Origin of the sequence: Mesorhizobium sp. M1217, from assembly GCF_040318275.1 — a bacterium.
Taxonomy (GTDB): domain Bacteria; phylum Pseudomonadota; class Alphaproteobacteria; order Rhizobiales; family Rhizobiaceae; genus Mesorhizobium.
This window is the reverse complement of the sequence record NZ_JAMYMA010000004.1, coordinates 1-56,382: the sequence shown is the minus strand read 5'-3', so window position 1 is coordinate 56,382 and position 56,382 is coordinate 1. Positions and strand designations below refer to the sequence as shown.

54 protein-coding genes and 10 pseudogenes (1 of these 64 only partly in view) are annotated in these 56,382 nt (G+C 60.5%); 23 read left to right on the top strand and 41 right to left on the bottom strand.

Going from position 1 to position 56,382, the window contains the following annotated elements; all coding sequences use genetic code 11:
* From NKH37_RS07710 to NKH37_RS07690, 5 genes are all read right to left on the bottom strand, one after another.
* On the bottom strand, positions 1 to 346 hold the 5' end (the start) of the coding sequence (locus NKH37_RS07710; protein ID WP_352496558.1) for an ABC transporter ATP-binding protein. It extends 401 nt beyond the left edge of the window; only the first 346 of its 747 coding nucleotides appear in the window; its start codon is at positions 344 to 346; the stop codon falls past the left edge of the window.
* Entirely contained in the window at positions 343 to 1,329 is a 987-nt protein-coding gene (locus tag NKH37_RS07705) for a branched-chain amino acid ABC transporter permease (RefSeq protein WP_353040909.1), read from the bottom strand. Before NKH37_RS07705 ends, NKH37_RS07710 begins: the two co-directional genes overlap by 4 nt.
* 8 nt (positions 1,330 to 1,337) lie before the next feature.
* On the bottom strand, positions 1,338 to 2,210 hold the full coding sequence (locus NKH37_RS07700; RefSeq protein ID WP_352496556.1) for a branched-chain amino acid ABC transporter permease: 873 nt from the start codon (positions 2,208 to 2,210) through the stop codon (positions 1,338 to 1,340).
* A 161-nt stretch (positions 2,211 to 2,371) separates the two neighbouring features.
* Positions 2,372 to 3,640 (bottom strand): amino acid ABC transporter substrate-binding protein, encoded by a 1,269-nt coding sequence (locus NKH37_RS07695; RefSeq protein ID WP_353040907.1) that lies wholly within the window; start codon positions 3,638 to 3,640, stop codon positions 2,372 to 2,374.
* Between the two features lie 628 nt (positions 3,641 to 4,268).
* Complete coding sequence (locus tag NKH37_RS07690) at positions 4,269 to 5,078, bottom strand: class I SAM-dependent methyltransferase (protein WP_084643179.1); 810 nt, start codon at positions 5,076 to 5,078, stop codon at positions 4,269 to 4,271.
* Positions 5,079 to 5,348: 270 nt separating this feature from the next.
* Between NKH37_RS07690 and NKH37_RS07685 the strand changes: the two are divergent.
* A pseudogene (locus NKH37_RS07685) lies at positions 5,349 to 5,517 on the top strand (integrase); the annotation flags it as partial.
* Positions 5,518 to 5,640: 123 nt separating this feature from the next.
* Here NKH37_RS07685 and NKH37_RS07680 read toward each other — a convergent pair.
* From NKH37_RS07680 to NKH37_RS07670, 3 genes are all read right to left on the bottom strand, one after another.
* The gene (locus tag NKH37_RS07680) at positions 5,641 to 6,159 is read right to left on the bottom strand and encodes an RES family NAD+ phosphorylase (protein ID WP_352590967.1); all 519 of its coding nucleotides are present in this window, start codon (positions 6,157 to 6,159) and stop codon (positions 5,641 to 5,643) included.
* On the bottom strand, positions 6,156 to 6,545 hold the full coding sequence (locus NKH37_RS07675; RefSeq protein WP_353040904.1) for an antitoxin Xre/MbcA/ParS toxin-binding domain-containing protein: 390 nt from the start codon (positions 6,543 to 6,545) through the stop codon (positions 6,156 to 6,158). The genes NKH37_RS07680 and NKH37_RS07675 overlap by 4 nt, the downstream gene beginning before the upstream one ends.
* 467 nt (positions 6,546 to 7,012) lie before the next feature.
* A complete protein-coding gene (locus NKH37_RS07670) occupies positions 7,013 to 7,855 on the bottom strand; it encodes an aminoglycoside phosphotransferase family protein (protein ID WP_353040902.1) in 843 nt (280 codons plus the stop codon).
* Between the two features lie 167 nt (positions 7,856 to 8,022).
* On the opposite strand from NKH37_RS07670, the gene NKH37_RS07665 reads away from it, so the two are divergent.
* Positions 8,023 to 8,286, top strand: coding sequence for a hypothetical protein (locus NKH37_RS07665; RefSeq protein WP_353040900.1), 264 nt, complete (start codon positions 8,023 to 8,025; stop codon positions 8,284 to 8,286).
* A gap of 3 nt (positions 8,287 to 8,289) precedes the next feature.
* On the opposite strand, the gene NKH37_RS07660 is transcribed toward NKH37_RS07665, so the two are convergent.
* Complete coding sequence (locus NKH37_RS07660) at positions 8,290 to 8,856, bottom strand: type II toxin-antitoxin system VapC family toxin (RefSeq protein WP_352496462.1); 567 nt, start codon at positions 8,854 to 8,856, stop codon at positions 8,290 to 8,292.
* A gap of 1 nt (position 8,857) precedes the next feature.
* The gene (locus NKH37_RS07655) at positions 8,858 to 9,277 is read right to left on the bottom strand and encodes a hypothetical protein (protein WP_353040898.1); all 420 of its coding nucleotides are present in this window, start codon (positions 9,275 to 9,277) and stop codon (positions 8,858 to 8,860) included.
* A gap of 728 nt (positions 9,278 to 10,005) precedes the next feature.
* Here NKH37_RS07655 and NKH37_RS07650 point away from each other — a divergent pair.
* Entirely contained in the window at positions 10,006 to 11,052 is a 1,047-nt protein-coding gene (locus tag NKH37_RS07650) for an NAD(P)-dependent alcohol dehydrogenase (RefSeq protein WP_353040896.1), read from the top strand.
* A 201-nt stretch (positions 11,053 to 11,253) separates the two neighbouring features.
* Here the strand turns inward: NKH37_RS07650 and NKH37_RS07645 are convergent, their stop codons facing one another.
* The 6 genes from NKH37_RS07645 to NKH37_RS07620 form a co-directional block, all read right to left on the bottom strand.
* Entirely contained in the window at positions 11,254 to 12,120 is an 867-nt protein-coding gene (locus NKH37_RS07645; protein ID WP_353040952.1) for a class I SAM-dependent methyltransferase, read from the bottom strand.
* A 2-nt stretch (positions 12,121 to 12,122) separates the two neighbouring features.
* A complete protein-coding gene (locus tag NKH37_RS07640) occupies positions 12,123 to 12,407 on the bottom strand; it encodes an alpha/beta fold hydrolase (RefSeq protein WP_353040956.1) in 285 nt (94 codons plus the stop codon).
* Between the two features lie 141 nt (positions 12,408 to 12,548).
* Complete coding sequence (locus tag NKH37_RS07635; protein ID WP_353040894.1) at positions 12,549 to 13,016, bottom strand: alpha/beta fold hydrolase; 468 nt, start codon at positions 13,014 to 13,016, stop codon at positions 12,549 to 12,551.
* Positions 13,017 to 13,066: 50 nt separating this feature from the next.
* Complete coding sequence (locus NKH37_RS07630; RefSeq protein WP_352848479.1) at positions 13,067 to 13,747, bottom strand: hypothetical protein; 681 nt, start codon at positions 13,745 to 13,747, stop codon at positions 13,067 to 13,069.
* A 207-nt stretch (positions 13,748 to 13,954) separates the two neighbouring features.
* Entirely contained in the window at positions 13,955 to 15,622 is a 1,668-nt protein-coding gene (locus tag NKH37_RS07625; protein WP_353040892.1) for a LuxR C-terminal-related transcriptional regulator, read from the bottom strand.
* Between the two features lie 802 nt (positions 15,623 to 16,424).
* Positions 16,425 to 17,495 carry an NAD/NADP octopine/nopaline dehydrogenase family protein gene (locus NKH37_RS07620; protein ID WP_352817326.1) on the bottom strand — a complete coding sequence of 357 codons (1,071 nt, stop codon included), beginning with the start codon at positions 17,493 to 17,495 and terminating at the stop codon, positions 16,425 to 16,427.
* Between the two features lie 230 nt (positions 17,496 to 17,725).
* Between NKH37_RS07620 and NKH37_RS07615 the strand changes: the two genes are divergently transcribed.
* The 16 genes from NKH37_RS07615 to NKH37_RS07540 all read left to right on the top strand — a co-directional run bounded on the left by NKH37_RS07615 (position 17,726) and on the right by NKH37_RS07540 (position 34,760).
* Positions 17,726 to 18,709 (top strand): LysR family transcriptional regulator, encoded by a 984-nt coding sequence (locus NKH37_RS07615; protein ID WP_352484297.1) that lies wholly within the window; start codon positions 17,726 to 17,728, stop codon positions 18,707 to 18,709.
* A complete protein-coding gene (locus tag NKH37_RS07610; protein WP_352895597.1) occupies positions 18,706 to 20,175 on the top strand; it encodes an NAD(P)-binding domain-containing protein in 1,470 nt (489 codons plus the stop codon). The genes NKH37_RS07615 and NKH37_RS07610 overlap by 4 nt, the downstream gene beginning before the upstream one ends.
* Positions 20,172 to 20,654 carry a CMD domain-containing protein gene (locus NKH37_RS07605; RefSeq protein WP_352848472.1) on the top strand — a complete coding sequence of 161 codons (483 nt, stop codon included), beginning with the start codon at positions 20,172 to 20,174 and terminating at the stop codon, positions 20,652 to 20,654. The genes NKH37_RS07610 and NKH37_RS07605 overlap by 4 nt, the downstream gene beginning before the upstream one ends.
* Complete coding sequence (locus NKH37_RS07600; RefSeq protein ID WP_352817334.1) at positions 20,651 to 21,214, top strand: peroxidase-related enzyme; 564 nt, start codon at positions 20,651 to 20,653, stop codon at positions 21,212 to 21,214. Before NKH37_RS07605 ends, NKH37_RS07600 begins: the two co-directional genes overlap by 4 nt.
* Positions 21,215 to 21,269: 55 nt before the next feature.
* Positions 21,270 to 22,010, top strand: a complete 741-nt coding sequence (locus tag NKH37_RS07595) for an amino acid ABC transporter ATP-binding protein (protein WP_031212966.1) — start codon at positions 21,270 to 21,272, stop codon at positions 22,008 to 22,010.
* A 24-nt stretch (positions 22,011 to 22,034) separates the two neighbouring features.
* Complete coding sequence (locus NKH37_RS07590) at positions 22,035 to 22,862, top strand: transporter substrate-binding domain-containing protein (RefSeq protein ID WP_352484295.1); 828 nt, start codon at positions 22,035 to 22,037, stop codon at positions 22,860 to 22,862.
* A gap of 69 nt (positions 22,863 to 22,931) precedes the next feature.
* Positions 22,932 to 23,648 carry an amino acid ABC transporter permease gene (locus NKH37_RS07585; RefSeq protein WP_031194989.1) on the top strand — a complete coding sequence of 239 codons (717 nt, stop codon included), beginning with the start codon at positions 22,932 to 22,934 and terminating at the stop codon, positions 23,646 to 23,648.
* A gap of 19 nt (positions 23,649 to 23,667) precedes the next feature.
* The gene (locus NKH37_RS07580; RefSeq protein WP_352484293.1) at positions 23,668 to 24,360 is read left to right on the top strand and encodes an amino acid ABC transporter permease; all 693 of its coding nucleotides are present in this window, start codon (positions 23,668 to 23,670) and stop codon (positions 24,358 to 24,360) included.
* A gap of 782 nt (positions 24,361 to 25,142) precedes the next feature.
* Positions 25,143 to 26,054: a carbohydrate ABC transporter permease gene (locus NKH37_RS07575; RefSeq protein ID WP_353040890.1), complete on the top strand. Its 912-nt coding sequence runs from the start codon at positions 25,143 to 25,145 to the stop codon at positions 26,052 to 26,054.
* A complete protein-coding gene (locus NKH37_RS07570) occupies positions 26,054 to 26,953 on the top strand; it encodes a carbohydrate ABC transporter permease (protein WP_352548604.1) in 900 nt (299 codons plus the stop codon). The genes NKH37_RS07575 and NKH37_RS07570 overlap by 1 nt, the downstream gene beginning before the upstream one ends.
* 47 nt (positions 26,954 to 27,000) lie before the next feature.
* The gene (locus NKH37_RS07565) at positions 27,001 to 28,530 is read left to right on the top strand and encodes an ABC transporter substrate-binding protein (RefSeq protein ID WP_352548605.1); all 1,530 of its coding nucleotides are present in this window, start codon (positions 27,001 to 27,003) and stop codon (positions 28,528 to 28,530) included.
* A 65-nt stretch (positions 28,531 to 28,595) separates the two neighbouring features.
* Entirely contained in the window at positions 28,596 to 30,125 is a 1,530-nt protein-coding gene (locus NKH37_RS07560; protein ID WP_352548607.1) for a xylulokinase, read from the top strand.
* Positions 30,118 to 31,443: an iron-containing alcohol dehydrogenase gene (locus tag NKH37_RS07555; RefSeq protein ID WP_352484289.1), complete on the top strand. Its 1,326-nt coding sequence runs from the start codon at positions 30,118 to 30,120 to the stop codon at positions 31,441 to 31,443. Before NKH37_RS07560 ends, NKH37_RS07555 begins: the two co-directional genes overlap by 8 nt.
* Before the next feature lie 80 nt (positions 31,444 to 31,523).
* Positions 31,524 to 32,606: an ABC transporter ATP-binding protein gene (locus tag NKH37_RS07550; RefSeq protein ID WP_023722153.1), complete on the top strand. Its 1,083-nt coding sequence runs from the start codon at positions 31,524 to 31,526 to the stop codon at positions 32,604 to 32,606.
* A complete protein-coding gene (locus NKH37_RS07545; protein ID WP_352496452.1) occupies positions 32,607 to 33,662 on the top strand; it encodes an NAD(P)H-dependent glycerol-3-phosphate dehydrogenase in 1,056 nt (351 codons plus the stop codon).
* A gap of 183 nt (positions 33,663 to 33,845) precedes the next feature.
* The gene (locus NKH37_RS07540; protein WP_352484287.1) at positions 33,846 to 34,760 is read left to right on the top strand and encodes a sugar-binding transcriptional regulator; all 915 of its coding nucleotides are present in this window, start codon (positions 33,846 to 33,848) and stop codon (positions 34,758 to 34,760) included.
* A 52-nt stretch (positions 34,761 to 34,812) separates the two neighbouring features.
* Here the strand turns inward: NKH37_RS07540 and NKH37_RS07535 are convergent, their stop codons facing one another.
* The 5 genes from NKH37_RS07535 to NKH37_RS07515 all read right to left on the bottom strand — a co-directional run bounded on the left by NKH37_RS07535 (position 34,813) and on the right by NKH37_RS07515 (position 39,695).
* A complete protein-coding gene (locus NKH37_RS07535) occupies positions 34,813 to 35,544 on the bottom strand; it encodes an ATP-binding cassette domain-containing protein (protein ID WP_352484286.1) in 732 nt (243 codons plus the stop codon).
* Positions 35,545 to 35,546: 2 nt separating this feature from the next.
* Positions 35,547 to 36,527 (bottom strand): ABC transporter permease, encoded by a 981-nt coding sequence (locus NKH37_RS07530; RefSeq protein WP_031194994.1) that lies wholly within the window; start codon positions 36,525 to 36,527, stop codon positions 35,547 to 35,549.
* Between the two features lie 204 nt (positions 36,528 to 36,731).
* Positions 36,732 to 37,715: a sugar ABC transporter substrate-binding protein gene (locus tag NKH37_RS07525; protein WP_352484285.1), complete on the bottom strand. Its 984-nt coding sequence runs from the start codon at positions 37,713 to 37,715 to the stop codon at positions 36,732 to 36,734.
* A 39-nt stretch (positions 37,716 to 37,754) separates the two neighbouring features.
* Positions 37,755 to 38,960: a mandelate racemase/muconate lactonizing enzyme family protein gene (locus NKH37_RS07520; protein WP_352590911.1), complete on the bottom strand. Its 1,206-nt coding sequence runs from the start codon at positions 38,958 to 38,960 to the stop codon at positions 37,755 to 37,757.
* 15 nt (positions 38,961 to 38,975) lie between these two features.
* Positions 38,976 to 39,695 carry a FadR/GntR family transcriptional regulator gene (locus tag NKH37_RS07515; RefSeq protein WP_023722160.1) on the bottom strand — a complete coding sequence of 240 codons (720 nt, stop codon included), beginning with the start codon at positions 39,693 to 39,695 and terminating at the stop codon, positions 38,976 to 38,978.
* 345 nt (positions 39,696 to 40,040) lie between these two features.
* On the opposite strand from NKH37_RS07515, the pseudogene NKH37_RS34040 reads away from it, so the two are divergent.
* Positions 40,041 to 41,044, top strand: a pseudogene (locus NKH37_RS34040) (Tim44 domain-containing protein).
* Positions 41,045 to 41,320: 276 nt separating this feature from the next.
* Here the strand turns inward: NKH37_RS34040 and NKH37_RS07500 are convergent.
* Together NKH37_RS07500 and NKH37_RS07495 are read right to left on the bottom strand one after the other, a co-directional pair.
* Positions 41,321 to 42,436: a Fic family protein gene (locus NKH37_RS07500; protein WP_352813501.1), complete on the bottom strand. Its 1,116-nt coding sequence runs from the start codon at positions 42,434 to 42,436 to the stop codon at positions 41,321 to 41,323.
* Between the two features lie 244 nt (positions 42,437 to 42,680).
* Positions 42,681 to 43,052, bottom strand: a pseudogene (locus NKH37_RS07495) (MarR family winged helix-turn-helix transcriptional regulator); the annotation flags it as partial.
* 13 nt (positions 43,053 to 43,065) lie between these two features.
* Between NKH37_RS07495 and NKH37_RS07490 the strand changes: the two are divergent.
* Positions 43,066 to 43,345: pseudogene (locus tag NKH37_RS07490) on the top strand (RES domain-containing protein); the annotation flags it as partial.
* Here the strand turns inward: NKH37_RS07490 and istA are convergent.
* From istA to NKH37_RS07460, 4 genes and pseudogenes are all read right to left on the bottom strand, one after another.
* Positions 43,346 to 43,900: pseudogene (gene istA, locus NKH37_RS07485) on the bottom strand (IS21 family transposase); the annotation flags it as partial.
* A gap of 969 nt (positions 43,901 to 44,869) precedes the next feature.
* Positions 44,870 to 45,115, bottom strand: coding sequence for a DUF982 domain-containing protein (locus NKH37_RS07470; protein WP_352496211.1), 246 nt, complete (start codon positions 45,113 to 45,115; stop codon positions 44,870 to 44,872).
* Positions 45,116 to 45,568: 453 nt separating this feature from the next.
* Positions 45,569 to 45,820: a DUF982 domain-containing protein gene (locus tag NKH37_RS07465; protein WP_023722169.1), complete on the bottom strand. Its 252-nt coding sequence runs from the start codon at positions 45,818 to 45,820 to the stop codon at positions 45,569 to 45,571.
* 350 nt (positions 45,821 to 46,170) lie between these two features.
* A pseudogene (locus tag NKH37_RS07460) lies at positions 46,171 to 46,377 on the bottom strand (hypothetical protein); the annotation flags it as partial.
* A gap of 66 nt (positions 46,378 to 46,443) precedes the next feature.
* On the opposite strand from NKH37_RS07460, the pseudogene NKH37_RS07455 reads away from it, so the two are divergent.
* Positions 46,444 to 47,231: pseudogene (locus NKH37_RS07455) on the top strand (class I SAM-dependent methyltransferase).
* 55 nt (positions 47,232 to 47,286) lie between these two features.
* On the opposite strand, the gene NKH37_RS07450 reads toward NKH37_RS07455, so the two are convergent.
* The 14 genes and pseudogenes from NKH37_RS07450 to NKH37_RS07385 form a co-directional block, all read right to left on the bottom strand.
* The gene (locus NKH37_RS07450) at positions 47,287 to 47,631 is read right to left on the bottom strand and encodes a hypothetical protein (protein ID WP_023722173.1); all 345 of its coding nucleotides are present in this window, start codon (positions 47,629 to 47,631) and stop codon (positions 47,287 to 47,289) included.
* A 126-nt stretch (positions 47,632 to 47,757) separates the two neighbouring features.
* A complete protein-coding gene (locus NKH37_RS07445; protein ID WP_023722174.1) occupies positions 47,758 to 47,934 on the bottom strand; it encodes a hypothetical protein in 177 nt (58 codons plus the stop codon).
* A 193-nt stretch (positions 47,935 to 48,127) separates the two neighbouring features.
* On the bottom strand, positions 48,128 to 48,262 hold the full coding sequence (locus NKH37_RS07440) for a YHYH domain-containing protein (RefSeq protein WP_156948257.1): 135 nt from the start codon (positions 48,260 to 48,262) through the stop codon (positions 48,128 to 48,130).
* Between the two features lie 125 nt (positions 48,263 to 48,387).
* Positions 48,388 to 48,615, bottom strand: a complete 228-nt coding sequence (locus NKH37_RS07435) for a hypothetical protein (protein WP_023722175.1) — start codon at positions 48,613 to 48,615, stop codon at positions 48,388 to 48,390.
* Between the two features lie 444 nt (positions 48,616 to 49,059).
* Positions 49,060 to 49,324, bottom strand: a pseudogene (locus NKH37_RS07430) (hypothetical protein); the annotation flags it as partial.
* Positions 49,325 to 49,328: 4 nt separating this feature from the next.
* A complete protein-coding gene (gene cutA, locus NKH37_RS07425; RefSeq protein ID WP_023722176.1) occupies positions 49,329 to 49,610 on the bottom strand; it encodes a divalent-cation tolerance protein CutA in 282 nt (93 codons plus the stop codon).
* Positions 49,611 to 49,685: 75 nt separating this feature from the next.
* Positions 49,686 to 50,635, bottom strand: a pseudogene (locus tag NKH37_RS07420) (IS481 family transposase).
* A gap of 983 nt (positions 50,636 to 51,618) precedes the next feature.
* Entirely contained in the window at positions 51,619 to 51,828 is a 210-nt protein-coding gene (locus NKH37_RS07415; protein ID WP_084643038.1) for a hypothetical protein, read from the bottom strand.
* 271 nt (positions 51,829 to 52,099) lie between these two features.
* A complete protein-coding gene (gene nadE / locus NKH37_RS07410) occupies positions 52,100 to 52,948 on the bottom strand; it encodes an NAD(+) synthase (protein WP_352548619.1) in 849 nt (282 codons plus the stop codon).
* A 20-nt stretch (positions 52,949 to 52,968) separates the two neighbouring features.
* Complete coding sequence (locus NKH37_RS07405) at positions 52,969 to 53,592, bottom strand: cysteine hydrolase family protein (protein WP_023722180.1); 624 nt, start codon at positions 53,590 to 53,592, stop codon at positions 52,969 to 52,971.
* Complete coding sequence (locus NKH37_RS07400) at positions 53,589 to 53,903, bottom strand: hypothetical protein (RefSeq protein ID WP_352496216.1); 315 nt, start codon at positions 53,901 to 53,903, stop codon at positions 53,589 to 53,591. The genes NKH37_RS07405 and NKH37_RS07400 overlap by 4 nt, the downstream gene beginning before the upstream one ends.
* Positions 53,900 to 54,130 (bottom strand): hypothetical protein, encoded by a 231-nt coding sequence (locus NKH37_RS07395; RefSeq protein WP_023722182.1) that lies wholly within the window; start codon positions 54,128 to 54,130, stop codon positions 53,900 to 53,902. The genes NKH37_RS07400 and NKH37_RS07395 overlap by 4 nt, the downstream gene beginning before the upstream one ends.
* A 16-nt stretch (positions 54,131 to 54,146) precedes the next feature.
* A pseudogene (gene xth / locus NKH37_RS07390) lies at positions 54,147 to 54,909 on the bottom strand (exodeoxyribonuclease III).
* A 123-nt stretch (positions 54,910 to 55,032) separates the two neighbouring features.
* Positions 55,033 to 55,215 (bottom strand): DUF3606 domain-containing protein, encoded by a 183-nt coding sequence (locus NKH37_RS07385; protein ID WP_031195005.1) that lies wholly within the window; start codon positions 55,213 to 55,215, stop codon positions 55,033 to 55,035.
* A 363-nt stretch (positions 55,216 to 55,578) separates the two neighbouring features.
* Between NKH37_RS07385 and NKH37_RS07380 the strand changes: the two genes are divergently transcribed.
* Positions 55,579 to 56,094, top strand: a complete 516-nt coding sequence (locus NKH37_RS07380; RefSeq protein WP_353040883.1) for a hypothetical protein — start codon at positions 55,579 to 55,581, stop codon at positions 56,092 to 56,094.
* Positions 56,095 to 56,382: the final 288 nt, after the last annotated feature.

Genomic DNA, 56,382 nt, shown 5'->3' with positions numbered 1-56,382 from the left:
CCGCAGCCGCCAGCAGGTTTTCGGTGACGCTCATATTGTCAAACATGGCCGGAATCTGGAAGGTGCGAGCAAGCCCCAGCCGCGCGATCGTGTGAGCCTTTCGGCCGCCGATTTCGTGACCGTCGAAGCGGATCTGGCCACGATCCGGCGTCACCGTGCCCGATATCAGGTTGAACAGAGTCGACTTGCCAGACCCGTTAGGCCCGATCAGGCCGGCGATCTCGCGCCGACCGACGTCCAGGGAGACACCGTTGACGGCCTTGATGCCGCCGAAATGGCAGTGGAGTTCGCGCACGACGAGAATAGGTTCGCCGGTGCCAGAAGTTTTGCCCTCGGCGGCGCTCAACTGGGCCGTCCCGGGCCGCCGCCGACAAGATTGCCGACCGCCTTGTCCAGCACGGCGCCAGACTTGGCCACGCGCCTCGAAAACATGCCGACGATGCCGTTCGGCAGAAACAGCACCACCAGCACGATGGCCGCGCCCAATATGGCGATATAGAACGCGGTGTCACCCCAGTACATCCAGATGATGCGGTTTACGACAAAGAGCGCCACACCGCCCAATGCCGGCCCCCACAGGCTGCCCAGCCCGCCCAGCAGCACCATCACCACCATCTGATCGGTGATGTCGCCGCCGAAGACGCTTTTCGGATTGATGAACGTGACCCAGTAGGCGAAGATCGCGCCGAATACCGAGGCGGTGACGGCACTGAGCACGAAGGTCTGCAGCTTGACCAGCGAAGTATTGATACCGATAGCCTCGGCCGCCGGCTGATGATCGCGCAGTGCCTTGACCTTCAGCCCGAAACGCGAGCGCTCGAACAGCGCCCACGTAATGAGATAGGTGAGCGCAGCCGCACCGAACATGGCGAAGTAGAAGAAGCGCTCGTCAAGAAAGGGCGGCAGCCCAATACCGCCGATGCCGCCGGTGAAGTCCATCACCGAGGCGAACTGTATGAGCACCTCGGCGAAGGCCCAGGTGGCTATGGCGAAATAGGCGCCGCGCAGGCGCAGCGTCGGCGCGCCGATGATGATGGCAAACAGCGCCGTCACCACGATACCGGCCGGGAGGGTGGCGAAGAAGGGCCAGGCGAGCCTGTCGCCCATCAGCAGCGCCGTAACATAGGCGCCGAGCCCGAAGAAGGCCGAATGGCCGAAATTGATGTAGCCGGCATAGCCGCCGAGCATGTTCCAGGAGCAGGCCAGCCCCGCCCACATCAGCGCGCCAGTGGCAATGCGCAGCCAGTAGTTGTTGACCAGCATCGGCAGCAGCGCCAGCACAACGATTACGGCGATCAGCAGGAGGAGGACGGCCCAGCGTGGCTTCATGTCCCGCCTCACAAGCCGTGCCGCAGGATCCCGCGCGGAGACACGAGAAGGACGAGGAAGAGGGTGCCGAAGATCGCCAGCAGCGAATAGCTCGACCCGACATAGGTCGCGACGAAGGCTTCGATGACGCCGAGCAGCAGCGCGGCGACGAGGGCACCGCCGACGGAGCCCAAGCCGGCAAGCACAGCCACGAAAAATGCGAACAGAGTATAGCGCAGGCCGACTTCCGGGTTCACTGAAAAGATTGCACCCATTAGTACGCCGGCCATGGCAGTGATGCCTGCGTAGAGCCCGTAAACAGTGGCGCTGAGGCGGCGGATGTTGACGCCCATCAGTGCGGCGTTCTGCCGGTTTTCAGCCGTCGCTCTGATCGCCAACCCATAGCGGGTGCGGTAGAGGAACAGGAACAGTCCGCCGGCGATGGCGATCGCGAAGACCGCCGCGGCCACGCGGATCAGTGGCACCGTCACGGGGCCGACGGCGAGGCTCTCTCCGCTCAACACGGTCGGCACGCTGTGGGTATTGAAGCCCCACGCGGTCAGCATGCCGCCGCGCAGCAGTGTGAACAGGCCGAAGGTCAACGCCAGCGCCATCAATTCCGGCCGCGCCGTGCGGCTGTTGCGGACATTGTAGAGGATCGGCCCAATCAGATAGCCGATGGCGCCGAATAGCATGAAGGCCACGGGGATCGCCAGGAATCCGTCGACACCAAGTCCGGCACCCATATAGTAGCCGAGATAGCCGCCCAGCACGACCCAGCCGCCCACCGCGAAATCGATGACATGCAGCACGCCGAAAGCGAGCTGGAAACCGATCGTAAAAGTGGCGATGACGCCGCCGATCAGAAGGCCGTTCAGCAAGGTCTGTAGGAATAGATCCAACGCGGGAACCGTCCGTCAGCCAACGAAAGAGCGGAGTGCCGCGGCAAAGCGGCCGTACACACGATAGCATGGTCCGTCATTTTCCGAGCACGCGCAACCACCGTCATTGCGCCGGGCAAGGGTGATGGCGACGAGGCCGCCCCCACCCTGTCCAGAACCGGCTATTTCCAAGCTGGCAGCGGGTACGTGAGGTCCGCTGCCGCGGCCTCTTTCGGCCCCACCGCTACGGTCTTGCCACCGTGAATCTGGATCAGCACCGGCACCGGCTGGACGTTGTCGTGGTAGTGGTTGCCTTCCTTCTCGAACTTGATCGGTCCGTAGAAGGTCTGGATGTCGGTCGCGGCTATCGCGTCCTTAAGAGCAACCCTGTCTTCAGGCGTGAGCCCCGGCTTCTTGCCAAGCCGCTTGACGGCATCGCCGAAAACGAGACCGCTGGCCGCGCAGGCCGCTTCGGTATAGTCGGGCTCGTGCCCGGACTTCTTTTGCGCCATCTCGGCAAACTCCTTTGCGGTGCCGAAGAGGTCGTCCTTATATGAAACTGACGGCAGCCACACGGAGACGCCGCAGGTGCCGTCGGCGTCCGCGGCGAGCGCCTGGGCGAAGGCCGGGTCGGTGACGCCATAGTGCATTATCAGCGCCTTGGGCCGGAAGTTCAGCGACTTGGAGGTCTTGACGACATTGATCAGCGGCTCCTCATGGCCGCCGACGGCGACGATATCGGGATTGAGCGCTGCGATCTTAGAGATGACGGGGGTAAGGTCGCCAGAGGCCGGCACCAATTCGTAGGCGACGACTTCCAATCCGGCCTCCTTGGCCCCGTCGCGAAAACCTTCGCCGGTTTCCTTCGAGAAGGGTTCGTTGACGCCGATCACAGCAATCGTCTTGGCCATGGGGTTAGACAGTTTCGCCAGCACGGCCAGCGATTTACCCGCAGTGGTGTCCACGGCCGGGATGATGCCGAAGTTGAATTCCGGCTTGGCCTTCCAGACGTTTGGGGATTCCGCGGAGCCGGAAATCATCGGCACCTGGTACTTCTGGCAAATCGGCTGCACGGCGATAGTCGAGCCGCTGGTGTAAGGGCCGAATAGCACGTCGACCTCATTCTGGACGATCAGGCGCTCGGCGGCATCGGCGCCGGTCGCGGGGTTGCTTTGGTCGTCACCGTAGAACATGTCGACCTTGAAACGCTCGCCGGCGACTTCAACCCCGCCCTTGGCGTTGACGGCCTCCGCCCATAGGTCGTAACCGCGTTTGGTCAGGTTGCCGCCGAGGATGTTCTCGCCCGACAGCGAGGTGATAACGCCGGCCTTGAATGTCGTCACCTGCGCGCATGCCGCTCGCACAAACGGGCCCAACGGGCCGGCTGCGAAGGCGCCGGCGCTGACGCCGAGGAACCGACGGCGCGAAAAACGTTTGCTGTTCGTGAACATCACTCAACTCCCTTCATCCGTTATCAGATTGGAAACCGACGATATCTCCTGTTTATACCACTGTATGCCTTTTGTGCGGACAGAGAAGATATGCCTGGGTCAACAGGCAATGCGTAAGGCGGCTTCGGGTCATCAACGCGTAGAGGCGCCGCAGGCTGTGGATGCTCAATGCCTCGTCGTGCACCAGCTTCGTCGACGTATGCCTTTTGGGCGCCATTGGCGCCGCGAGCAGTTGTAGACGCGGCTCCTATTCTGCACCTAGACAAGTTTGCGAGGCATCAAGGAACGAAGGTCTAGTCATTAAGGCGTTGATTTTCCTGTTGATTTATGTTCCTCGCGACGCTCCGTCGCATGGTAGACAAACCACTTTTTGAGAGGCAAGGCGCGAGATAGCCCTCGGATCATGGTCGCGGAGGGGTGGGATTCGCCGATCATGGCCTCGTCGCCAAGATGACGCCTTCGGCAGCCTTTTGATTTCTTTAAAACGGTCGCCGCAGTTTCGAAGATGGAGCCCCACGGAACCAAATCTGTCCGCTCGCGTCCGGGTTGGCTGGGCAAAGCCGGCCGGGCGCCCGAAGGCAGGCCCAAGCGGACAAGCGTGGCAACAATGCTTTCATTCCAAATTGGGTTACTCGGGCCGTTCTGCCACAAAGAGAGTATCGGAGAGAAGCCCAAGCCGGTCGCGATCCGCGGCGGGTATACGATCTGAATTTATTCGGGTGACCGTAAAGCCGGCGTCCTCGATACGCTCCTTGATATCCGGTCCGTAGGCTCGCACGTGATCCGATCCACCAAAGCGCTCGTCGCGCTCGCTCAGTGACATAGATGGCGTCGCTTCGATCGTTTGGCGATAAATAAGCGGCACCTGGATCCAGACCTGCCCTCGGGGCTTAAGAGATGACCAAAGTTGCCGAAACACATGCCGATCATCAGGTACGTGTTCCATGACATGACTTAAGACGACGATATCGAGATCGCTGGTGCGACGCATGTCCATCAGGTCAATTTTCACGGTATCGGGCCCGTACCGTCCCGGCTCGAAATCGGCTTTGATTAGATTGCCCGCTTGAGAGAGTCTCTTTGAAAGACCCTTCTCGCTCGGCGCAATCTGGAGAATTTCAAGCTGCCCCGCCGGCAACTTGATAAGCCTACGGTCTAGAGCACAAATCAAAAACCGCTCACGATCCACGGCATGACAAAGCGGGCAGATAAGAGTGTACGCTCCGAAACGGTAAAAAGCCGCTACATCGCGATCGCAGGCATTGCAGTGATGAGCCTTGCTCGTCGGGAGGTGCGTCAGGGCAAAGGCTCTGAGCCAATCTCGGTACGAATGAAGTTTGCGTGTGACCCGCCGTACTGTGATACGATCACCATAGCTGCGAAAAAGAGAAAGAAGTCGGCTCTCTCGAACATTGTTCTTCCTTGATGGTTTCAGCATGTCGCCTCTAAGGTTTTTTCACCCAGGGGACGATAATTAGCGCCAGCTGATATGAAGTCGAGTCTGCGGAGCAGCCCGTGCTCCCGATCGGTCGCTGACGATGCAGGGCGTGGGAGCCAGGCCCTCGCGCTAACGCTGGGACAGCGGCCAGCAGGAACACGCGCTGGCGGGGCTGCTAGTTCTAGTTGTCCTATTCGAACCCCGCCTTTGAAGAGAAAAATTCGATCATCGTCATTGCTGCGCCTTGCCCGCTGCTCCTCGACAATGGCCCGCATCGTCAAATTCGCCGGGCACTCGCTGCGCGTTGACCTCGTCGGCCGAGGTCAACGATCGCTATGTGCAAAAACAGCTCGGCCATAACTCCTCGGAGATGACCCGCCGCTATCAGCGCCGCAGAGATCGCTTCCGCATCAACCTGACCAGGGCTTCCGACCTCTAACGAGGCAAAAAACCCCTCCTCTGCCGTTATTCCGCCGCTCAGGTTCGCGCGAACGGCCTCAACCTGAGCGCCAAAAGACTGGTTTTCGGCCATTCGGGCTGCCCCGGAGCCTCCGGGCCTGTTTCATCGCCAGGACAGCTGGTCTTTCGGCAGCCGACCGCTCGGATCGAACACGTTCACTTTGTGCGGAAGATCGGGACCCCAGTCCCATAGCACCAGATTGCGGTCTTCCGTCTCCGCGCCCGGAGCAAAACTCGGCACCAGAATTCCAGCGATGCCTTCAGGCCGCAGCCGGTCATAGATGGACCAGGATGCAGGTCGCTCTCCGTTGCTGAGAGCCGTGGCCCAGGCGCTGCCCATGTCCGCAAGCGTGACAGAACATTCTCCCCTCCCCTGCTCGGTTGTCAGATCAGTGATGTCCTCGCAGTCCACCTCATAAGAGCACAGCACGCAGGGGTCGATGCGATGCGCGAAGCCCTGGTTGGCTTCCTTGACAGCCGTCATGACGGTCAGCGCCAGATATAGCGCGGGCACACCTTTGGGATTGAATCGAGCGCCCCTGATCGCCGCTCCATCACCGGAACTCGGCTTGAATGCCCAACGTGGATCATGCGCCCTGTAGCAGGTTCCGACAAACCTCAAGCAAAGCCATCCAGGGCCATGTGATCGAGGTAGTCGCGAATAGCAGCGGCCTTGCCGTCCTTCACGAGGGCTTCGGCGGTGCGTCCACCGAATGCCGGCAGCGGCTGGGCTCGGTACCAGGCCATGGCCTGTTCCTTGCCTCCCGCCCAATCCGTCACGCGGCTGATGATTTCGAGCATCTCGCGCAGACGCCCCTGCGTCTTTGCCGTGCGGCTGCGCTCCAGCCGATAGAGGGTTTCGCGGGCAAGCCCGGCCGTCTGAGCCAACTGACCCTTGGACATTCCAAAGCTGTCGGCCACCTGGTCAACGGCAATTTTCCCGGCACGGTCCATATAGGACAAAACCAGGGGTTCATTCTGCATGGATTTCTTGAGGGCTTGCCCCATGGAGTTCCTTGTCATATTAGCAGCCGTATTTACTGTGCAAAACATATGACGCTTTTCGACTGGTTTCAAGCCCAAAGCGCATGGCGTTGTTTGGCGGCTTCTGGACGCGTGCCCCGGGCGACAGCACCCGCCAGATCTCGTTCAGCGGGGCATGTCACCTTCGTCCTCCAGGGAATTCGGTTTCGCAAGGACGGCACACTCGGCAAATTGCACGAAACGCTGACGTTGTCTTTCAAAGACGAAGGCAAGCGGAGGGAGGAGGTTGGTGGCCGATCAAAAGTTTGAGCGATATCCTCGTGATGTGTGCGATTGGCGCCGCGAGCAGTTGGTTCGGTGTCTCGCGACACTCCGGCGCATGGTAGACAAACCCCGATTAGGAAACGAACGTCCGTCCCGACGGAGGGACTGCGCGATTCAGATGTCCGGATCGTCGAGAATGCGAGAGATCGTGCTGCGCCCCAGCGCACTCATGGCGGGGTTGGTGCGATGGTAATACCAGAGAGACCCATTGCCTGCTGGAATGCCGAAGCAACACCACGCTTCCACCAAAGATCTTCAACCTGAAGGCCGCACCGAAAGGTCGCTCTTCGCTCGCGGTCTAGAAGATGCCACGCGACTACCAAATCTAGCGACGGGTCGGCTGGTCCGAAACTGCCGCCATCAAGCACTCCGACAAGACGCCCGCCCTGCACGAGAAGGTTTGCTGGGATAAGGTCCCTATCAGTCATCACGACAGGCCCAGCGGATGGCAACGCCCGGAAGCGAGTCCACAAATCGCGCAGTCGAGCCACATCAAGAAGGCCCTCGCTGTTTTCAAAGCAAACACTCATCCAATCGTCATGATCGGAGAGATGTCCACCACGTCCTTGCCCGTCGAAGCGTCGGCCCCGTGTGTCCGCTTGGCGCAACGATGCCACGAGGTGTACAAGGTCTAGGGCGAACGTCGTCGATCCACTTAGCCCGTGCGGCGTGGCAACCTCGCCTTCGATCCAAGTTTGTAACGCCCATGGCATTGGGTAGTGAGGACCTGGCTCGCCGAGCCCAATCGGTTGAGGCGTCGGAAATAAGCAATGTTCCCCAATCTCGACCATGGCAGCGGCCTCTGACCGAAGCATATTGGCGCATTCGGTCGGATTCATCGCCCTCAGTGGGAACCGCGCCGTGCTCTTCGAGCCAATGCGGAAGATGACATTGACGGTTCCCGACGATCTAACTGAGGTGATGTCTTCATGACGATACTGGGGAAACTGGTCGCGGATCATCTGGCGGGCGATATCGATGTCGATATCCACCTGGTCGTCATGCATCATGAGTTCTCGTCCTGCCGAGCTCGAATATGCGCAGCACCCGAGGCATTCCACACTCTTGTCCTACCTCCACCGATGCCATCAAAATCTTCCTTGCGGCGCTTCGCTTGGCATAGATGCCGACGCCCAGAAATTTTCGCCACGATACCTCAGCCCGCCGATCGCGGTCTATGAGCATCAAGCAGAGGTCCCCCTATTCCCAGGGAGTAAACCGTGGCGACGCGCAGATCGCCGGCGGCCTCGGCAGCATGATGGATGCGTCGATGTCGGGCCACGTCGGCAATGTCGACAATCGCGAGCGCGATGGTGAGTGTCTTTGCTTCAGCACGCCGCGAATGACCGGACGGAAGATCCCAGATCAGGAACCGATTGATAGGATTCTTGTGCTCCGGGACGCTAAGCAGAGCTTGCAAATGATGGTGTCCCGGGCGTGACGATCAGGCTTGCCGGTAAAACAGCGCCCGTCCGGTCGGAATTAGCTGAAGAAGATAATCGAAGTCGCTGATGTTCGCTGTGAGTACCGTGAACCCTAGCTTCTGCGCCTGCAGGAACAAGACACAATCCTGAAGCGCGCGGAGGCGAGCATCTTTCTGGTAGCCCTGAAGGCGGCACATGATGCCGGACAGCAGCGCAGCTTTTCCAAGCACGTCCGTATCCGGTGCGAAGACACGATGCGGGTGCATGCCGCGAACGGTAGCGCCAATCTGTTTGATTGCAGTCTTTGTACCGGGATGCTTGGGGTCCAGCACGCCGACGGTGTGCATGAGTTTCTGGATGGCAACCGTCGAATGATTACTCAGTCTGAGATCGAGCAGATCGGCGACAACATCCGGGGCGTGGCTCTGCAAACCATCAATGTAGACACAGGTATCGAGCATCAGCTCTTGCCCCGCCTCGGCAGTATCACCGAGGAACGGAAGGTCGTCGTCCTTGCGGCGAGACAGCCTTTCCTGAGGATCGAATCGTGCCCAGCGGACAGAACTGGCAAAATCAAAGTCAGTCAACTCAGAACCCGAGCTGAAGCGTCGGATCGACGGTGCCTCTCGTCTTTCTGAACGTCTGTCCGAAATTGTCGTCGAGGGCGACATTGGCGAGGGCGAATTCGATCAAGTCGGTGTCAGTCTTGATCCCGGTCTGCTTCTTGGCTTTTTCGATCAGCGCCGGACTGATACGACCACCGATCCGCGTGCTCTTCTCACCCAGCAGACCAGAACGTTCCGCCGCCTTCATGACGGCCTCAACACGGGTTCTGCTGACCGCGACAGACTTGCCGGTCTTTGTTGCCCGACCAGTCTTCGGAAGTGGCTCGCCGGCCTTCCTCGTCATTTCGATTATACCGGCCATACCGGCGCGCTTCTGAATGGCAAATCTCCCTTGCCGTTCCGCGCCACCACCCGTGTGTTTCTTCCTCGCTGCCTTCGCCATGACGCAGCCTCCAATGTCTGACATTTCACGATTTCGTCCAACATAACATGATTGAGACAATTTTCAAGGAGCCACCGAAATGCGGCGACGGCTGGCGGTCTCGGAAGCCCGGCAGGGCGAACGCCTGGATGCGATGCTTCTCGCCGACGCCGTGCGGCGCGCCTATGCGAGCGCGGCCACAGTCGGTTCCTCAGCGAGCGCGCCGCTGCCCTCTATGAGGGAAACGGCTTCGTGCGGCTGCCGGACTCCCTCCGGCTGGTCCTACCGATGCACGCAATCCAGCAACTGGTGGAGCCATGATCGACGCAGCACCTACATCGCCTAACGTCAGGCGCTCTGTCGCTCGGGCGGCCAAAGCCGGGCGACAATGTCGCAAAATCGCGTCACCGCATCCCTTGTTGCGCCGCTTCGCCAAAACAGAACCGAAAAATGGGCGACTTTTGTGTGCACCGAGCGTGCACGTCGCCCTCTAAACACTGGCTTCCTGTCCTGTTGCCAACCCATCACTGGATACCTCAGAGCACGCTGGATGATCCAAACGCTAATTCCGCAGCGTCATGGTCGGCCTTCAAAGCCCTTGGCCGGGAAGTTGGTACGCATAGTCGGAATCAAGCAACACCCTTCCGAACTGGATTTTGAAGCCGCGGATAAGCGGCTATGATGAGCGTGCCGAATGCAAGTAAGGTCGAGGAGGCCTCGAACAATCGGCATTAGAGGAGATTACGTCGATGACGAACGTTCGCGCCCTTGTCCTTGAACGCCAGCACGAACTCAAGCTGCGCGACATCGACTTGCCGCAGACGGTTGGCCCGGGCGAAGTGCGCATCAAGATCCATACGGTGGGCATCTGCGGTTCCGACGTGCATTACTACACGCATGGCCGCATCGGCCCGTTCGTGGTCGAGGCGCCGATGGTCTTGGGTCACGAAGCCGCTGGCACCGTCGTCGAAACAGGCGAAGGCGTCGATCATCTGAAGGTCGGCGACCGCGTCTGTATGGAGCCGGGCATCCCCGACCCGAATTCGCGAGCGAGCCGGCTCGGCCTCTACAACATCGACCCGGCTGTCAGATTCTGGGCAACGCCGCCGATCCACGGCGTGTTGACACCCTATGTCGTTCACCCCGCCAACTACACTTTTAAACTGCCCGATAATGTCAGCTTCGCCGAAGGCGCCATGGCGGAGCCTTTCGCTGTCGGGTTGCAGGCGGCTGCCAAAGCAAAGATCGCGCCGGGCGACACGGCGGTGGTGATTGGCGCAGGGCCGATCGGCACGATGGTGGCGATCGCTGCGCTCGCCGGCGGCTGTGCCCGCGCCATTGTTGCAGATCTCGCCCAACCCAAGCTCGACATCGCCGGCGGCTATCAAGGTGTGATCCCGGTCAACATCCGCGACAAGAGCCTGGCGGCGGAGGTAAAGCGCCTGACCGACGGCTGGGGCGCCGACGTCGTCTTCGAATGCTCGGGCTCGTCCAAGGCATGGGAGACCCTGCTCGATCTGCCGCGGCCCGGTGGCGCGGCGGTGGTGGTCGGCCTGCCCGTGGCGCCTGTGGCGCTCGACATTGCCACGGCCTCGACCAAGGAAGTCCGTATCGAGACCGTTTTCCGCTATGCCCACCAATATGAGCGGGCAATCGCGCTGATGGGGTCGGGCCGGGTCGACCTGAAGCCACTCATTTCGGCGACCTTCCCCTTCGAAGATTCCATCACCGCCTTCGACCGCGCAGTGGAAGCCCGGCCGGCGGACGTAAAGCTTCAGATCCGATTGCCGGATTAAGGGGACGCTGTTTTCTACAGAGCGGCTGGTTCGCCAACCCATATGTCTCGTATCATCTCGTATGGTCCGGCGAACCCTAGGATAAAACCCAGAAACGACTTCGTCGCACCTTGCGCTCCTCCAGGCCCCGGGGCAGGAGTTCGAATCTGTTCGGGCGCGCCACCTTCTCGGCCACCATCCTCCGGTCCATCGCCCGCGCGGTCATTTGGTCCCGATGCCAATATTGACGGGGTTTCTCAGAATGGCCGAAGCGTCATCGCCGGCCCGTTCGCGCACCATGCGATCGAGCGTCTGGCGAATGACCGCGCGCTCGCCTTCGCTCAACGCGAGGCTGCCAAGCACTTCCTCGACAACCGGATTGCTCCATACGATCCAATCCCATAGCTCAGCACCTGACTTGAACGCCGTGCTCTCGGTGATCATCTCGACATTGACGCCGTTCAGTCCAGCCTTTGCCAGTTCGCGGGCAAGCCGCTCCGGATCGCTGAGCTGAAACGGCAGTGGCGGCGGATCCATTGGCGGACCATTAAACTCCGGGCGTACCGATTGAACGGCCCCAACCAAGAAAGTGAGGAAGTCAATTCGATGCGGGTCGCCATAGGCAATGACCAGCACCCGCCCTCCAGGTTTGACAACCCGCGTCATCTCCCGAATGCCCATCGGCATGTCGGGAAAGAGCATGACCCCAAACTGAGATCCCGCCACGTCGAAGCTGTCGTCGACAAAGGCAAGCGCATGCCCGTCCATTACGCGGGCGTCAATTTCCAGGCTTTCGCGGCTGGCGCGCTCTCGCAGCAGGCGGAGCATGACGGGCGACTGGTCGACGGCGACTACCTCGGCACCGATCCGAGCTGCCGGGATACTGAGCGCGCCGCTGCCGGATGCAATGTCAAGAAGGCACATACCTGGGCGGAGCCCTGCCCTGGCCAGACTCTCATTGCCAAGCCACATCTGTGTTTCGGTATTCGTCCGATCGTAACCCGAGGCAATTCGGTCCCAAGCCTCACGTGTGTCCGGCAGCGCCTGAGGAGTCGCGGATCCGGCTGCGGCAAGCGCAGCCCGCAGCACCTTTACAAATTCGGCAGGCTGCTCGATCGGCGGATCATCGGCGGCCCGTCGATAATGTGGAGCGGCCACCCATATCGGACGCTCGCCGCTTCCGCTACAGGCAATGGGGTGGCAAGATCGTGCCGCCCCCAGATCAGGAAGGTCGGGATTCTGATGCGCGCTAGTTCCTCTGATGGGATTGCGGGAAATCCGAACTGCTCCATCAGACCTTGCTGGGTCGGCTTCAACGCCGGCGCCTGCGCGCGATCGAGATTGTAGGCTCGCAGCCGCTCCCAGTTCTCGCCCATATGATCACGCACCGTGTCGAGGTCGAAGGCGCATTGCTGCCAGAGGCGGTCATGGCTTTCCGGACTTGGCTCCGTGATGAACGCGGCGAGGGCCGCACCGAATTCAGGCGCCGGCTGAAACGGCGCAAGGCCGAGCGCGTCCTACAGCACCAAGCAGCGGAGCTGGCTACCGTGCTTGGCGGCAAAGCGAGCAGCAATTGCGGCGCCGAGAATTTGGCCGACAAGAATGGGCGGTGTTGGGCAGGTGCGTTCGATGAGTTCGCCAAGCCACGCGAGAACACGATCGGGATGAATCGGACCCTCGACGGTCCCCGACGTGCCGTGGCCCGGCAGATCGGGCGCGATTACGTGATGCGTTCTCACAAGCTCCGGAAGAATTCTCAGCCACTTTGCTGCATGTTCTCCTGGGCCATGCAACAGCACGATCGGTGATCCCGCGCCCCCGTCCAGTAGCACGGTCGAGATGCCGGCCAATTCGAGCCGCCGTTCGGCGATCGACAGCCCGGTGAGCAGGCGCTTGCGCGCAGCTTCTCCGGATATGCGGTTCGATTCAATTGCCGCCGGGGTGGCGGTGTAGTCTTCAACGTGAGTCATCATGGCCTCCCTCATGTTGATAGGGCGATTTCGTCTTGCACATGCCGCCTGGCCTCTTGGGTTGCTCACGTGCTAGAGCGCGAGCTGCGAGCGGTTGACACGCTGATCTCGGTTCGCGCGAGCCCCAATCCGAACCACAACGTCCAAAGGGCCATCACGAAAGACGAAGCAACCCAGACGAGGCTGCCCAGCCAGATGCCGAACCACATGCCCAACGGCCAGCCGGCAAAGGCAGCAAGCCCAGCCACAACTCCGACCAGTGACGCCCAGGACGGCGTTATCTGTTGCCGGCTCAGCGCCTCATTGCCGGCGATCACGACAACCGCCAGACACAGGAACATGAATCCGTTGGCCTTGCCTTCGGCGAACGCCCACCAGGCCGTGAAGCGCGCCATATCGTTGGCGGCGGCGGCATCGGCGACGGTGGTGGCCTCGGCCACGGCGGTGGTCATCGTCCAGAGGGCGCCGACCGGCACCACCGCCCAGGCGGATAGGGTCCACCAGTGTTCGGTCAGGCGAGAGCCCGCGGTCAACACGATCAGGCTCGCGACGACGAACAGCGACAGTGCTGCCGCGGCGGCCCAATGCACGACCACCCACAGGGTGACGTTGTTGGCGATGATGTGCATTTGAAGGGCGAGGTCGGGATGAATCGGCCCGTGACCGACCAGGACGAAACCTAAGAGTACAGAAGCAATCGCAAGCCAGGCGCCCGCGACCCGCATCCTGGTATCGGTACGTGACATCGCTTCCTCCTTTCATTGTGGCCGGATGTTTGCAGCGCGATCACCGAGTCCGTCCTGCAGTCTGCAGGCGAGTTGCGCCGAGGCGCCGCGCATCCATAGCCGACAGGTGCAAGCTTAGGCCGGAAGGGAAGGCGGCGCTTCGGGCGAACTACCCAATCGGCGCCGACGATGCATGGGTGATTCCACCCATCGCCGGGCACGCTCAGACTAGGCGGTGCTCGTAGGCCCAAGCGGTGGCGGCGGTGCGAGTGGGGACGTCGAGCTTGTTGAAGATATTGCTTGGTGCCTGTCCACTGTCTTTCCGCTCAAATGCAGTTCGTTGGCGATTTCCTTGTTGGTTTTGCCAGAAGCGATCAGGCGGAGGACTTGCAACTCGCGGGCAGAGAGACCGCTGGCTTCCTCCGACCGCATGTCAAGCAGAGCATCGATGCGAGAAACGTCGGGCGTGGCACCAAGCTGCTGAAATACTGTCCGTGCTGCCTGCAGCTCCAGTGTCGCGCCGTCTTCGTCACCGAGGGCGCGGCATGCCAGGCCCATGATGACCCGTACGCGCGCTGCTTCGTATGGCGCGTCGACTTGCTGCCACTCCTCTATTGCCCGGCGCAGACAAATCGCCGCGGCCTGCGCTTCGCCTTCTGCCAGTTCCACCGCTCCCCGCGCGTGGGCGGCAAGGGCGCGCAACGGTTCGGTCCCGTAGCTTTCTGCAACGTTCGCCAGTTCGTGGCAGGCACGCCGTGCTTCCTCGATGTCGTCAGCCGCCAGCATGATCTCGACGTGAGCTGGCAGCAGCCGAATGCGCTTCACTTGGTCGGTCGTCGCGGCCATGACGCGCCGGATTGCGGCCACAGCCGCATCGATGTGCCTTTCGGCCAACCGCAACAGGGCAAGGCCCGGCTGCGGTTCGAAGCCATATTGGCTTGCACTCCGATATGCCTGTTCGGCCGCTTCAAAGTCTCCACGGAGGCGGTGTACTTCCGCCAACTGGTACCACGCCCCAGCCGTATCTTTTCGATTATTTGACTGCGTCAAACGCTCCACGGCATGCTGCGCTTCGTCGATTGCGTCCTGCCATGCGCCGCTGAGCCGTTTAATTTCAGCGCGATGCATCAGGCAGGTGCCGCTAAAACTGATCAGCTGGGGCTGTTCCGAGCACCATCGCCCCAGAGCGGAAGTCCATTCGCGTGCGCGACCCAGAGCATGGACTTGCTGACACGCTTCGATCACGCTGCAGTAGATCAGGCCGGTAAGCAGCGGCGACAATTCGCCGGCCGTGACCGAAACCATCGCCTCATCGAGAAGCGCGAAACCTTCTGTGGTCCGCCGCTGACGTAACAGAACACGGCCCTGCAGGTGCCGCGCACAGGCAACGAGATCCGCGTCCGCAAAGCGCTCGCCAATCTCGACTGCGCCGCTGGCCGCAGCGTAGGCTGCCTCAAGGTTGCCCGCAGCAAGATTCTGTTCGACGTGGGGCAGCATCAGGTAACCCTGTTCGACACAATCATGTGGCTCGCGTTCGAGCAGTCGATGGGCCCGTCCAAACCAGCCGGTCGCCGGAGCCATCTCCCCACGAAAGACAAGACGCAGGCCCAGCCAGAAGGCGCAGCGGGCGGCGCGATGGTATTCGCCAGCGTCGAGATATGCATGATGGGTTCGCTCCAAGGCCCGCAGGTACTCCTCGTCGCGCCCAGTCAAATAGGCCGACATCGCCAGCCGTTCGAGATCATCCACAGCAAGCGGAGCCGTCTCATCGGCGTGCGAGAGGAACCTATAGGCGTCGCCCCACGCCCTTTCTTCGTAAGCCTCACGACCGAGAGCGAGCTGATCCGTCTCTTCCAGGGAGCCGCTGTTGCATTGCTGTCGATCTGAGCTGCCCATCCCATTGGCTCCGCAGACGAACAGAAATCCTAGCCATCAATGGCTACTTTCCGAGGCGGAGTATAGCATGCTCGAAAATGAATGAACGGAATGCACTTAAGCGCTCCGAATGAGAGCGTTCCGGACGACAGCAAACGGGTCGGATCGCGACGCTCGTCGCACAAGATGCAAATGTCGTCTCATGACGCGACCAAGCCGTCCGACGACCTGCCGCGCAACGGGCCGACCTTATCCTCCCTCCTGACCTTACCATCTGCGGCCGGTGATCTGGCGCGATCTCATGCAGCAAGTGCTCGCTATGTTATCGGAGTAGGCTAGGCGCAACCAAAAGCTGCTACTTGCGAAACCTCGACGAGTGGTAGACCACCATCTCCTCACCCGCCTCTTCCGATTGTCAGTAGCCCACAACAAGTCAATGAAATCAAAAGCGATGCGTGCAGGTTCGCCATCTTGGACTTGGCTAACCGAGGGCACAAATAACCTCTAACACGTTGATAAATAACGACAATGGTGGGCCCGGAGCGACGTGGTCTTTTCAACGAAAACAACTACTTAGCGGGTGGTTAGCCCAACCATATCCTTCGTATGTTCTCGCATTTGGTGGCGAAACTAGTGACGACAACTCCGAATGAGGACCGGCTCAACAACAATGGAGAGAGGCCTAAGTCCGGCGGCTCAGTGTCAGAGGCGCGGACGAAACGTTTCAAGGAATGCCGAAACCATGTCCTGCTCGCCGGCGCATTGCCGGCTTATCGGGTATATTGGCTATGCTGACTTCCACTGTTTCCATTGTGAAGAGTTGTTAGAATCCCTTACGGCAAAGGTTTTCAAGATCGGCTTTTGCCATTCCCTCGATGCCGACCGCAGGAAGAATATCATTATCTGCCTTGAGATCGCGACCACAAGCTGCCGATAATATCGAAACTCCGGACTCGTGGAGTATCGCCGGTTTCCCCGTTAGCTTCCCCAGTAGTACGGTCGGCAGCAGTCCGAACGGAACATCCTCTAGAATATAGCGGCTTTCGATGGTTGTCGGGCCAAAGCCGCCACGGCCTTGGCGCTCCATCTCCTGGTTCATCTCCGAAACGGTTCCCATCGGAACATGGAACGACAGTGAAAAATGCTCTCTGACGGTGCGAACGGCGATGCTGAAATGGGCCGCGATGGCCAGCCGCTCGGCATCCAGAGCCTCGATAAGACGGCCGACGGCGGGAGTGACGTTTCCCCCCTGGCTCCATTGCTCGGCCTTCTCCATGCGTGTCAGGTTAAGAAGCGCAATACCTAGATGGTTTTGCGGGTTGAGGTTGCTGAGCGCGATCGCAAGCATCCCGTCGCGCTGGACGAAACGATCGCCGAACAAGGTCGTGCAAAGTTCGTGTCCTTGATCCTGGTAACTGAAAGGCAGCGTCGCCACGTCAAGCTTCTGGCGAATGGTGGTGACATGGACTTCGGTTGGTCCGAGCTGGCGGCCAGTCAATAGTGTTGTGCCCCAAACGACGATCGGCAACGAGACCTTGCGTTCGGCCAACCGCTTGGAGAGATAAAGCGCCGAGAACGAACAATGCGAACTGATGATGACCGGGATTCCATCAATCAGATGGGGGGCGGCGGCATCCATCACCATCTTGTGGCCGTAGGCCGGAAGCGCAATCACCACCACGTCCGCGTTGGCGACGGCATCCGTGCAATCCTTGGCAATGCGCACCAGCACCGTGGCGTCTATATCCCCTGTGGCTTTCAATAATTCACCCGCAGCCAACGCCCTGGTGCGCTGTCCCGACGGTGACCAAAGCGTTGGCGAATGTCCCGATCCTGCCAAATACGCGGCAAGGCCATAAGCAATTGCTCCGGCGCCCAGAATACTCACGCGCATAATATTCCTCCTGTTGCTGGCTTTGTGGTTCGAGAATCCTTGCCGTCGTCACACATGAAAGTTTTCATCAGGAGGTTCCGCAAGCCGGAGTCGCGTCTGCCGTCCTCGTCCGCCTCCGCCAGGGATTCCGGCTCTGAAGCCGGCCAAATGCACAAAGCCGCAACGAACATTAGTTTCCGCTTGACATATATCAAAAACGAATGAGACGATGTCAATCATACGGATTGCGCATGAAGGAGACCATGGAAACCCGGGACCTTCAGACTTTTCTTGCGGTTGCCGCCAGCGGCAGCATCACCAAGGCGGCTGACATGCTCGGGCGCTCCCAACCTGCGGTGACACGCACGATTCAGGATCTCGAGGCCGAGCTTGGCTTCGAATTGCTGCACCGGATCGGCCGACGGGTGCAGTTGTCTGAAGAGGGAGTCGCCTTTGAAGAGGAAGCGCGGCGCCTGCTGATGTCCTTCACCGAACTCGCAGCGCGAGCCAAAATGATCGCCGCCGGCAGGGGACGGATCCTGCAGATTGTCACAACATCTGCGATCGGGACCGGCTTGATCCCGACGGCCCTGGCCGAGCTCCAAGGTGCCGAGCTTCCACACGAGACGCATCTCGGGCAATTTCTTCCTTCGATCGTAGCCCAGGAGGTGCGCAGCGGACGCGCCGAGATCGGGTTTTCAAGCCTGCCGCTCGATACGCCCGGTCTGGATGTTCTACGGCTGTACTCGGCGCCTGACGTCGCTGCCGTGCGGGAGGACGATCCGCTGGCTGAACTTGATGTCGTGCCGCTTTCGGGTTTTGCCGGCCGCCGCGTCGCCACGCTGCTCAATCCACTGCGTTTTCAGTTGCACGTCGCCAAAGCGCTGGCGGCTCGCGGCATCGACACCGGCCCAGTGATCCGGACCAATACTGCCTATGGCGCGTTGCAGATCGTGCGTCAGACTGGGGTCGCGGCTGTCATCGATCCCCTCACGGCATACGGCGTGCCCCTGCCCGGTGTCGTCATTCGCCCTCTCGACGTAACCGTTCTCTTTTATTGGGGTGTTGTGGCTGCCGCAAACCGTCCCCTTCGTCCAGTTGCGCAGGCGCTGATGGATGCGGTCGAAGCGGTGGCTGAACGGTCGATCGCCGGTTTCAGGAAACTCGATCCAGCTTTGGCCGGCCAATTGGTCACCGATCCCGCCTCGGGCACAAATAACGGGACGGGAATATGAAGCATATTCCCACCCCGGCAGCATCGAGCGGCCTTGCCGCGCTGGAAGCCCAGCTCGCGCAGGATCTCGACTTTCTCGAGCTGCCCGCCAAGCCTTGGGTCCCCAAGCGCACGCACGATAGCGCCCCGGTCCGTGACGTCGTTGTCATTGGCGCCGGCATGTGCGGACTTGCTGCTACGGCAAAGCTTGTGCTGACCGGGATAACCAATGTCGTTGCCTACGATGCGGCTCCGGCCGGGCTCGAAGGACCATGGGTAACTTTTGCGCGTATGCAGACGCTGCGCTCGCCGAAAACCCTCCACGGTCCGTCGCTCGGGCTGCCGCAGCTCACGTTCCGCGCCTGGTTTACGGCACAATGGGGACCTGAGGCCTGGCAGTCGCTGGACAAAATCCCCAAGGGCCAGTGGATGGACTACCTGGTCTGGTACCGGAAGGTTCTTGGTCTGCCGGTGCGCAACAGCGTGCGCATGACCGGCGTCGCAGCCGTTGGTGATCTGATTGCAATCGATATCGAGGGCGCGGAAGCCGGCCGGGTTCTCACCCGTCGCCTCGTTCTGGCCACCGGTCGGTCCGGTCTCGGCGGTTTTGCCGTGCCCGATTTCCTCAGGGGCATCCATCGCGCCTATTGGGCCCATTCTGCCGACGACATCGATTTCGACGCACTGAAAGGTAAGCGTGTGGCGGTTATCGGCGCCGGTGCCTCTTCGATGGACAATGCCGCGACGGCGCTCGAGGCCGGAGCCGGCTCGGTCGACATGTTGATCCGGCGCAAGGAAATGCCGCGCATCAACAAGCTGACCGGCATAGGCAGCCAGGGCGTTGTACATGGCATTTATCACCTGCCCGATGCCTGGAAGTGGAAATTCTTCGACTATACCGCCTCGACCCAAACACCGCCGCCGCGTTCATCGACGCTTCGGGTGTCTCGTCGTGCGAATGCCCGGTTCTTTCTCGACTGCGGCATAGTCGCGGTAAAGGAAGATGCCGAAGGCCTTCTGGTCGAAACCACACAAGGGCCGATGCGCTACGATTTCATGATCGCGGCAACCGGCTTTTCAAACGATTTCAGCGACCGCCCGGAATTTGCAGCACTCGCCCCACACATCCGCACCTGGTCGGATGGCCGATATACACCGGATATGGGGCCGGCTCGTACAGGCATGTCGGAGGCGCCAGATCTCGGTCCCGCCTTCGAATTTCGCGAACACGTTCCCGGCTCCTGCCCGATGCTAGCACATATCCACTGCTTCAACGACGCCGCCATGCTGACCCACGGCAAGGTCTCCGGCGATATCCCGGCCGTCAGTGCCGGTGCCGACCGTCTGGTCCGCGGCATTGCCGCGTCGCTGTTTGCCGAAGATGTCGAAACCCACTTCGCCAATCTGATCGCCTACGACACGCCCGAGCTTCTGGGCGACGAATGGGTCGATTCAACACCCTTGCTGCATAAGGAGGCCGCGCTGTGATCGACGCAATGGACAAGGCCGCCGGTATTTCGCCGAACGATGCACTTTTCGCTGCGCGGCGGTTTCGGCCCGAATTTGTGCAAGGGGCGGAGGAATGTCGCCTCTCCGTCCTGCAGCCGGCAAACGATCAGGGGCTGGCGTCGAATTTGAGGGTTGCTCTGGCCCGTCGCATGGCCGCTCTGAATGCCGATCCCGTCCTGATGGCCGAATATGATGTGCAACTGGCCCAACTTGGTCCGACAGAGCAGCTCAGGGCATTGGCTCGGGGCGAAACGGATCTCGATGAGCCATTGGCGACCATCGCCCGTCACGTCGACCTGATCACGCTGATGCCGAAAAAGGCGGAGGCGAGCCACATCGCCCTCCTCGCTGCGGCCGGACTGAACAATCCTCAGATCGTCGCACTCTCCGAACTGATTGCGTTCGTCAATTTTCAGACCCGAGTGGCGACCGGTCTGCGATTGTTGAGGTTGGCATGATTTCCTCTGTTCGCCTGAAGCCGCTCAATTGGCATCCCCACATCGCACCGGTCGAGCTCTCCGAGGCCACGCCGGAACAGCTCGAAGCGATGAAGGTCACGCCATCGGCCAAGAAAGTTTCGGAGTATGTGCGCACCCTTGTGCATGATCCCGAGAGCTATCTTGCCCGCACCGTCTTGTTCAACGCGATCATGTATGTCGAAGGCGGGCTTGCCCGTCCCGACCGCGAACTTGGCGCATTGGGTGCCTCGATCGTCAATGGCTGCAAATTCTGCGCCGTTGTTCACGCCCGCCGCCATGCAGAGCTGACCAAGAGCGATGATGTGGTCACCGCGCTTTATCTCGACAAACCCGAGGCGCTCGGGCCGCGCGATGCGGCAATCTACAGCTTTGCCCGCCGTCTGTCGGCGGCGCCGTCGGAAGCAACGGTAGACGACATCGCCTCGCTGCGTGCCGTCGGCATGAATGATGCCGAGATCATCGACCTTGTCCACGCCATAGCGATCTTCGGCTGGGCAAACAGGCTGATGCACGTTCTCGGCCACGCGGAGAGCGGATGATGACGCCGCATACGGTCAAAGCAGTCCGTCCCCCACTCTGAAGGACCAACCAGAAATGCTTGAACTCAAAGATGTAAAGCTGTCTTACGGAAGCACGCAGGTCCTGAACGGCGTCAATCTCTCGGTAAAGCGGGGTGACGTGGTGTCGATCATCGGCCCCAGCGGCACCGGCAAGACCACGCTGCTGAAATGCATCAACTACCTGGCCAAGCCGTCGTCAGGAACCATCGCGTTCGACCAGATTCGGATGGACTACCAGCGCGCCGACAAGACCGCTGTCCAGGCGATCCGGCTTCGCACAGCGATGGTCTTTCAGCAGTTCAATGTCTTCAAGAACATGACCGTCCTCCAGAACGTGATGGATCCGCTGGTCGTCGTGCAGCGCAAGTCAACGGACGAGGCGCGTGAAATCGCGCTGCGAGAGCTTGACCGGGTCGGTCTCTCAGCGAAGCGGGACAGCTATCCGTCCCAGCTGTCGGGCGGCCAGCTCCAGCGCACCGGCATCGCGCGTGCGCTGGCGGTTCGTCCCAACGTGATGCTCTTCGATGAGCCTACGTCATCGCTGGATCCTGAACTCGTCGGTGAAGTTCTGAAGGTGATCAAGGATGTCACGTCGTCAGGGATCACTTCGCTGCTTGTGACCCACGAGATGCAATTCGCAAAGAACATCTCGAACCGGATCGTCTTCATGGATCGTGGCGTGGTTGCCGCCGATGGCAGTCCAGCTGAGATCTTCGATGCACCATCCAGCCCACGACTTGCTCAATTCCTGCAGTCAGAACTCGCTTTTCAATAGCTCAACAAGAAGGGAACCTAAGAAATGTCTGCAATCACATCCAGTTTTTCCCGTCGCGCTGCCCTGGCTGTTGCCGGCGGCATCGCAATTGCTCTTGCAACCGCGGGGATCAGCAATGGTCAGACCGTTCGCACGATCAAGATCGCGACGTCTGCCGAATCCAAGCCGCTGGCATGGGGCGCGATCGGCGTAGAGCCGCAAGGCTATGAACCCGATCTTCTGAGAGCGATCAACGCAAAGCTGCCGCAGTATAAGTTCGAAATGGAAGGTGTTTCGGATATCGCGCAGGAAACCGGCCTCGCCACGGGCAAGTACGACATCGCCGTCGGTGGCTACTACAAATCCCCTGAGCGCGCCAAGCAGTTCTTCATTCCGGAAAACCCCATGGGCGCCAGCCTGATGAAGATCTACAGCAAAAAAGGCAGCGGCATCAAGGAAATGAAGGACCTGGTCGGCAAGAGGATCGTTCCGACCACGGCCGGCGGCGGCACCTACAAGTTCATCATGAACTGGCAAAAAGAAAATCCACAATACAAGCTTGATGTTACGGCATCGAGCGCCGGTATTCCCTATCCCAACCGACTGGACGAAGTTCAGAACGGCAAATTCGACGCGCTTGTTCTGCCTTCGAATCTCGGTGAGCAGACCGTCATCGAGGAAAAGAAGCTCGATATCGTGGCGTCCGATCCGGTCTTCAGCAACAACACCTACATGCTGATTCATAGGTCGGACGAAAACAAGGTTTTAGCCGACGATGTGAACAAGGTTCTCAAGGAATTAAAAGACGATGGCACGATCGAAAAGCTCTCGCAGAAATGGTTCGGCGAGGACATCGTCAAATACATGAAGTAACAGGACCTTTTCCCAACCATGTAGCGATAGCCAGCGGTAAGGCTGAATTGCAAGAAGGAGCGTTTCAAAGTGGATGTTTCTGCTATGATTCCCGAGTTGCTCTCGGCGTTGCCGCTGACTCTCGCCATCACCGTTACGGCCATGGTCGTCGGCTTTTGCTTGGCTCTCGTCGCGACAACACTCCGAGTTCAGAGGATACCGGTGATCAGTCACCTGACTGACCTCTACGTGTCCTATGCCCGGAGTGTTCCCGTCGTCCTGCAGTTATTCGTCGCGTTCTACGGGCTGCCCTTGTTGGTGATCCTGTTCGGCGCCGAGGATTTTATTTCTGCAACGATCGCTGCGATGGTGGGGCTGAGCCTCTATCATGGAGGGTATCTGTCGGAAGTCATGCGACCTGCATACCTGGCCGTCGATCGCGGCCAGCATGATGCGGCCGACAGTCTGGGATATACCTTCCGACAGAAGATCACCCGCGTAGTCGGCCCGCAAGCGGTGCACTTCGCATTGCCGGGCTATGGAAACGCCATCATCTACCTGATCCATAACGTTGCGCTGGTCATGTACATCGGGGCAGCGGATGTGATGGCGACCGCGCACTTGATCATGGAGCGCGACTATAACCAGTACCAGTTCGAAACGTACCTCGTGCTGGCGGTTATCTATTCGCTGATGTGCCTCGTCGCGTGGCTCATCGTGCGCTTCTTCGAGCTTCGCTCGCCAATGCAAGCGCCAGAGGCGACGACAACAGCTCAGATCAAGAACGCGGCCGTCGCGAGCGTGTGACGTAAGGGGTAATCCGACCATGTTTGATACCGATATTCTGCTCCAGGACTCGCAGGAAATTCTGGGCGCCGTACCCGTGACGCTCGGCATGGCTTTCACGATTTTCATCCTGTCCACGATCGTCGGCAGCCTTTTTGCGCTCGTCGAACATAGGCGGATCCCCGTGCTGCGACAGCTCATCATGGCCTATAAGGTCGTCTTCAAAGGCGTTCCGATGGTGATCGTGATTTTCCTCGCCTATTTCGGTCTGCCCCCGGCATTCCAGTTCCTGCTCTCGTTGCTCGCGATCAACTTCAACGCCCACGAAACGCCCAACTGGGTAATCCTTGTCATTGCAGTCACCGGCTGCGTTGCGGCGTTCCAAGCGGAAATCATCAAAGGAGCCCTGAACGCCTTCGACACCGGTCAGTCGGACGCCGCCCATTCGCTCGGCTATACAAGCGGCCAACTGTTCCGACGGATCCTATTTCCCCAGGTGGCCCTCACCGCAATTCCCGACCTGACAACCTCGATGATGGTCATCATGAAGGCGCTTTCCCTCGGGTTCGCCATCGAGGTTGTCGATATCTTCGCCCAGTCCCAATTGACCGCCGCGCTGAACTACTACTACCTAGAAGCCTTCGTGATTGCCGTCGTGATCTACATGGTGATTGCCTATATCGTCACCCAGATTGCCGACAGGCTGGAGCAGGCGCTGAGGGTGCGGACGTGATAAGGATGCGGGATAGAATCGCCAAGCTTCGGATATCGAGCCGCACCTGGGAGACAATTCTTTCGGAGATGAAAAGCTTGAGGAGAAACCCGAGTAGCCGATGTATGTACAGATGATTTTGGTGCGATTTGATTGACCGCATTGTTTGCGCTGCTGGCTGGCTTCATGCCGACTGGAGCCACTGATCGCCCCGACGCAACGTTGCGCATGTACCGACGATAGCGGCAACCCGTAGGAAGATCAGCTTCTCCTCAACTGAAACGCGCGTTCGATTCCGTTTATGTCTCCCATTTGCGCAGCAAATCGACCGGCGGTCCTCGGAAGCCCACCATAAATCAACAATATCAATGCGCTACTCGAAGGTTCGCCAGCTATGACTTGGCTAACTGAGCCAAAATATAGCGCTAAACCATTGATAAATAGCGACAATGACGGGCCCGGAGGGAGTCCAAAAAGCCCCGGCGTGTCCTCCCAATCTCCTGGACGCGTTCCGTAGCTTCTTGGGCCGCCAAGTTGGCGGCGGCCCTCGCGCTTTTGATGCTGATACACGGCATTGCCAGCGGCGTTCCCTACAAACGGAACTCCATATCCGGCGATGACGGCGTCCCGTGGGACCGCGAGCAAATCCCTTGAGCGCTGATGGAACCGACACTTGACAAATTGGCGGTCGTCCGACACGTTCTTAACAAAAGGCACAACAAACTTACAAAAGTTCAAGTTGGCACAATCTGGCCGATAGGGAGAAGGCCGATGCATCTCGGTCACCGAGCGGAGACTTGCGCGTGAGCAGCGCAGCCCTCACGCGGCCGACCTCCAGGTGGGCGCTACCCCGGTTCATGACGGCCGAGCATCCTTTCCCCTGGCTCGCGCCGATCACGGTGATGCTTCTCGTTTTCGGCACCTATCCCCTCGCCTATTCAGTCTGGCTGTCGTTTCACAAACGCAATGTCGTTTCCCGGCAGCTCGACTTTGCCGGGCTCCACCAATGGACGCGCGCATTCTCGGACGCGCGTATGTGGCATTCGCTGGAAACCACGCTGATCTACACCTTCGTCGCGCTTGCAGTTCAGCTTGCGCTCGGCATCCTCATCGCGCTTCTGCTTGACACCGATCGCAAAGGTTACGGGGTGCTGCGGGCGCTGATGACACTGCCGCTGGTGGTGCCGCCTGCGGTGACCGGAATGATGTTCCTGCTGATGCAGGACGGCTCTTTCGGCGTCCTGTCGTTCTACCTCTATGCCGTCGACCTGATCTCGCCGGCGCAGCCGATCCTGACGCAGCCCGGAACCGCATTGGCGGCGATCCTGCTGGCAGACATATGGCAATGGACGCCGTTCATGGTGCTCATCATCCTGGCAGGGCTCAGGGCGCTGCCGAAGGAACCTTTCGAAGCCGCGGCGATCGACGGCGCCAGCGGCATCCAGACGTTCTTGCGGCTCACATTGCCGATGCTGCGCAAGGTGATAGCGGTCGCGGTGCTGATCCGCGGCGTCGATCTCTTTCGCATCTACGACTACGTCTACATCATCACCGCCGGCGGGCCTGGCACGGCCACCGAGACGCTTTCATTCTACGCTGGCCGTATCTATTTCACCGGAGACTTTCCCTACGCCGCGACCCTGTCGCTGATCGTGCTCGTCGTCTTGATCGTCGTGTCGAACCTGTTCGTCAGGCTGTTCAAGGTGAGGTTCTGATGGAGTCGTCGCGCGCCCAAACCATCGCCCGTGACGTGCTCGCCGTCCTTGTGGTGGCGATCTTCATGTTCCCGATCGCGTGGTGGGCGCTGTCGTCCATCAAACCCTATTCGGCGATCTTCGACCGCAGCGGACCGGTCTACGTCGATTTCACGCCGACGCCGGACAATTACCGTGTGACGTTGCTTGGCGTTTCGCGCGTCGACATCGGCATGGAACAGGGCGGCGAGGCGGCCGGGGTGATCAAGGGTGGCGCCAGCTCCTACGATTCCCGCCAGTCGTTGCTCGACAGCGCCATCATAGCCGTTGGATCGACGGCGCTGACGCTGCTGCTGGCCACTCTGGCCGCCTATTGCCTGTCACGAATGCAGTTCAGTGGACAGCAGTCCTTCCTGTTCTGGATTCTCTCGCAGCGCTTCATGCCGCCAATCGCGATCGTCATTCCGATCGTTTTCATGTTCCGGGATCTCGGCTTGCGCGATACCTATACGGGGCTCATCCTTGTTCACAGTTTGATCAACCTGCCGCTGGCGGTTTTGCTTTTGAAGTCGTTCTTCGACGATGTTCCGCGCGAGGTTGATGAAGCGGCGCTGATTGACGGCGCGACGCGCTGGCAGACGTTCCGACGCGTGGTCCTTCCCATGGTCAAGGGCGGCATCGCTGCGACGGCCGTGCTGTGTTTCATCTTTTCGTGGACCGAGTTCCTGCTCTCACTGTTCCTGACAACGTCGATCCGCACTGTGCCGGTGAAGATCTCGACCTTTGTCACCTCGACCGCGACCGAGTGGGGCTACATCACAGCGCTCGGCACGTCCGCGATCATACCCAGCTTCATCTTTATCCTGCTGGTTCAACGGCATCTGGTCCGCGGCCTCACCCTCGGATCTCTGAAGGAGTGAGGCGCAGACGAGAACAACGACGACAAAACCGCAACGGAGGAACGATCATGAGCTTCAGTGAACACGACAAGAAGACATTCGTCACCGATACCTGCAATGACTTTACGGCGCGCCGAATAACCAAACGCGACTTCATGAGGAAGATGGCGCTCGCTGGTGTCGGCTTTTCCGCCTTCGGATCGGCCATGCTAGGTGGCGGCCGCACCAATCGGGGGATGCTGGGGCTCGGGGTTGAAGAAGCCCGTGCCCAGGACGCCGATATGCTGAAGTGGCTGGCCGATGTCGGCAAACCATATGCCGGCACCAAAATCCGCTACACTTCGGAAGCGACGCCGCCAACGATCGTGGCCAACCAGCTTGTCGCGGGTGAATTCACCAAGGCAACCGGCATTGAGGTGGAAGTCGAGATCGTGCCGCTGGAGCAGGTTCTCGCCAAGGCCACGCAAGACGTGCAGGGCCAGCTTGGCACCTACGACGTCTACTATCTCGACCAGTCCTGGATGGCGACATTTGCACAGGATGTCGTCGATCCGCGCGAGTATTATGACCAGAACAAAGAACTGGCGATGCCCAACTTCGACTGGGACGATTTCTCCAAGCCGCTGGTCGACGGCATCGCCATGTACAACGGCAAACAGTGCGGAATTCCATTCGATATTCCGATCTTCATCCTGATGTACCGCAAGGATCTTTTCGACAAACACAATATTGCGCTGCCGACAGATCTCGACGCCTACCTCAAGGCCGTGCAGGCGCTCACAGAGGCAGAAAAAAGCAACGGCATCTTCGGCACAGCGTGCCAGGCGAAGTCCGGCCACTATTCGCTGGAATGCGACTGGACCTTCGCATTGTGGGGCCATGGCGGTTCGATCTTCAACAAGGACAAGAAGTTTGTCGGCAATGACGAGCGCGGCGTGGCCGGACTGCAATTCTATCAGGAGCTGGTCAAAAACTCGCCGCCCTCGGCGACGACTTGGACCTGGGACGGTCAGGGACAGGCGTTGACACAGGGTCAGGCCGCCATGGCAATCACCTGGGGCGAGGATTTCCCCGGCTTCGACGCCAACGATTCCAAGGTCAAAGGCCTGTTCGAGGCCCTGCCCGCGCCCAAGGAGGTTCCTGGCCGCCGCGCCGCCGCCGATTGCGGCTTCAACGAAATCCCGGCCGTCGGCCACCAAGGTGGCTCGACGATCTCGCTGTCGCAATATTCCAAGAACAAGGAAGCAGCATGGCTGTTCATGCAGTGGGTCTGCTCGAAGGATGTGATGGCGCGGGTATCGACGCTCGGCGGCGGCGCCTCGCCGATGCGCAATTCCTCTTTTACAGATCCTCGGGTCAAGGCGAAGGCTGTTGTCGGGCCCGGAACGACACGCCATTTCGAGGCGATCAAATACACTATCGACAACCAGATGGGATCGGAGCCGGACATGCCGATCTGGGCGGATCTGTCGAACAACGACATCCCGGTTGAACTCGGCAAATTGCTTACGGGCCAAGACTATGGCGGCGACGCCAAGGCATGCCTGGATGCCATTGCCGGCATTGTCGACGGCAAAGTCAAGGATGCCGGTCTTTAGCGGGTAGTCGGTGATTTGGGCGAAGGCGGCTTCGACCGCCCTCGCCCTTTGGCAATGTGGCGGCAATGGTTCCGGATCTCGTCATCGGCATCGATTCCTCGACCTCGGCAACCAAGGCGATCGCCTGGGACCGCAATGGTCTGGCCGTGGCTGAAGGTCGTGCGCCGCTTGCAATGTCGAACCCGCGTTCGGGCTATTTCGAGCAGGATCCGGCCGAATGGTGGGCCTCGACGGTCACGGCGCTTCGTTCTGTCGCGGCAACAGTTTCGCCCGCACGCATTGCCGCCCTTGCGATTGCCAACCAACGCGAGAGCTTCGGCCTTTTCGACGAGGAGGGCCAGGCGGTCGGGCCCGCGACCCTCTGGCTCGATGAGCGCGCCCGTGGGAAAGCACGCCGCTTCGGCGAGAGCTTCGGCGCAGCACGTGTCCACGCAATATCCGGCAAGCCGCTGGACGTCATTCCTTGCCTTTACCGCATGATCTGGTTTCGCGAGGAACAACCCGAGATTTTTGCCCGCGTGGAGCGAATGGCCGAAGTCCACGGCTATCTGGTGTTTCGCTTGAGCGGCCGGTGGGTGACGTCCACCGCATCCGCCGACCCGATGGGTATACTCGATATGCGAGCTATGGACTGGTCGAACGAAATACTCGCCGCAGCGGGCATCGCCCGGCGCATGATGCCGGACCTGGCGAGGCCCGGCACCGTTCTGGGCCAACTGACTTCGGAAGCGGCCATTCTGACGGGCCTGCGCGAGGGCACGCCGATCGTCGCCGGCGGCGGCGACGGTCAATGCGCCGGAACGGGCGCTGGTGTGTTGCAGCCGCGATGCGCTTACATCAACCTCGGCACGGCGGTCGTCTCCGGCAGCTTCGGCACGGACTACGCCCACGACCAGGCCTTCCGCACCGAGACGGCGGTCGCCGATGACGGCTATATCTACGAGACGTGCCTTCGCGCCGGCACTTTTCTCGTCGACTGGATGGCGCGGGAAATGCTTGGCGTCGATCTGCATGGCTCAAGCGACGTCCTGGAGGCGCTCGAAGCCGAAGCCGCTGCCAGCCCGATCGGCGCGGGCGGCATAATGCTCCTGCCCTACTGGCAGGGCGTCATGGATCCGCACTGGGATAGTGCCGCCCGTGGTGTCATTGCTGGGCTTTCCGGCTCCAGCCGCCGCGGCGACATCTATCGCGCCGTGCTGGAAGGCATAGCGCTGCATCAGGCCGCGACAAGTCAGCGGGCCGCTGCGGCTGCCGCCCAGACCATCGACCAGTTCATAGCCATCGGTGGAGGAGCGAAGTCCGACCTGTGGATGCAAATTCTGGCGGATGCACTCGATCGTCCCATAAAGCGTTCGACGACGGTGGAAGCCTCCTCGCTTGGCGCGGCGATGGCGGCGGCAAAGGGCGTGGGCTGGTTTTCCACCATCGCCGAAGCGTCGACCGCAATGGCCAGCGAGCCGGCCAAAACCTTCGAACCGGACGCGAAACGGGCCGAGCTCTACACCCAACTTCTTGCGATCCATGCCGATCTTTGGCCAACGCTTTCAGCCTGGAACCAGCGACTCGCGGCCTTCATGGAGACCAATCATGGCTGAAACGACCAACTGGAACGCGTTGATCGAGGACGTTGTCGCGGAACGCTGGAAAGATCCTGAGACAGGCGAGGCTGCCGTCCTGCCGTTCCAGACGATCGAATTGCTGGAGACGACGGAGGGCCGCGAGGCGGATCTCGTTGCGCCCCTGGCGCTCGGCCGTCGCATCGCTGTTGTGTCCGATGTCAACACCGTCGATGTGATGGGCCGGCGCGTCGCGAAGGCGCTGCGCGCCATCGCCGACATCAGTGAAATCGTGCTGCCTGACGGCCTCGACTGCGATGAGGCAACGATCCAGATGGTCAGGGAGAAGACGCGTCACGCCGACGGGGTCGTGGCCGTCGGGTCTGGCGTCCTCAACGACAGCTGCAAGCATGCAACCTTCCTCGACGAGCGGCCCTATGCCGTCTTCGGCACGGCCGCCTCGATGAATGGCTATGGCGCTTCGACAGCGTCGGTGACCTTGGCTTCAGGGCTCAAGATCTCGCTGCCCTCGCACGCGCCGCGGGGCATCTTCCTGGACCTTGGCGTTTCGGCCGCAGCGCCCGCCTGGCTCAGCGCCGCTGGGCTCGGTGACAGCCTGTGTCGTCCCACCGCCCAGATCGATTGGTGGGCTTCGCATCGGCTGTTCGACACCTACTATTCTGCCGTGCCCTACCTGCTGCAGGCGGGCGATGAGGGACCGATGCTGGCCCATGCGCCTGGCCTTGCCAGGCATGACGTCACCGCTGTCGGGCATCTCCAGCGCGTCTTGACGCTGTGCTCGATGGGTGTGTGCTTTGCCGGCGTTTCCCATCCTGGATCCATGGGAGAGCACCAGATTTCCCATTGGGTCGACATGTTCGCGCAAGACCATCATCCCGGCACCACGCACGGTCAGCAGGTGGGGGTTGCCTCGATGGTCATGGCGCGTCTGCAAGCGCGGCTGCTGGACATGAAAGAGCCACCGCAGGTGAAGCCGACCGCCATCGACGAGGCGGCGATGCTGGCCCGCTATGGGGCACAACTTGGACCACTTTGCATTGCCGAGATGAAGAAGACGGCACTCGACGCCCGCCAGACGGAAATCTTCAACCGCAGGCTTGCGGAAATCTGGCCGGCACTGCGCCAGGAGGTTCGGCCGATGGCGATGCCGGTTGCCCGCATGGAGGCAGCACTCAAGGCTGCCGGGGGGCCGGTCACCGGCACAGAACTAGGCCTGCCGCGCGCGCTTTGGCACGACGCCATTCGCTATTCGCGGGAAATCCGTGGCCGATGGTCCTTTGTCAATCTGGCCGCCGATGCAGGGCTGCTGGAGGAGTTTCTGGAGAGCGAATGGTGAGACCGCATCCGACCGTCGCCAATGACTCGCATGGCGAAAGTTGAACCCAACCGGCAAGGGCAATCGAAGGATAACAATTTATGGCGTCTGTCACCATCAGCAACATAAAGAAAGACTATGGCGCCCTCTCGATTATCGATGGACTCGATCTCTCGATCGAGGATGGCCAGTTCGTCGTTCTGTTGGGGCCGTCCGGGTGCGGCAAGTCCACACTGTTGCGCATGATAGCCGGTCTCGAGCCCATCACGTCCGGTGAGATCACGATAGGAGACAGGGTCGTCAACACACTTCATCCCAAAGACCGCAATATCGCGATGGTCTTCCAGAATTACGCGCTTTACGCGCATATGACCGTCTTCGACAACATGGCGTTTTCCATGCAGTTGAAGAAACGCCCCAACGAAGAAATCAAACAGAAGGTCGGATGGGCGGCATCGATCCTCAATCTGACCCCTTATCTGGAACGGTATCCCCGCCAGCTTTCGGGCGGCCAGCGGCAACGCGTCGCCATGGGTCGCGCTATCGTGCGAGACCCAACTGTCTTCCTGTTCGACGAGCCGCTGTCCAACCTCGACGCCAAGCTGCGCGTGCAAATGCGCACGGAAATCAAGGAGCTCCACCAGCGGCTGAAGACCACCACCGTGTATGTCACGCATGACCAAATCGAGGCCATGACCATGGCCGATGTCATCGTCATCATGCGCGACGGCCAGATCGAGCAGATCGGGCGCCCGCTTGATGTCTACGATCGCCCGGCAAACCTCTTCGTCGCCTCCTTCATCGGCTCGCCCGCAATGAACATGTTCCATGGCGAGGTGGCTTCCGAGCGCGACGCCTGGGTGGTGCGGACCGACGAGCTATCCCTCCCGCTTCCGCCAGAGGCTGCGGTCCGGCCCGGCCAAAAGGTGATCTATGGCATTCGGCCCGAACATCTTCGACCTGTGGCAGACGGGCGCGGCATCCCGGCGAGAATTACGGTTGTCGAGCCGACTGGCCCCGAAATCCATATCTTTGCCGCCATGGGCAACATTGCGATCTGCTCGGTGCTGCATGACCGCATGGAGCTCTCTCCTGGAGCTGTGATCCACCTGGAGCCAGCGCCTGAGCGAATCCACCTGTTCGACCAAGGCAGCGGCGAGCGGCTGGACAAGGAAAGAAGCTGAATGGCGAAGATCATTATCCTCGGCGCTGGCGTCATGGGCTCTGCGATGACGCTTCCGGCCGCTCACGCGGGTAACCGCATCACTCTTGTCGGCACCCATCTCGACGAGGAGATCGTCAGCTCTGTGGCCGACACAGGTCATCACCCTCGCCTCAACATCACTCTGCCTGACGCGGTAGCCGCCTGTTCCTGGACCGAATTCGGGACGGCGATGAACGATGGAGCCGACCTGCTTGTACTCGGCGTCTCGTCGGCCGGCGTTCCTTGGGCGATCGACCGCATTGCTGAAAGCATCAAGTCGCCCATGCCGATACTTATGATTACGAAAGGACTCGCCGCGAGCGACGAAGGCATCGAAATCCTGCCGCATCTGCTTGCCCGCGAGATTGAGCAACGTACTGGCTTGTCGATCTCGGTGATGGCCGTCGGCGGACCTTGCATTGCCGGCGAACTGGCCGCACAGCGCGATACCTCCGTGATCGTGGCTGGGCACGATCCCGACCAGCTGGCCGCGGCGTCACGCATCCTGCGCGCGCCTTTCTATCATGCGCGACCATCATCCGATCTCATTGGCGTCGAGATCTGCGCCGCTTTCAAGAACTTCTATACACTCGCCGTTGGGGCTCCCGTCGGGCTGCTTGAGCGAGACGGCAAGGCGCCCAACGGTGCGCTCATGCACAACCTTGCCTCGTCGCTTTTCTCGCAGTCCCTCGCCGAGATGGCGATTCTGGTCGAAGCTCTGGGTGGAAAAATCGAAACAGTGCTGGGGCTGGCCGGCTCCGGCGATCTTTATGTGACCTGCCAGGCGGGCCGTAACGGTCGCATGGGACGCCTGCTCGGCCGCGGCCTGCCCTATTCCGTGGCGAAGCGCGAACATATGAGTTCGGACACGGTTGAGGGGGCGCAACTGGCGCTGGACCTTGGTCAGGCTTTGAAGAATATGATGGGCCGGGGTGTACTTCCCCATGATCGCCTGCCGCTGACGACTGCCATCATCGACGCGATTTGCCATGATGCTCCGCTGGTTTTGTCCTTCGACCGCTATCGTCGAGGCTAGCGGAGCCGGGGAAACTCGATTGATGCCTCATATCGATGAGCACATGGCTCGGCCGAGCCCGCTCTGAACCCGCTGCCGCGGAGTGGACAGGATGATCTGATGGAGAAACCAGCACGAAAGAAACGCGACGGCCGCCAAGCCGTAACGAGTTCCGTCACGGCCGATCGCGAGGAAGGGCTGCTCGTGCGCGCCGCCTGGCTTGCTTATGTCGGTGACCTCACCCAGGCGCAAATCGCCAAGTCTCTTGGCCTGACCCGCCTTCGCGTCAACCGGATGCTGGCGCATGCGCGCCAGCGGGGGATCGTTCAGATTCGCATCAATTCCAAGGTGGCGAACTGCATCGAGTTGGAGAACCGGCTGCGGGACGCCTATGGTGTCTCGGATCCAATCGTGGTCCCGACACCGCCGGATCCTGCTCTGGTGCCACAGGTCATCGCAGCCGCCGCCGGCGAAGCCCTGTCGCTTAGAATCCGTGACGGGATATCGGTGGGCGTGGGATGGGGGCGGACGCTCCAGCTCAGTCTGCGGTCGGTGACCGTGCGCCCGGTCAAAGGAATGTCGATCGTTTCCCTGCTTGGCGGGCTCACACGTGGATCGGCGATCAACATCTACGAGATCGCTTCCCGGCTCGCGGCGCTCTTCGACGCGGAATGCTTCTACATCGCAGCACCGGTGTTCACGGATACCGAGGCCACACGCGATCTGCTTATGCGCCAGTCTATTCTGGAAGACGCCTTCACTCATGCCCGCGACGTTGACGCCGCTTTCGTTTCGGTGGGCGCGGTGCACAAGGACGCCACCATCTTTCGGATCGGACTGGTAGGAGACGATGATCTCAGATCACTCCGCGAAGCCGGAGCGGTCGGCGATATTTGCGGCCACTGGATCGGCGCCGACGGACAACTCGTCGATCACCCGCTAAACAGCCGCGTCATCGGCCTCGCCCCCGAACATCTGCGCGACGTCGACACTGTGATCCTGCCCTCCGGCGGCCTCGACAAGGTTCCGGTGCTGCGCGCCGTGTTGCGTCTGGGAGTCGTCGATGTGCTGATCACCGACGAGAAAACCGCTGAGGCTATTCTTGCGGAAAAGTCGTAGCGCAGACTGATCTCCACCAGCAGAGTGGCTCGCGAGTGATTGCTTCTTCACGTCACAGCACCTCGTGGATTTCCTCGATCGAAGTCTCGCCGATCGGCTTGTCCAGAACGATCTCTCCGCGCGCCATCGCCACGACCCGGTCACAGCATTCGAAAACATGATGCATGTTGTGGCTGATGAAGACGCTAGTGATGTTCTGGGCCTTGAGGCCACGAACGAAGCCGATCACCTTTCGCGTTTCCTTCACCGAGAGATGGTTGGTTGGCTCGTCGAGAATCATGACTTTCGACTTGAAGTGCATGGCCCGGGCGATCGCCACGCCTTGGCGCTGGCCGCCCGACAGTTCGCCGACCAGCGCGTCGGGCGACCGCAGATGCAGGTCGACGTCGGCGATCGCCTTGACGCTTTCGTCACGCATGCGCTTCTGGTCCAGGATGCCGATACCGAAAACCGAACCCTTCACCGGCTCGCGTCCGATGAAAACGTTGCGGGCGATGGTCATGGTCGGGACCATGGAATTGTACTGGTAGATCGTCTCGATGCCGCGTCCCATGGCGTCGCGCGGGTTAGAGAAGCGGACCGGTTCACCTTCGATCCTGATCTCGCCGCCATCGGGCTTTTGGGTGCCTGAGAGGATGTTGATCAGCGTCGATTTGCCGGCGCCATTGTCGCCGACGAGGCCCAGTGCCTCGTCGGGATAGATATCCAGCGTAACGTTTTTCAAGGCGTGGACGCCGGAATACCATTTCTGGAGTCCCTTGATCGCGATGATGGGCGCCGCCATGATCAGGTCTCCACCTTCATTGCCCTGCCCCGCTTTCGAAGCCATGCGTTCATGACGACCGCGAAGATAGTCAGAAAGCCGATCGCCATCTTGAACCAGTTGGCGTCAACCTGGCTCAGCACCAGTCCGTTGTCGATGACGCGGATAAGGGCAGCCCCGATGATGCCGCCGAAGATGGTGCCGATGCCACCAGCCAACGAGGCGCCACCGATGACGGCAGCCGACACGGCCTGCAGCTCCAGCCCCTCGCCGATCGACGGCAGCGGGGCGCCGAGCCGCATCACCTGAATGGTACCGGCAAAGCCGGCGAGCACCGAACAGATCATGAAGCAGGCGACCTTCACCCGGGCCGTCGGGATACCCATCGATTGCGCGGCGGGCAGAAAGCCGCCGGTGGCGCGCACCCAGTTGCCGAAATTCGTGTGCGACAGGAGCACGGTCACCAGGATTGCCACGGCGAGAAACCAGAAGAACGACATGCGAAAGAGGTCGCCCGGTCCCACATAGACCGTAAACAGCCATTTGGGCAGAGCGTTAGCTGGTATGACAGGAGGGAAGCCGCCGGAGATTACCACCGTCAGCGAACGCGCGATGAACAGCATACCAAGCGTGGTGATGAAGCTTGGTATCGCGAAACGAATCGTTATGAACCCGTTGAAAAAGCCGATGAGGGCAGCGATCGCGAGGCCGGCGGCAAAGGCCGGCGCGAACGGAACGCCTGCCGCGAGCATCACCGCCATGGTCATCGGGGTCAGCGCAAAGACCGAGCCCACCGAAAGATCAAACTCACCGCATATCATCAGCAGGGTCACGCCGATCGCGACCAGCCCCATTTCGGGCAGCAGCCCAAGCATTCCGCGAAGGTTCTGTGTGTTCAAAAATACGCCGTTCGAGCGAATCTGAAAGACGATGAGGAGCAGGAGCAGGAACACGACCGCCGCAAGCTCCGGCTTCTCCAGATAAATCTTCATCAAACGCTTCATCATTCGCTCCGGCTCGGGATCGTTTCCGCTGGTTATCGCATCGGCAAAGGGGATGGCGGCAGTCTGTCTTCTACCGCCCTTGACGGGGAAGATGCCGCTGGAGGATGGGGACGGAGCCAACGCCCAAGACCGTGTTGCCTGGCCCTCCCCCTTGTCCAGCCGACCTCTCCCCGTAAGAACGAGGAGAGGACGCCGGCTTCGTGCCTACCGCACGCCCTTTGCGGCCAGTTCCTTGAGCTTTGGCACGTCTTCCTTGACGATGATGCCCTTGCCGGTGTCGATGTCTGCCGGCAGCAGACCGACGTTCTTGGCGAGATAGGCTTCCATCACCGGCATGAAGCCCTGCATGTAGGGCTGCTGGTCGACCTGGACCTGGATATAACCCGCTTCCATCTGTTGCAGGACTTCCGAGACGATATCAAAGCCGCCCATCAGCACCTTGCCCGGCTCGATGCCGCGATCGATCAGTACCTGGGCGACGTAGGCATGCCAAAGGCCGGTGTCGAAATACACCGTGGTGTCCGGGTGGGCAGACAGATAGGCGCCAACACGATCGGCGACGACGGCGCCATCTGTGCCGGTGTCGAGCCGTTCAATGACCACTTCGCGTCCGCCATTCGCGGCCTTGTATTCCTCAAGGAACTTCATGACGCCGGCAGCGCGCTGTTCCGACCAGTTCTGACCGGGCGCGGAGACGCCGACGAGGGCCCTGATCTTGCCTTCCTTGGGGAAGAACTCGGACATCTTCTTGCCGAGTTCGTAGCCGGCGGGAATGAAGCCCTGGCCGATGAAAGCCTGGCGGGCATTGCCGGCTGCTCCCTCGGTGTCGTCGACATTGGATGCGATGACCGTGACGCCGGCAGCGCGGGCGTCGGCGATGATCTGGTCGAAGGCATTGTTGTCGACGATCGAGGTGATCAGCGCGTCCGGGTTTGCCGCGAGCGCCGCCTGCATGTTGGCCGATTGTTGCTCGATCGAGCCTTCGGTCTGCGTGAAGACCATCTGGCAATTGGCCTGGATCTTGGCGCAGGCGTCGTCAAACCCCTTCTTCACAGCTTGCCAGAACGGGTTTGACGCCGACGAATGATGTGTGAAGACGATTTTCATCGGCTCCTGCGCGCGTGAGCCGATTGCCGAGCCTCCAGCCAGTACTGCTCCCAAGGCTGCCGAGATAAGTAGCTTCTTCATGGTTCTCCTCCTCCGTAGAAAGCTGCTTCAGGTTCATTTTCAGAGAGTCGATGCGTCGGTCACCCGTCGAAGCGCCGTGAAGGCGCGATCGATCTCCGGGTTCAGTTCCATGCCGAGGCCCGGTCCGGAAGGCACGGTGATCATGCCGTTCTTCACCTGCGGCAAAGCGGTCACAAGGTCGCGGTACCAGGTCTTGTAGAAGGCCCTGACACTCTCTTGGACGAGCGCGTTCGGCGCATTGAGCGCCAGGTGGGTCGATGCGCCGAGCACAACTGGACCGGTGCAGTCGTGTGGCGCGACCGGCAGGTGCCATGCTTCAGCCATGGCAGCGATCTTGCGCGCCTCCGAGAGCCCGCCGCACCAGCTGATATCGAGCATAATGACGCCGGCCGCCCCGGTCTCGAGAAGGTCACGGAAGGCCCACCGGGAACCGAGCGTCTCCGAAGCCGATATCGGCGCCAGCGAAGCCTCGGCATAGCGTTTCAGGCTGGACAGGCTGTCCATCCTGATCGGATCTTCGTGCCAGAAGGTCTTGTAGGGGGCAAGCTCGCGGGCGATCTGCATGGCCGGCAGCAGCTGCCACATTGAATGGAATTCAACCATGATGTCCATCTTGTCGCCGACCGCATTGCGGATTTTCTCGAATGGCGCCAGCGCGGAATTCAAATCAGGCTGCGAAATATACAAGCCGCGCGTTTTCTCGGCGGCCATGTCGAAGGGCCAGATCTTCATGGCCGTGATGCCTTCCTCCAACAATGAATGCGCCAGTTCGTCGGCGCGGTGAAGGAAGCCGTTCAGATCATCATAGGCGTCGCCGGGCTTATCGAGCCCGTAATTGGCCGTCGTCTGGCCGGTGGTCTTCTTGATGTATTCGGTACCGGCACAGGTGTTGTAGGTCCTGATCTCGTGCCGGGTGAAACCGCCGAGGAGTTGTGCGATCGGCTGACCCGTCGCCTTTCCGAACAGATCCCACAGTGCGATATCGAAAGCGGAGTTGCCCCTGACTTCCGCGCCCGTCGATCGGAAACCGAGATAGCCGACGAGATCGGCGGCAAGCAGGTCGATCTGCAAGGGGTTGCGCCCGATCACGCACGGCGCGACATATTCGTGCAGATAGGTCTCGACGGTTTCGGCCATGAAGAAGGTCTCGCCCAGCCCAACGAGGCCTTCGTCCGTGTGAACCAGGACCCAGAGAAGGTTCGGCCGCTCCTTGAGCCGCAGCGTTTCCAGTTTCGTGATCTTCATCGCGCACCCCGCTCCTCAGGCGATGCCAGCCGCCAGCAGGGCCTTGACGCTCTCGTCAAAATGCCTCGCCATCAGGTCGCGAGCGGACTGAGGATCACCGGTCTCGATTGCTTCGGCGAGATCGATATGGATTTGGATCATCTCCAACTGCTCGGCATCCGAAGGGCGGCTCCGCCAGCCGATCGGCCAGGTCTGGCGCGATACGCGCTCGAACGCGCCGACGATGAGGCTGAAAACCGGATTCTTTGCAGCCTTGGCGAGTTCGAGGTGAAAGGCGAGATCGTGCTCCATGACCTGTTCCGGCCGCTGGAAATTCTCGCGCATGGCGAGCGCGTGCGTCCTGATCCTTTCCACTTCGTCGGCTGTTCTGCGCAAGGCCGCCAGCATGGCGGTGCGGGTCTCAATCGTGCGGCGCACGTCGTAGATTTGCTGCACCGTGATCTGTTCCGTGTGGACGCCATGCTCGATCACCAGCGACATGGCGCCATAATCCAGCTCGGCGACGGTAGCCCGTCTGCCTGCCCTCAGGTCGATAAGCCGCATGGCAGCGAGCGAGCTGAAGGCCTCGCGAACCACGGTGCGCGAGACGCTCAATTGTCTCGAAAGCGCGGCCTCGCTGGGCAGCCGGTCGCCGGGCCCGAGCTCATGCGCGCGGATATGGCGTGTGATCTCGCCGATCGTATTGCTGACCAGGCTCGCTGCGTCGGAATGTTTTGCGGATACGGCCGTGCTCACGCGATCACCAGTTCAGGAGGGCAAACCTGTATGGCAGGTTTTCCAGATGTGTTGATAGTATGCGAGAAAGATGTATGTCAAGATCAGGCGGGCCGGCGTCGTCGCCAGGAGACCGATGGCAAGAGGCTTGCACGAAAGATGCTCTTGACGCGCCGTTCGGCCGGGTGCAGGAGCCCGCGCCGTCGAGCAGGCGATCGTCTGCTTGGCGCGCTCGACATTCTCGTCGTGAACAGCGGCGGGCCGCCGACCATGTCGTTCGAATTTTCTCGGCGGACGATTCACTGATAATTTCGATCCACGCACCCCATATGAGCGGAAAGAGTGTCACTTGAGGACTTGCCTATGCTGATTTCGCGTTCAGGACGGTTTGCAATTTTGATTGCGGGATTGTTCCTGGCATTTTCCATGGTCGCTGTGGATCACGCCGATGCGCGCCGTGGCGGCAGCTTCGGCAGTCGCGGCATGCGCACTTTCCAGCCGGTCCCGCCGACCAGGACGGCGCCACAGCCTTCCGCACCGGTCGAGCGCTCGATGACGCCCAATGCGGCAACGAACAATGCGGCCCGCCAGCCGCAGGCATTCCAGCGCCCAGGCTTCTTCAACGGCCTCGGTGGATCGATGATGCGGGGGCTGCTGCTCGGCGGCTTGATCGGCGTTCTTTTGGGCCATGGGTTCGGCGGCTTGGCCGGCATGTTCGGCCTTCTCCTTCAAGTGCTGCTGATCGGCGGCGTGGTCATGCTGGCCATTCGCTTTTCCGCTCGCAATCGGCGCAAAACCCAGAGCCCGCTACGGCCGGTGCCTCGCGGGGCACCGGGACCTTTGGGCGAAGCGCTGCAGCCCGGCCCGAGTCGAGCAACGCCACAGCTTTCGCCATGCCAGGCATTGGGTCAGGATTTGGCGGAACGAGCCAAGCCAATCCTTCCCAAGCCAATGCTGCCGATGAGATCACCCTCACCCAAACCGACCTCGACACGTTCCAGCAAAGGCTGACGGAAGTTCAGGACGCATTCGGGCGCGAAGATCATGTTGCTTTGCGCCGGTTGGTGACGCCCGAGATGGTGTCCTATCTGTCCGAGGAACTTGCCGACAATGCCAAAAAGGGCGTCAGGAACGACGTGTCGGACGTCAGCCTGTTGGAGGCCGATATTGCGGAAAGTTGGCAGGAGGGTGATCGCGACTACGCGACGGCTGCTTTGCGCTATGAGTCTCGCGACGTGACCCGCGATCGTATCAGCGACAAGATCATTGAGGGCCAGGCCGATCGGCCGACGGAGACGACCGAACTGTGGACCTTTACGCGCCAGAACGGCGGTGACTGGAAGCTTGCCGCAATACAGCAGCCGAGCTGATGTGCCCGGCCTTGATGTCTGCCAAGAGTTTTGTTCAGGTTTCTCGCTACCACTCGAAGGCCAGCGCGCCCCTTCCGCGCGCTTCTTTCCCCCAACGCGCGTTGAGGTAACACTAAACCACCGGCTTCAACCGGGACCGGACAATCAGCATCGCACCGCGCGACTTTTTGCGTTTCCGGTCTCGTGTAACCCAATCGACGACCTCCTGCCGGGTTGCAGCCCGCCACCCCTCGATGCTCAGGCAGGCAGGCTCTTTGACAGCCTGCCTCTTCTGGTTTACGTGCGGCCATCAAGAATGTTCAACGCGTAACGTGTGTGTCGCCGTTCGCCGGTTCTTATCAGTGCACCGTTGGCAACGAGGTCCTGCAAATCTCTTGTTGCCGTCGCGCGCGATGCCTGCGTGATGGCGATATAATTCTCGGCGCTGAGCCCCCCTTTGAACCCGTCGATGCCCGCGCGGAACATCCGGGCGATGACCTTTTCCTGGCGCTCGTTGAAGTGATCCCGGTAGCGTTCGTGAAACTTGGCCTTGACGACGGAGAATTCGACACGAGCGAGCGTTACGCGCTGCGCTTCGAGGATCGTGTTGGCGAAGTAGAGCAGCCAATCTGTTACCGCGTTGCTCGTGTTGCTGGCCTCCAGATGGTCGTAGTAGGCCTTGCGGCGGCGCTCTATCGTATAGGCCAACGCGATGAGGCTGGGCTCACCCAGATTTTGCGCCAGCGCCTTTTCGCAGAGGGCACGGCCTATGCGACCGTTGCCATCCTCGAACGGGTGAATGCTCTCGAAATAAAGGTGCGCGATAGCGGCACGCGTCAACGCTGGCAGCGGTGTCTTGCCTTTGGATGAGGTATCGTTGAACCAAGTAGTGAAGGCATCCATTTCGGGTTTCACCCGCGCGGAGGGCGGCGTTTCGAAATGAACTTTGGGCTTATCCAGCCGATTGGAAACGATCTGCATGGCATCGGCATGCTGGCGGTAGTTGCCGATGGTCTCGATACGACGCTCACCCGACATCACCATCGTATGCCAAGCGTAAAGAGTGCGATGCGTCAGCGCATCGGCAAAATGCAAGTAGACATCGGCCATCATTTCAGCGATGCCCCGCTCGGCAGGCGGAATGCGCCTGGTCTCCCCGCCCAGACCAAGTTGCTGGCGCAGGGATGATTGCAGGCTCTCGCGGTCGAGGTACTCCCCCTCAATCGCGGATGTCTTCAAGGCCTCTTCGCTGATAAGATCGATGCGGATCTGGTCGCGATCGTCGGAACCGACATGACGAAAGACGCCTAGGAACTCGCCCGATCGCAACAGGAACTCGCTTTCCAGCGGTTCCAACGCCTTCTTATCGTAGGTAAAATGCGGCCAGTCCGCCTGCTCCCAATTCCATACCATGAGTTATAGGGCACCCTTCTATAACTCACGATAGCAACAATTGTGAGCTATAGCAATCTTCTCTATGCCTCAGAAGTCGCGGCTTTGCCCCGGCGCGATCCAACGGCTAACCATCCAGATCAATTTAATCATGCTTGTAGGGCCGCCGCATTGCGGGCCGCGCTCATTCGTTGCTCGAACGTTTCGGTTTTTTCTCCCAGCTCAATGAGCGGCTTAAGTTCTTCATACCCCGCACGTGCAGCGACACGCGACGTGGTGCGACGGGATGACAACGGCGTGTGACCAGGCCGCATGCTTCCAGCCGCTTGAGCAACGGCGTCAGCGTCGCCGAATCAAGCCCAAGCACTTCGCCAAGCTCGCCCACCGTGCTTGGCGCTCGCTCCCATAGCGCGAGCATCGCCAGATATTGCGGGTAGGTCAGCCCCAGCGGATCGAGCAGCGGCCGGTAAAGCCGGGTCATCAGCCCGCTTGCCGAATAGAGCGCAAAGCAGAGCTGCTGATCAGGCCGCCGAATCCCGCCGGAAGCCGCCGGGAGGTCCTCGGGTCTGGTTGTGATCTCTAAGGGGGCATGCTGCCTTTGCCGGAAGTAGCACCGCCGAAAGCGCCACTTCGACATTGCCCCTGATGGCATTGGAGGGGGCACATCCGATGCGCCGCCGATACAAGCGATCTATGCGCGACATCCGCTGTCGGGCCGCGGCGCCGAGGACGATTCGATCCAAAGGGCGTACCAGCGCTCTATTCTTCGCTATCGGGGGTGGCGGCGCTGAGGGAAGCCAATCAGGCGGCAGCCTTCAGCCGACCACCCTGCTTGCCTATGACGCCGAGATTGAGGGCATATTTGATAGCCGGGATGAGGACGCCCTGAAAGCTGAAGGGATGGATCCCGCCGCCCTTGCCCACATGACTTGCAAAGGCCCTGTCATGGGCGTCGAACACCATCTCCTGCGTCTCGCGCGGATAGGCCCTGACGAACATCATGCGGCTGTGGCAGAGCCGGACATGGGCGACCTTCACGGTCACCGTCACGCCGTTGATCAGGACGATCTCGTGGCTCCAGTCGAACTGGTAGGCCTCGCCCGGCGCGAAGAACAGCGGCACATAGGCGTCCGCCGTCGCCGACCCCTGCGCCTTCGCCCAGCTCTTCGCGTAGCGGCGGACGGCGTCATAGCCACCCTCGTAGCCGAGACTGCAAAGCTCTTCGTAAATCCGGATCAGTGTCAGTTGCTCGCGCGCCGCCTTGCCACGGTTGCCATTCAAAAACCCGTCAAGCTGATCCTGCCACGGACCGATCTTCGGCTTGGGCTGCCGCTCGCGTTCGTAGGAGAACGATGTCTCATTGGATCTGAGAATCTTGCGGACGGTGTTCCGCGACACAGGCAGCTCGCGGCAAATCCGCTTGAGCGACCATCCCTGCACATGGAAGGCGCGCCGAACCCGGGCAATCGTATCCACCGACTTCATCCCCACACCATCCGCTCGCCACGACGAGCCGATGGTCGCAAATCAAAGCATCAGGGGGGGCAAAATTGGACGCCGATTCCCCGGCTTATGGGGTCAATTTTGCACGCCGATTCACAGCTAAAGTCTTCGACTGTCCCCCCCCATGCCGCTCAAGCCCTGCGAGCAGGCTCGCTCGGGCGTCAGCCATCAACTCAAATTGAACGGGACGACCTGTCTTCTGCTGAAACACTATCGCGCGAGTCCGAATTTCGGGACCTGCGACTAACGTGCCGATCCTAAGCTTCACAAGATCACAGCCACGCAGCTTGCTGTCGATGGCTAGATCAAAAAGTGCCCGATCACGCAGCCGAGGGGCACAGGGACACGGGAGACCCTTCCTGATGCTTAGCCAGTATGACGGATAAAGTCGCGTTGCCGTGAGCGCATCTCAGCGAGCAAGGCCGCTTCGTCAGTCATTCCGTCTTGGAACAATTGCAATAGCGTAGACGCGATTATCTCAGCGTCGCCCGAGCTTGCATCGTGGTTGCCGTCTGCGCATATCTCGTCGAACACTCGTTGGAGTAGCGCAAGATCATTCGGATAAAATGCGCTTGTGCCGACGTAGCGCTTAAACATCTCACCTCACGAGGCGAGAGTACGACACCCTCTCAATCGCCGGCTGCCTAACAGTTGGCTGGCGACTTCATGACTGTAGGCTAACGCACCGAATTAGCGAATCTATTCGCCAACGTTTCGCACGAACATCCCCTCCTCCTTAGCAGCAGCCCCGAAGGCCTTACGGGCCTCCTCCGGGGTCGCCCGATCCTCGACGGCGCGTCGATGTATAGTTGTGCAGCCTTCCGCCACTTAGGTCCCATCTTGGTCCACTTCAGGAGTTCCTCGGCGGCACCCTCGACATTGTTAGACCCGTAGGTCGGTCGGTCTTGACGTACACTGGAGGGGAGAACCAATGGGTTGCCACGACACCTCCTACTCAGGGGAGAGATACATCTTGGCCTCCTTTGCGGCAGCCTCAAAGGCCTTTCGCACCACCTGAGGGTCAATCGAATCGCCCTCCAGATCTGACAGGCACAGCGTCACCGCCTTATGCCAGCAGGGTCCTCTCCGGGTCCACGTTTTGAGCTGCTCAAGGGCTGCCCTCGCATTGTTGCAGCCATGCCTGACACCGGTTTCAGTCTTCACGAACACCGGAGGGACGAACCAATGGGTTGCCATGATACCTCCTACTCAGGGGAGAGATACACGTTGGCCTCCTTGGCAGCCGCCTCGAAGGCTTCACGGACCTCTTGGGGGGGAGGATTTGCCCTCGAGTGCATCGACGCAGGATTGGACAGCCTTGGTCCACCTCGGGCCCTTTGTGTCCCACGCCATGAGTTCCTCGGCGGCTCCCTCGACGTGGCTGACCCCATGGCGAATGCCTGGACGTTTCGTCTTCACGTAGATCGGTGGAGAGAACCAGAAGGGACCCATGAGGATGAACTTAGAGCGGCAAGAGGCTGCTGACCAACCCAGTTGCAGCCTCCGCTGATAAGGGAACAACGCAGGCCTTCGCGGGTTTAGAACTCGCAGCGGTCGATTCTTCGTGGATGCACCCGCTGTCGGGTCCGTCGCTTTTCTCACGGGCGGCGGGCCCTCGTGGCTAGAGACTGACTTTGCAATCGAATTTAGCTATTTGCCGTTGGGGGGAAGTAACGTCCCCTCCTCCTTAGCGGCAGCCAGGAATGCCTTACGGGCCTCCTCAGCTCCCATCTCGTCGAATATCACGGCCATGCAAACGCGCACCGCGAGGTCCCAGCAAGGCCCACGCTTGGTCCACTTCATCAGCTCCTCGCCGGCTTTCTCGGCGTTGTTGACGTTGCGGATGATCCCGGGACGCTCGGTCCTGACAGGGACCGGAGGGTTGAACCAGTGGAGAGCCATACGTCACTCTTTGTCGGCCCTATCAAGTTCCTCCAGCAAATACCTTTGCTCAGCCGGCAGCTCCCGTTCTACAGGCAGATTTAGCATGTTGCGAAGGTAATTGCGGATTACCTCTGAGGTGATCCACCGCCGCACAACTTCGGCAATAACCTTCTGTTTGGCTTTATCGATTTCAACCAGATTCGGGCCTACATCTTAAAAGGACCGAACTGCACCTCGAGCGGATTTGTTCCTTAAGGGGGCCAGAATGTTTGATACAAAAATCTGGGCGGGTGATCGGATAACTGGCTCGCGCGAGGCCCCCCGCGCGCGCCCTGCGTTTCCCACTGGCGAGGCCCTAACAATCCCCGTCAGAGAAGTTGGAACCGCCAAGCTGCTGCCGTTTCGTCCGCGACGCCATCCACCATTACATGACCGATGCCCCGCGAGCAGCGCTCGATCCGCGCCTCGACGCGGTACACATCACGCAAGAGCGCCGGCGTGACGACATCTTCCGGCGTGCCGCAGGCGAACATCCGGCCCTCGGCGATAACGATGCATTTGTCGGCGAACCGGAGGTGTAATCAAGAATTATCTTTTAGAGCAATTCCAATGTACCGCTTTGGGGGAGAGCATTTCGGGTGATGACGGCTCACGCAAACTATTCGCTGCGCGACGAAATTCGGGACTATTGGTCCGATCGCGCCGAGACCTTCGACCTGCAGGTCGGTCACGAGATTTTTTCCGAGCAGGAGCGCGCCGCATCGGATGCGCTCATAAGCAAACACCTCGGACCCGGCGCCGGACGGGTGGCGTTGGATCTCGCCTGTGGGACGGGCGTGATTTCGCATTAGATTCACGATCTGGGGTTTGTGCTGACGGGCCTCGACCTGCTCAGAAGCCATGCTCGCCAAGGCACGCGCCAAGGCACAAAACCGCGGCGCCGGTATACGCTTCATCATAGGGGACGCCGAGCGGACGCTCGAGGACAAGGCGAGCTACGATGTCATCGCCACTCGTCACCTGGTCTGGACGCTGGTGGAGCCGAAGGCCGCGTTTGCCGAATGGTTCGCTGCTGAAGCCCGGCGGCAAGCTGCTGGTCATCGACGGCGATTTTGTCAGCCGCAACTGGGCGACGAGTTTGCGGGAACTTTGGGAGAAGCTCACAACCGGCAAGTCGCGGGTCGTGGACAATGACCTCGCCTCCATGGCCAGACGCCACCAGAGCATTCTTGCCCGTGTCTATTTCTCGGGCGGCGCACGGGCGGAAGAGATAGGGCGCCTGCTGGCCGAAGCCGGGCTCGATCAGCCCGTCGTCGTCTGGAAACTGGTTGCGATCCATCGCGCCCAAGCTCAACAGATGAGTTGGCCCAAGGCGCTCGAACGCGCCACCCAGCACCGCTTCGCGATCTGCGCGACAAAGCCAAAGTAAACTCCTCGGCGCGCCGGCGTCGGTCGCTCTAGTCAGGGTGGAACTTTAGGGATTTCTAATAATTGCCTGTGACCATTAGGCACGCTCCCTCCACTGCCCGCTGCAGATCGGGCCGCAACCCGATCGGGCCCGCGCTCCCCGCCAGAGGCGCGGGCTTCTTGGTTGCCTCGCGCTTTGCTAGCGTGTGGTGAAAGCAGGCTTCGCTACTGAAGCGTGAACTGCGGGACGCGCAGTTGGCATCCTTCGGTCCGAGCGTGAACAGCCAGACCTTGCCTGCGACCTCCGCCGCAAGCGAGGTCGGGCTTGCAGCGCCCTGGGCCTGCGCAAGCGTCGGGAAACTCTCCAGCCGCCAGTCATTGGCCGTGTGAAGCATCTGCGCGGCGAGGACGACTTGCGGCACGCGTCGTTGCAGGATTTCAGGGACGAAGGAACTACGGAATGAGCACCCGCGGTACGAACTTCTTGCACAAAAGGCTGAGCACGGCCTGCCTGAGAGCCATCTGCCTGCACAAAAGGTAGCATTGTCTTAGCTCCAGATGAACGTGAGGAAGAAACCGGCAATAGCAATTGCCGAGATGACATTGGGCCACCATACGGCATCGTGGGCCGGTTTGGCTGGCTTGTACCTGTGCCCCGTGCGGGGCAGCAGGTCCGGATCGTAGCGCACGTGGCGCTTGGGGTCGTATTTGATTGGCCGTTTCATCGCGGGCCTTGACCACCAGCAAGCTTAAGAGGAGGCGCTGTGCTGGCTGATCAAAAACTTGCGCTCAAGGCAACGGAATAGCATCATTCGAACGAACACTGTTCGTCATGACGAGGAGGGAAGTGAATGCGGTCGGCGGCGCTTTCAAAGCTCTTCCGCAACAGATAGGCGGGTCATTCAGAGGGCCGCATAGTCAGTGGCAGTGGTAGTCGCCTGTCTTGTGGTTCTTGTGACAACCATTGCTGTCGGTGCCGCCGCTGTGTGCATAGGCGCTGGTCGCAAAAGCCAAGGTCAAAGCCGCCAATACGGCCAGAATTGCACATTTCATTTTAGCCCTCCCTCAATTAATCTGCACCAAAGTATCTTTGCAGGAGAGGTCCAAGCAACTTGCCGGAGGCGCGCTAGATCGGGGGCCGGCGCCAAGATCGAAGAGATCACGCCGAAGGTGAAGAGCTAGCCGGTCAGCTTAGTGAAGTCGTGGCGGCGCGCGCGAACATGTGCCAGCAAATTCGTTTCATTGACGACCCCGGATTGAAAGAGAGTCAGCGTCGTCGAGGCCAGAATCTGACCGTCTATCGAGGTGCTGTACCATTTAGCGTCGGCGGTTATTTGGTCGACCACCCGCTGGCAGATCGCCCGATCTTCAGGTCTCAGGAACTGGCTTTGCGGTGCTCGTAGCATCTCGACGCCTTTAAAAGGGGAGTTACTGTGCCTCCCACGCGACACCCATGCTGGTCGCAGACAATGGACCGTAAACGCATTCAGACGGAAAATTGCCATTCATTTGAGCGGTGCAAGCAAGGTCTTAGCGCTTCGCCCTAACGGGGACGGCCCAGCGGCTTGGTTGCGGGGGGACTGGCAGCTGGAGGCCGCTGGGCCTGACCAGCGAGCCTTCGGGGGTGCTCGCCTGGCTGGCGAATACATGCGCTCAGGCTAATAGAATCGAAACATGCGAACGACGTACGTGGTGGAAATTCCGCTGTGTAGAAGCCATAAGGTGCCCCGGAATGGGTCAATGCGTCTGGCACCGCACTTGCAAGGTCAGGTATGGGGGAATGGGGCGGAGGCCCGTCGCTTCGCAAATGTAGCGGCGGGTCTTCTGCATAGAGGTCCCGTACCAGCCTGCGCGCTGCCGTCCGTCTCGCTTTCCTCATCGATCGCCCGGACCGGCAGATAGGCGTTGGTTTCCAGCACGATCTGAATGCGGTCGGATCTACTGATTTTCATTTCAGCCGCGATGGAGTTGAGAGCGTCCTCCGTTGCGGGCGCCGGAGACGTTTCTAAGCATTAATGCGGCGCGGCGCAGGATGCCCTGCAGATCCGCGCGTGAGATGTCCGCGATGCGGTCGGCGGCGCTTTCAAGCTCTTCAGCGATAGATTGGCGGGGCATTCGACTAGCGCTGTTCAAGTTCGCTGACTCTAATCTCCAACGCTGCAATCTGCTGCGCCAACTCGCGGAGCAATTCCTGCTGACTATTATGGTTCTCGACCTCTCTGTCGTTAATGTAGTTGACACAGGCGGCCAAGCGCTCGCTGACGCCATTGAAATGGTCAGCTAAATCGCGCGCGATTCTGCTCGCACCTTGCATGCATGTGCTCTTGTCAAAGAGGCTGCTTCCTGCCGGAACTGCGGACAGAACCAGAATTGCCAAAGAGAATATCACCCGACTGCGCATCCCAAATCTCCCGCCTTCATTTCGCGCGAGACTTTCCCTTCCGAAAGAAAAACGCAAGCTCCGCCCGCCGGTGACCTAAGGGTTTAGTCCCGGCATTTGATGGAGAGGATCGAGCCTGAATCGTTTTGGCTCTTTTGTCCAGATTTTGCAGATGAATTCGTATGGTGTGAGTCCCTTCAGGGTCTTTAGCCTGCGTCCGAAGTTGTAGGCGCTGACGAAGTCTGCGAGATGGGCTTCGAGCTGCTGGTGACTGTCCTAGTGGAAGCGTCTGACGGTGGCTTCCTTGATGGTTCGGTTCATCCTTTCGACCTGTCCGTTGGTCCAGGGATGCTTCACCTTGGTCGTGCGATGCTCGATGCCGCTGTCCCGGCAGGTGCGCCCGAAGATGTGCTCCATGGCGGTGCGGTCCTGCTCGCGGTTTTTGAACTGGATACCGTTGTCGGTGAGGATCGTGTGGATTTTGTAGGGAACCGCCGGGGTGAGATGGCGCAGGAACTCGGCCGCGATCATTTTTGTGGCCCGCTTGTGCAGCTCGACATAGGCGAACTTGCTGGTCCGATCGATGGCCACGAAGAGGTACAGCTTGCCTTCGGCCGTCTGCACCTCGGCGATGTCGACGTGGAAATAGCCGATCGGATAGGTCTTGAACTTGATCTTGGCCGGCTTGTCGCCTTCGACTTCCGGCAGGCGACTGATCCCATGTCGCTGCAGGCAGCGATGCAGGGATGAACGCGTCAGGGTCGGAATCGTTGGCTGCAGTGCGTAGAGGCAATCATCGAGCGGCAGCAAGGTGTGCCGCCGGAAGGCGACGATCATTGCCTCTTCCTCGATCGTAAGCACCGTCGAGGAGGGGTTCCTCGGCCCCGTCGGCACATCGGCGACCGACGTCCGCCCCTTCCACTTGATGACCGTCTTCTGGTTGATCCCGTAGCGCTTCGCCAGCGCTCTCAGGCTCTCTTGACTATTTTGATTGCTCGACGGACTGCCTCTGTCGTCGTGGCGCTGCCGTGAAGAACCTGGCCCATAGTGCCTCCTTCGATTCGGAAGAAAAGAATGCACCATCAAAGCTCGGGATCAAACACTTAGGCCACCTTAAAGGCGACCACCCGCTGCCGGCCCTCTCCCGGGCTTTCAAGGGGGTGAGGCATGGTCAGCATCGTAGCTATACGCCCACTCGCATTTCCGGCAATTCCCGCTTCTTGAAATGGCAAAAGGACTTCGCTCCTTTCGACAAACCTGTGCTTCGCTACAAAGTATCGCGCATAGGCGAAGCGCGTCATGGATCGCGGTGTGCACGTTGCGGCTAGCAGCAGCGTCGCCGACCCCATCAGGGCCAGCAGCTTCAAATGGCTGCATGAACAGGCACCCAACCAATGCGCCAGAACAACGAATTGCCTCTTTCAACGGGAGCCATCCACAGAACACATCGCCAGTGAGCACGCTATAGGTCGCGGTTGCCAACGGCCTTATGGCTCGCATTGCTTGATTGGACCAGACGCCAACAGGTTGCCGGACCCTTCAAGCGCCATGCCTGATCTGACCGAACCCGCAAGTGTCAGGATGCTGTGAGCCAATCGCGGAGAGTGGTGGCACTTGCCGTAAGCTTCCTCTTCTGAATGAGAGTACACGCTGCTGACATGACCGGCGATGCAGTGTCAGAAACCCGCAAACTCGGCTGCCTTCCTTCTGAAGGCGGCCGGCGCCTCTGGGGGCGTGGGGTAAGAACGCTTGGCGGCGCCGGCCTGGCGGGTTGGGGTCCGCCACGTGAATAGTAGCGAGCTTGGCGTTTCAGGTAATTCCGCGATCGCGGAAGACGCGTCTACGCGTCCCCATCCGTTTTCGTCGATCTCCCGCCTTGGCAGCTAGGCGTTAGTTTCCAGCCACTCGCGCAGCACGATCGTAATGAGACCCGATCCGCCGATTTCCATTTCGGCCGCTATGCACTGCAAAGCGCCGCCCCCCGCAGGGGCGCGCTTGACGATAGCAGGACGAAGTGACTGGCGTTGATTCAATAACCGCGCGGTTTGGCCTTCGGCTCTGGCGAGCTTTCCGACGGGTTTGCAGCCAATTTTGCAGATCGTCGATCTTTTACCCACAGCGACTTTCTTCTTGCCAGTAAATCGTGGCGATCGCCTTCAGCGGTCGCTCGGCTATGCGTCGCAGCAATGGCATAGTCGGCTCTGTTGGTTCGATAGTCCTCTTCTTTTTGCACAGTCATCGTTTGCTCCCAGTTCGTGGCCCCTCTTTTGCCCTACCGGGGAAATTAACTGCCGGTGCATTCCGCGAGTCAATCGATTAAATAATGCACTCTGCAGTCGCGCCTACATCTCATTGTTTTCGATGATGCCGGCTAGCCGTCGGGCAGTTTGGGCGCGGGCGAAGGGGGACGTCTTGAGCCTCGCGCAGGCCCTACCATTCTCGCGTGGAATGGCTCTGGCTCGGCTTCGCGGTGGCTGCGGCGAGCACGTCGGCCGTGCATCGTGAGGCAGTTATTGGCGATGCGGCAATGGCGAATTAGTCATGGCAATGGCTGTGACCGGAAGCGCTCGCTTATGCGCTGTGCTGGAATGCACATGAAGTATGCGCGTGCGCGCCGCTTCGTCGATCTCTCGGCCTTCGAGGAAGTCGTCGATCTGATCGTACGAGACACCATATGCATCTTCGTCCGGCCGAAGCGGAACGAGGTTCTCCAGATCGGCGGTCGGGATCTTGTCAACAAGTTCACACGGAGCGCCCAGATGCGCTGCCAAAGCGCGAACCCTGCGCTTGTTCAACCCGGAAAGCGGAAGAATGTCGGCGGCACCATCGCCGAACTTGGTGAAGAAGCCCATCAATGCCTCAGCCGCATGGTCGGTGCCGATGACCAGCCCTCGGGTGGCGCCCGCGAGCGCGAACTGGGCGATCATGCGCTGACGCGCCTTAATGTTGCCAAGCAAGAAATCCTCGCGGCCGGCATCGCCGAGCTCGACACTGGCCAGCTTGATCGAATCCAGCATCGCGTCGGCAGCCGGCTTGATGTCGACCCGGTGCACTTCATCCGCTCCTATGGTGTCCAAAGCTCGCTGGGCGTCCTTCTCGTCCGCCTGAGTGCCGTACGGGAGACGAACCGCCACGAATCTTGCCTCGTATCCCGCCTTTCGCAGTTCCTCGACGGCCCGTTGAGCCAGAAGGGCCGCGGCGAGTGAATCCACTCCGCCGCTGATCCCCAGCACATACGCACTGAGGCCCGATGCACGAAGATAGGTGACGAGAAAGTCCACGCGCCGGCGCGCTTCCAGCGCGACATCGAAACTCGGAGTGACGCCCAACCCGTCGATGATCATTTCCTGTTCCGTCATGCGCAGTGGTGCTCCTGATGTCACAACATTCCGTCCAGCCGCGCGGCCAGGAGGTCGGCGGTGGTCACCGTCTCGACCTGCATGCCGTAGCGGCTCTCATAGATCGCGAGCATGGCATCGTGGGTCGAGTCAGCTCCGGAACATACCGCATCAGCCACGATGACCACCCGGTAGCCGAGATCGATCGCCCCCATCACAGTGGCGAGCACGCAAACCTCCGTCTCCGCGCCTGACACGATGAGTGAATCAATGCCCGCAGACCGCAGGCGAGCATGCAGTGACCCGTGCCAAGCGGACATGACGGGTTTGTCCTCCAGCAAAGCGGGCGGCACGAACCGCGCCAGTTCCGGAACAAGATCAATCAGCTGAGGATCGAGCCGATCGCGGGTCATCGTCCCCCACTTGTGATAGTACCGCCGCCAGGCGCCGACTGCGTCGTCGGGAGATTGAGGGGGAATAAACCGGGTGAAGATCGTCCGCGCCGGATCAAGTTCGACGAGGGCGACGACATTGGGCAATACACGCTCCATCCACGGCGTGTGCCATTCAGTCGCCTCGGCAAACATCCGTTGCATGTCGACGCAGAGGTGAACCCAGCGCTCACGAAGCGGTCCAAACCGCAGGGCTTGGTCCAATTTCGTCAAGGCCCGACCGCCTCCCTGACAATGCTCTGCGCCTCGGACTTGTCCTGATGACCCACGATCTTCGCTTCCTTGCCTTCGGCGACTTGGCAGCCGACGAAGTAGTCCTCGATATTCTTGAGCTTGTTCAGTGGCATGTAGGCGAACTCATATGGTGGATGATCCTGGTGCAGCAGGAGCGGTGCCGCCAGTAGGCGGTTGTTGCGTTTGGCGGTTCCCCGCTCGACACATCCGCCGCGATTCCTCCGAGGACGCGGCACCGCAGCAGTGAGCCCATCGGAAGATTGGGATCCGTAAGCAGCGACATTTTTCATTGGATCACCTTCGTCAGCTTGCGTCGAACCGAGAAGCCGAACGAAAAAGGCAACGCGAAACCCAAAGTGAGCAGTTTCTTGGCTCGCAACATTCTGGTCTCAGCATCGTGGGCGTTCTGCGTCCGGCCTTCTTGGGGCGTCTCAACCGCAAAGCTGTAGCCGCCGGCCGCGTAGAGAGAGATATTGTCGATTGACTCGTTCATTTCGGGATAATCCGGTTCGACCATCCGTGTTCCTCGTGGTTCAATTGAGTTCGATCCAGGCCGGCGCATGGTCGCTTGGCTTCTCCCACCCGCGAAGCTCGACATCCACGCCGGCATTACGCAGCCGGTCGGAAAGAGAGGGGCTCACCAGGAGATGGTCCATGCGCAGGCCGGAACTCCGATCGAAGCCGCCCCGGTAGGAGAAATTCCAATAGGTGTAGATGCCCTTCTCCGGATGGATGCGCCGGACGGCATCGATCCAGCCACCTTTGAGCATTTTGGCATAGGCCTGCCGGCTCCCCGGGAAATAGACCGCATCGCCCAGCCATCGCCTCGGCACCACGGCGTCGATTGGGGTTGGAACAACATTATAGTCGCCGCAGAGAACGCTTGGTGCCCCGTCGTCGAGCAAATGCTGGCCGTAGCTGATGAGACGATCGAACCAGCGCAGCTTGTAGTCGAACTTTGGGCCAGGCGCTGGATTGCCATTGGGCAGGTAGAGGCAGCCTACGACTATCCCATCTACCTCGGCCTCGATATAGCGGCTGTGGGTATCGTCTGGATCGCCCGGTAGGCCGCGTCGACGTTCCACCGGCTCGATTCGGCGAGCGAGGATTGCCACACCGTTATAGGATTTCTGGCCGTGCCAGATGGCGCCGTAACCCGCCTCTCTGATCGCATCGACAGGGAACTTGTCGTCCGACGTCTTCAATTCCTGCAGGCAAATGATGTCGTAGTCGGTTCAGGAGCACAGGCGGCCGGCCGTTGACGCCGTTCACATTGAAGGTGGCGATGCGGGTCATGTGCATGCCCCCTCATGAGATACTGGCGGCAACCGGCGCGCAGGGGGGCGTGGCCTATCCCGTTGCGCTGAACCCCCAGCTCTTGGTATCGCCAACTTCGCCGGCATCCTGTGCGGCCGAGGTTCACTTCTTGCCCAGCTCGTCTTCGACCTTCTTGCGACTGTTGCCGAGCGACTTCACTGCCGATTTGACGTCAGCTTTGCTGGCGCCGGTTTTGCCCGCCTCGTACTTCATTTCATGATCCTGCCCACCAGCGACCCTGGCACGGTCCTGATTGCGTCCACGTGTTGTTCCAGTGCTTGCCATTTCTTCCTCCGAGGATTGCCGTTCCAGTCCCAACAACGCAGCCGGACTCTTCCGGTTCAATCCTTCGACGCGCGGGCCATGGAACCGAATCCAGGCCGGGTTTGTTGAATCAGCCCATGTATTCGAGGCCCTCAGTCGACCAGGCGCTCACCGACGACGCCCCCGAGCTCGCCGCCAGCCTGCACGACTTGGCCGACCAGCTGCACCCCCTGCCCGCCAGCCTGAGCGACCGCATCGCGCGGCGCAGGCCACCGACCTCGGCCGGGTCGCCAGGGATACCTGGCGCGGCGCCGCCACCGGCGACGCGACAATCCCCGCTGCCTGGCTGGCGCCCTGGTCACCGATGCATCCGGCATCGGCGACGTGCGCGACCTGATCCACGAAGGCTGCGCCTATGTCGACGGCGCTGCCTATGACCCGGTCATCCTCGGCCTCGCCGCCGTCGGGCTCACCATCGCGGTCGTCACGGTGACCATCCTCGGCGCCACCACGCCGGCACGCGTCGGGGCCACGGTTCTCAAGGCCGCCAGCAAGGGCGGCCGGCTGTCGAAGCCGCTGCGTGGCGAATTGGTGCGGCTCGCCGGCGACGCCGTCGATGGCGAGGCGCTGCGCGCCACGGTGACTCTCGCCAGGGCCGGCGATCTCGCCGCCGCCTGCGCCACGCTTGGGGGCGTGCTGCGCCCTGCCCCGTTGGCCACCCTGCGCACAGCCGCCGCCGACCTCCTCGGCATCGTCGCCAAGGCGCAAGGCTACCGCGCCACGGCGGATGTTCTGAAGCTGTGGACATCCGCGGCGGACATGGGCCGGTTCACGCGCCTGTCGGCGCGGTTCGGCAGGGGTTCCGGGGCCTCCTCGCCGTGCTCGGCGCCTCGGCGCTGACGCTCGCCGGCCTGACCGTCACGCTCACCAGTTAGCTGGCAGGCCTCGGCCGTGCTGTGGGCCCTGCTCTACTTCAGCTGGCGGCTCCTGCGCCGGCTGGGGCGGTGAGCTACCCCGTGGGGGCTGTCTGCCTGGCTGTCTGCCCCCACACCCCCGAGGATATTGTAGGACGGTTAGGATCCTGTAGTTGTGTGCGTCAAGTTCTGCAAAAATGGCGTGGCAGTAGCTGTGACGTCGGCGTGTCCGCCGCGCAGCCCCCGTGTTTAGCGGAGCGGCGGACACACGGCG

Bases quoted from the DNA above. Each gene is read 5' to 3' on its own strand.
- NKH37_RS07705 (WP_353040909.1), bottom strand. From the start codon at position 1,329: ATGAAGCCACGCTGGGCCGTCCTCCTCCTGCTGATCGCCGTAATCGTT.
- NKH37_RS07695 (WP_353040907.1), bottom strand. From the start codon at position 3,640: ATGTTCACGAACAGCAAACGTTTTTCGCGCCGTCGGTTCCTCGGCGTC.
- NKH37_RS07690 (WP_084643179.1), bottom strand. From the start codon at position 5,078: ATGCTGAAACCATCAAGGAAGAACAATGTTCGAGAGAGCCGACTTCTT.
- NKH37_RS07675 (WP_353040904.1), bottom strand. From the start codon at position 6,545: ATGGGGCAAGCCCTCAAGAAATCCATGCAGAATGAACCCCTGGTTTTG.
- NKH37_RS07670 (WP_353040902.1), bottom strand. From the start codon at position 7,855: ATGATGCATGACGACCAGGTGGATATCGACATCGATATCGCCCGCCAG.
- NKH37_RS07665 (WP_353040900.1), top strand. From the start codon at position 8,023: ATGAGCATCAAGCAGAGGTCCCCCTATTCCCAGGGAGTAAACCGTGGC.
- NKH37_RS07655 (WP_353040898.1), bottom strand. From the start codon at position 9,277: ATGGCGAAGGCAGCGAGGAAGAAACACACGGGTGGTGGCGCGGAACGG.
- NKH37_RS07650 (WP_353040896.1), top strand. From the start codon at position 10,006: ATGACGAACGTTCGCGCCCTTGTCCTTGAACGCCAGCACGAACTCAAG.
- NKH37_RS07640 (WP_353040956.1), bottom strand. From the start codon at position 12,407: ATGGGCGAGAACTGGGAGCGGCTGCGAGCCTACAATCTCGATCGCGCG.
- NKH37_RS07635 (WP_353040894.1), bottom strand. From the start codon at position 13,016: ATGAGGGAGGCCATGATGACTCACGTTGAAGACTACACCGCCACCCCG.
- NKH37_RS07630 (WP_352848479.1), bottom strand. From the start codon at position 13,747: ATGTCACGTACCGATACCAGGATGCGGGTCGCGGGCGCCTGGCTTGCG.
- NKH37_RS07625 (WP_353040892.1), bottom strand. From the start codon at position 15,622: ATGGGCAGCTCAGATCGACAGCAATGCAACAGCGGCTCCCTGGAAGAG.
- NKH37_RS07620 (WP_352817326.1), bottom strand. From the start codon at position 17,495: ATGCGCGTGAGTATTCTGGGCGCCGGAGCAATTGCTTATGGCCTTGCC.
- NKH37_RS07615 (WP_352484297.1), top strand. From the start codon at position 17,726: ATGAAGGAGACCATGGAAACCCGGGACCTTCAGACTTTTCTTGCGGTT.
- NKH37_RS07610 (WP_352895597.1), top strand. From the start codon at position 18,706: ATGAAGCATATTCCCACCCCGGCAGCATCGAGCGGCCTTGCCGCGCTG.
- NKH37_RS07600 (WP_352817334.1), top strand. From the start codon at position 20,651: ATGATTTCCTCTGTTCGCCTGAAGCCGCTCAATTGGCATCCCCACATC.
- NKH37_RS07595 (WP_031212966.1), top strand. From the start codon at position 21,270: ATGCTTGAACTCAAAGATGTAAAGCTGTCTTACGGAAGCACGCAGGTC.
- NKH37_RS07590 (WP_352484295.1), top strand. From the start codon at position 22,035: ATGTCTGCAATCACATCCAGTTTTTCCCGTCGCGCTGCCCTGGCTGTT.
- NKH37_RS07580 (WP_352484293.1), top strand. From the start codon at position 23,668: ATGTTTGATACCGATATTCTGCTCCAGGACTCGCAGGAAATTCTGGGC.
- NKH37_RS07570 (WP_352548604.1), top strand. From the start codon at position 26,054: ATGGAGTCGTCGCGCGCCCAAACCATCGCCCGTGACGTGCTCGCCGTC.
- NKH37_RS07565 (WP_352548605.1), top strand. From the start codon at position 27,001: ATGAGCTTCAGTGAACACGACAAGAAGACATTCGTCACCGATACCTGC.
- NKH37_RS07560 (WP_352548607.1), top strand. From the start codon at position 28,596: ATGGTTCCGGATCTCGTCATCGGCATCGATTCCTCGACCTCGGCAACC.
- NKH37_RS07555 (WP_352484289.1), top strand. From the start codon at position 30,118: ATGGCTGAAACGACCAACTGGAACGCGTTGATCGAGGACGTTGTCGCG.
- NKH37_RS07550 (WP_023722153.1), top strand. From the start codon at position 31,524: ATGGCGTCTGTCACCATCAGCAACATAAAGAAAGACTATGGCGCCCTC.
- NKH37_RS07545 (WP_352496452.1), top strand. From the start codon at position 32,607: ATGGCGAAGATCATTATCCTCGGCGCTGGCGTCATGGGCTCTGCGATG.
- NKH37_RS07535 (WP_352484286.1), bottom strand. From the start codon at position 35,544: ATGGCGGCGCCCATCATCGCGATCAAGGGACTCCAGAAATGGTATTCC.
- NKH37_RS07530 (WP_031194994.1), bottom strand. From the start codon at position 36,527: ATGAAGCGTTTGATGAAGATTTATCTGGAGAAGCCGGAGCTTGCGGCG.
- NKH37_RS07525 (WP_352484285.1), bottom strand. From the start codon at position 37,715: ATGAAGAAGCTACTTATCTCGGCAGCCTTGGGAGCAGTACTGGCTGGA.
- NKH37_RS07520 (WP_352590911.1), bottom strand. From the start codon at position 38,960: ATGAAGATCACGAAACTGGAAACGCTGCGGCTCAAGGAGCGGCCGAAC.
- NKH37_RS07500 (WP_352813501.1), bottom strand. From the start codon at position 42,436: ATGGTATGGAATTGGGAGCAGGCGGACTGGCCGCATTTTACCTACGAT.
- NKH37_RS07470 (WP_352496211.1), bottom strand. From the start codon at position 45,115: ATGGCAACCCATTGGTTCGTCCCTCCGGTGTTCGTGAAGACTGAAACC.
- NKH37_RS07465 (WP_023722169.1), bottom strand. From the start codon at position 45,820: ATGGCTCTCCACTGGTTCAACCCTCCGGTCCCTGTCAGGACCGAGCGT.
- NKH37_RS07445 (WP_023722174.1), bottom strand. From the start codon at position 47,934: ATGAAACGGCCAATCAAATACGACCCCAAGCGCCACGTGCGCTACGAT.
- NKH37_RS07440 (WP_156948257.1), bottom strand. From the start codon at position 48,262: ATGAAATGTGCAATTCTGGCCGTATTGGCGGCTTTGACCTTGGCTTTT.
- NKH37_RS07435 (WP_023722175.1), bottom strand. From the start codon at position 48,615: ATGCTACGAGCACCGCAAAGCCAGTTCCTGAGACCTGAAGATCGGGCG.
- cutA (WP_023722176.1), bottom strand. From the start codon at position 49,610: ATGCGCAGTCGGGTGATATTCTCTTTGGCAATTCTGGTTCTGTCCGCA.
- NKH37_RS07415 (WP_084643038.1), bottom strand. From the start codon at position 51,828: ATGACTGTGCAAAAAGAAGAGGACTATCGAACCAACAGAGCCGACTAT.
- nadE (WP_352548619.1), bottom strand. From the start codon at position 52,948: ATGACGGAACAGGAAATGATCATCGACGGGTTGGGCGTCACTCCGAGT.
- NKH37_RS07400 (WP_352496216.1), bottom strand. From the start codon at position 53,903: ATGAAAAATGTCGCTGCTTACGGATCCCAATCTTCCGATGGGCTCACT.
- NKH37_RS07395 (WP_023722182.1), bottom strand. From the start codon at position 54,130: ATGGTCGAACCGGATTATCCCGAAATGAACGAGTCAATCGACAATATC.
- NKH37_RS07385 (WP_031195005.1), bottom strand. From the start codon at position 55,215: ATGGCAAGCACTGGAACAACACGTGGACGCAATCAGGACCGTGCCAGG.